The following is a 55,611-nucleotide window of genomic DNA, read 5'->3' on the forward strand; positions in this document are numbered from 1 at the left end:
GCTCTTGCGTGAGTTCTTCTCGATCCATCCACAGGCACTGCACCGCAGCGAGGTGTAGGGGGCGGGAACGTCCTCGACCCGGCCGGGCGCCTTGTCCGCGGTGCGCCGGCGCAGCAGGCCCCACCCCTGAGCGAGGATGCCCCGGTTGAGCCCGGCTTTCTGCGCCACGTGCCTGCCCGGCTGCTCGGCGCTTCCCCTCGCCGAGCGGGTCATGTTCTTGATGTTCAACTTCTCGAACCGCACCAGGCCATAGGTGCGGGCGAGCATGGTACTGATCTTCTCGCACCAGTCCTTGCGCCGGTTCGCTTCCCGCGCCTTGAGCCTGGCGACCTTCGCGTACCCAGCCGCCTTCTGCGGGCTGTTCTTCCTAGCCCGTGCCGCGCGCCGCTCGTGCTTGCGGATCTGCGCCCGCTCCCTGACGGTGAGCTGCGGGCAGTTCAGGGTGCGGCCGTCCGACAGGGCCGCCGTGATCGTCACACCCCGGTCGATACCGATGACCTCGCCCGTACCGGGCGCGGGAATCGGCGCGGGGATGACGGCGAAGGCGATGTGCCACTGGCCGTGGCGGTAGGTGACCCGGAACGTCTTGGCGTCGGGCAGCTTCGCGCCCTTGCCCTGAGCGCTGAGGCGGAAGCGGACCCAGCCGCAGCCGGGCACCTTGACCTGCGCCCACCGCCGGTTCAGCTTCTGCACGACCACCGACCGGCCCATGACCTGCTTGTCCGTCTTCGCGTTCAGCTTCGGCGAGCCGTCGGCGTTGTACTCGGGTACGCGGTCGGTTCCGATGACCCGGAAGCCCTCGTGACGGAACTTCCTGCGCCAGGTCGGCTCACCGAACCCGGATGTGAACTTGGCATTCTTGGCCTTGGCAAAGTCCTTGAGCGCCTGCTGCTGCACGTCCGCATTGCCAGCACCCAGCCACTCGTTCTCCCGCCGGGCCTCGGTGAGCTGGCGGCACTGCTCCGCGAAACCGGGCGCGCCTCTCCGGCCGGGCTTCCAGTGCGCGTGCTGCTCGACGGCGAGATTCCACACGTACCTCGCGTGCGCGCAGTGCGTGAGCATCTGCTCCGCCTGCGCGGACGTCGGGTACATCCGGAAACGTGCCATGCCGCGAACGTAGCCCGCGCGTTCCCCGACCGCGCACACCATCGATCAACATCACCCGTCCGAGTGACCGCTCCCGGCCGCCGCCCTCGCCCGGCCACCTCTCCCTCAACTCCGAGTCGCCGCACCTCTCTGGGGCCCGCCTCAGCGCCGTCCACCCGACACGCCGGATCGCCCTTGCGGTGATCCGACTACCCCTACCAGGAAAGAAAGGTGGAGCACGAGGGTGGGCCGGCCGGTGCGGGCCAGGAGCCACTTCCCGTGGCGCTCCGCCCCGGTGAAGCGGCGGCCCTCCAGGGCCTCCCGCAGCCGCCGCGCGCCCACCCCGTGCAGGACGCCCGCGTCACGGACGTCGACGTGCCGGATCAGCCTCCCCTTCGCGCAGTCCACGAAGACCTTCCGGAATCCCTCGACGTCCGGCAGCTCCGGCATGACGGCTCACCTCGCTCGGGGAGGCTCCGGCGGCTTCGCTACCGGGTACCCACCCGCGGCTCCCGCACCACCACGGCCTCCCCCGCCGCCACCGTCACCCTGCCGCCGGCCACCGGCTTCCCGGACAGCAGCTCGGTCGCCCCCGCGGAGGCGGCGACCACGGCGTCCTGGTCCGTGTGGTTGATCAGGAAGAGGTAGTCGGCTTCGGTGCCGCGCCGCAGAGCCGCCTCCACGCCCTCCGGAGCGGAGCGCACCGGCTCGACCCCGGCCTCCACCCGGATGCGCTCCAGAAGGCCGGCCAGCGCCTCCGGGTCGGGGTGGGTGGCCACGTACCAGGCCGCGCCCGTTCCGTACGCGTTGCGGGTCACCGCCGGCACCCCGGCGAGCGGCCCGTCCGTGTACGACGTCACCGCCTGGGCGCCCTCCAGCCGTACCCGCTCCGACCAGAGCGTGCCCGTGCCGCCGTCGCTCAGGGCCACCGTCTGCCCGGGCAGCAGCGGGAAGAGCTCGTCCGTGCGGATGCCGAGGGCCTCGCGGAAGGCGCCCGGGTAACCGCCCAGCCGCACATGGCAGTTGGCGTCCACCATGCCGCTGTGGAAGCCGACCGCCAGGGTGCCGCCGCGCTCCGCGAAGCCGGTGAGGTTGGCCGCGCCCGCGTCGTCGATCAGGTACAGCGAGGGGGCGAGGACCAGGCGGTACGGCGACAGGTCCGCGTCGGGGCGTACGAAGTCCACCGCCACGCCCGAGCGCCACAGGGGCTCGTACCAGGCCCGGACCAGGTCCTGGAAGTGCAGTTCACCGCTGGGCTGCGAGGGGAGTTCCATGGCCCAGCGGGCGTTCCAGTCCCAGACGACGGCGACCTCGGCGGTGCCGGTCGCGCCCCGCACCTCCGCCAACGCCCGTAGGTCCGCGCCCAGTTGGACCACGTCCCGCCAGATCTGGCTGTCGGTGCCGGCGTGCGGCAGCATCGCCGAGTGCCACTGCTCGGCGCCCGCCTTCGCCGCCCGCCACTGGAAGTAGGCGATGCCGTCGGCGCCGCGCGCCACATGGGCGAGCGCGTTGCGGCGCAACTCCCCCGCCGTCTTGGCGCGGTTGACGGGCTGCCAGTTCACCGCGCCCGTGGAGTGCTCCATGAGCAGCCACGGGCCGCCCGCGAGCGAGCGGACCAGGTCGCCGCTGAGGGCGATGTCGATCTGCGACTCGGGGTCGGCGGACTGGAGGTAGTGGTCGTTGGAGACGATGTCCAGCTCGGGCGCCCAGCGCCAGTAGTCCAGGGCGTCGAAGTTGAACATCACCATGAAGTTGGTGGTGGCGGGGGTCTGAGGCGCGGCCTCCCGCAGGACGTCCCGCTCGGCCTCGTACAGCGAGAGCAGGGCGTCGCTGCAGAAGCGGCGCCAGTCCAGCCGGTGGGTCGGGTTCGGGACCGCGCCCGTCGCGCGCGGCGGCAGGATCTGGTCCCAGTCGTAGTACCACTGGCTCCAGAAGGTGGTGCCCCAGGCATGGTTGAGGGCGTCCAGGCTCGCGTAGCGGTCCTGGAGCCAGGCGCGGAACGCCTCCGCGCTCACGTCGCAGTAGCACTCCGCGTTGTGGCAGCCGTACTCGTTGTGGACGTGCCACATCACGACCGCCGGGTGGTCCGCGTACCGCCGGGCCAGCTCGCCGGCCATGCGCAGGGCCGCCTCGCGGTAGGCGGGGCTCGACGGGCAGAACGTCTGACGGCTGCCGTACGAGAGCCTGCGGCCGTCCTGGTCCACCGGCAGCGCTTCCGGGTGCTTCACGAAGAACCAGGCCGGCGGGGCCGCCGTCGGGGTCGCCAGGTCGGCGGCGATCCCGTGGGCGTGCAGCAGGTCGAGGATGCGGTCGAGGCGCGAGAAGTCGTACGTGCCCTCGGAGGGTTCCAGCAGCGCCCAGGAGAAGATGTTGACGCTGACCATGGTGACCCCGGCCTCGGCCATCAGACGCATGTCCTCGGCCCAGACCTCCTCGGGCCACTGCTCGGGGTTGTAGTCGCCGCCGTAGGCGATGCCGGGCACATTCAGGGCGCGGGTCATCGCTCACCTCCCGAGAGCAGTCGGCGGGTGGTGGCCACGCCCCACTCGTCCAGGGACAGGAGGCGGTCGCTGGAGGCCATCAGGCCGCCGGTCGCCTCCACGTGCGCCGCCCAGCGCTCCCGTGTCTCCACGGCCGGGCGGGCCATCAGGCAGTCGGGGTCGTTGACCCAGAGGCGGCCGTGCTGCCACTGGCGTCCGGCGCCGGTGAACTCGGCCGGGTCCTGGCCCGGCTGGCTGAAGTCGTCGGCCTCGGGGCGGCGGTGCGGGGCCGTGTCCGGGCTCACCCGCATCGCGTCGAACAGGCCGATCGAGGGCAGGATCGGGGCGCCGCAGCCCAGCAGATACGCGTCCGGGCCGATCGCCTGGCGGATCAGCTCGATGCCCTCGCGGTACGCGGTGAGGGCGTCGACGTCCTTGTGCCGTACGCCGTCCAGCGCGCCCGCGTACAGGAAGTCGACCTTGAAGTAGTCGTAGCCCTCGGTGCGGAGGGTGCGGAAGACCTCGGTCAGATACGCCGCGGCCTCGGGGTGCGTGGTGTCCAGGACGCGCAGGTCGTGGCCCCAGTTGCGGCCGGCGTGGGTGAAGCCGCCGGTGGTGTCGCGGACCAGCCAGTCGGGGTGCTCGGTGGCCAGCTCGCTTGCCGGGTCGACCAGGAAGGGGGCCGTCCAGATGCCGGCCCGGCGGCCGCGGGCCCGGATGGCGTCCGCGATGCCCTCGCGGGAGCGGAAGCGGCCGGAGAGGGTGAGCCAGTCGCCGAGGGCCTTCTGGTAGCCGTCGTCGATCTGGACCACGTCGATCGGCAGGTCGAGGGTGTCCATCGCACGGAGGTTCTCGTGGATGTCGTCCTCGGTGACGTTCGTGAAGTACTCGTACCAGGAGCACCAGACGGTCGGCGCCGGGCGCGGCGGCTCGACACCGAGACTCTCGGCCCAACTGCCCAGCACCGCCTGGATGTTCACCCCCGTCCACTCCTTCACCACGCCGTCGGCGGTGACCTCCGCGAGGCCGTCCGTCACCGTCAGGCGGATGGACGGCACCTCGCCGGTGGGGTCGACGGCCGCCCACAGACGGACCGGGGAGCCGTCGCCGGGGTCGAGCGCCAGCAGGCCCTCGCCCTGGAAGGTGCCCTCGGGGGCGGTCACACCGGGGCGATAGCAGACGGTCGCCCAGTTGTCGTTGGTCGGACGGTACGGCGTGTCGTCGAGGGCGTAGGCGCCGCTGGGGCTCCAGGACTGCCAGCCCTCCTCGTGGACCCGGGCGTTGACCGGGTCCACGGGGACGGAGGCGACGGCGGTGAAGGGGTGGTGCTGCACGGAGGTCTCTTTCAAGAGGGAGGGCCTCAGCCCTTGTTGGCGCCCAGGGTCAGTCCGCTGACGAACTGGCGCTGCAGTACGAAGTACACGATCAGGGTGGGGATCGCGGTGAGCAGGGCGCCCGCGGCCACCAGGTTGGGGTCGGTGAAGTACTGCCCGGAGAGGTTGTTCAACGCCGAGGTGATCGGCATGTTCTCGCCGGTGGAGATCAGCACGATCGCCCAGAAGAAGTCGTTGTAGATCCAGATCGAGAGCAGGGTGGCCAGGGCGGCCATCGCGGGCTTGCACAGCGGCAGCACGATCTGCCAGTACATGCGCCACACCGACGCCCCGTCGACCAGGGCGGCCTCGGTCAGCTCGTGCGGCAGCATCCGCATGTAGTTGCTGAGGACGAAGGCGCAGAACCCGGACTGGAACGCCACATGGATGAGCACCAGGCCGAGCGCGGAGTCGTACAGCTTGCCGGACACGGTGATGCCGGGCAGGTCGATCAGCAGGTACATCCGGTACAGCGGGGTGATGATGACCTGCTGCGGCAGCAGGTTGCCCGCGGTGAACACCAGCAGCAGGAAGATGTTCAGCCGGAAGTCGAAGCGGCTGACGTAGAAGGCGACCATCGACGACAGCAGCAGCGTGATCAGCACGGCCGGGACCGCGATGATCAGCGTGTTGCCGAAGTAGTGCAGCATGTCCGACTGCTGGAAGGCGTTGGTGAAGTTCTCCAGGCTCAGCTTGTGCGGCCAGGAGACATAACCCCGGTTGCTGGTCTCCGAGTACGGCCGCAGGGCCGCGAAGACGGCCCACAGCAGCGGGGCCAGCCAGGCCAGCGCGGTGACCACCAGGAACGTGTGCAGCAGGATCCGGGCCGGGCGGACCGGCGTGCGCTTCTTCAAGGCGATGGTGCTCATGCGCGCCGCTCCTTCCGGAAGGTCGCGATCAGGTACGGGATGATGACCGCGAGGGAGATGACCAGCAGCACCACCGCGATCGCGGAGCCGTAGCCGATCCGGCTGGACTCGCCGATGATGTTGTTGGTGATCAGGATCGACAGGAGTTCGGTGCCCTGGGCGCCCTTGTTGAACACGAACACCAGGTCGAAGGCGCGCAGCGCCTCGATGATCGTGACCACCAGGACGACGGTGTTGGTGGGGCGCAGGGTGGGGAAGATGACGTTCTTGAACGTCTGCCACTCGTTGGCGCCGTCCAGTGAGGACGCCTCCCGCAGGGACGGGTCCACGCCCTTCAGACCGGCCAGGTAGAGGATCATCATGTAGCCGGTGTGCCGCCAGGACGCGGCGATGAGCACCGCCCACAGGTTCAGGTGCGGGTTGCCGATCCAGTCGATGTAGTGGCCCGGCTTGTTCGCCCCGATCAGGCTGTTGATGAGGCCGGTGTCGGGGTTGTAGACCAGCTGCCACACGAAGCCGGTCACCGCGAGCGACACGACGACCGGCAGGAAGAACGCGGTCTGGTACACCCGGGAGAAGCGGATCTTCTTGTCCAGCTGGACGGCCAGGAACAGGCCCATCGGGGTGGGGATCAGGATGAGCACCACGAACCAGATGATGTTGTGCTGGACGGCCGGCCAGAACTGCGGGTTGTCGGTGAACAACTGCTTGAAGTTGTCCAGCCCCACCCACTTGATCGAGTCGAAGCCGATGCCGTCCCAGGTGGTGAAGGCCAGCGCGATGGAGGCCAGCGCGGTGACCCAGACCAGGGCCACGTGCAGGACGGTGGGCACGCCGGCCATGAAGCCGAGCGTGATGCGGTCACGGCGGGTCAGCAGGCGCTTGTGGCCCTGCGGGACCCGCGTGTGGACAGGCGCGGGCCCCGGAGCCGGCACGGCCGCCTCCGGGGTCTTCGTGGTCGTCTCGGAGCTCATCAGGACGCGAAGATCGTCTTCTTCTGGCGCTCGATCGAGGACAGCAGGCTGTCGACGCCCTTGGGGTTCTGGAGGAACTTCTGCAGACCCGGCTGCATCACCGTGGAGGTGAAGTCCGGCCGCGAGTCGCGGTCCATGAACTGGGTGAGGCTCTTGGCGTTGCTGATCATGTCGTACGCCTTCTTCTGCAGCGGCGTGTACGACGAGGTGTCGGCCTTGCTGGAGGCGGCCACGACGCTGGAGTCGGCCTTGAGGTAGATCTGCTCGGCCTCCGGCGTGCCCAGGAACTCCATCAGCTTCGCGGCACCCGCCTTGTTCTTGGGCGCCTTGGAGACCATGAAGCCGTCGGTGGGTGCCTCCACGGTGTCCTGCCCGAACTGCGGGTTGATCTCCGGGAAGGCGAAGAAGTCGAGGTCGTCGAGGTCGGCCTTGTTGGTGAACTGCTGGGCCACGAAGGAACCGAGGACGTACATGCCCGCCTTCTTCGACACCAGGGTCTGGGCGGCGTCCTGCCAGGTGCGGCCCATGAAGCCGTCCTGGTGGTAGGGCAGCAGCTCGGACCAGTGGTCGAAGACCGCCTTGACCTTCGGGTCCGTCCACGCCTCCTTGCCCGCCATCAGCGACTTGTGGAAGTCGTAGCCGTTGAGCCGGAAGTTGATCTGGTCGAAGGTGCCCATCGCCGGCCACGCGTCCTTGTCACCGAACGCGATCGGGACCAGGCCGTCCTTCTTCATCTGCTTGCACAGGGCCACCAGCTGGTCCCACGTCGTGGGGACCTTGTAGCCGTGCTGCTGGAAGACGCTCTTGCGGTAGAAGAGCGCCCACGGGTACGTGTACAGCGGCACGAAGTAGTACTTGCCGTCCTCGCCCTTGGACAGCTGCTTCATCGCATCGGGGAAGTTCCCGCCGATCTTCTGCCACACGTCGTCGATCGGGGTCGCGAGCTTCTTCGCCGCGAAGAACTGCATGCGGTAGCCCGCGAACCAGGTGAACACGTCGTCCGGCGTGGCCTGGAGGTAGGAGTTGATCTGCTCCTGGAAGGTGTTGTGGTCCTTCGTGTTCACGTCGACCTTGATGCCGGACTTCTTGGTGAAGGCGGCGTAGATCTCCGCGAAGGCCTTCTTGGGCACCGCGTCGGAGGAGTTGGAGCCGAGACTGACGGTCTTCGGGTCCGAGGAGGACCCACTGCTGCCGCACGCGGACAGCAGGGGTATGCCCGCACCCGCGAGCAGGGCTGCGCCACCGGCACCACGCAGCAGACTGCGACGGCTGGTCGCGGGAAGGGAGAGACCCGACGGGGAGAGGTCCATGTGCGGCTCCTGGAGGCAGGGGTTCGGTCACAACTACGCCACGTCGAAAAAAAGTCGAAACCGACCATAAATCAACTCGACCGAACATCGTGGCGCTTATATCAGTCCTATGTCCGGTCATGCGTCAAGAGCCGCCGGGGACCTTTGTGGAAATGTGACCGACATGTTCGTGATCGTTTCGGTCCGAGTGATCGAACGATCCCGCCCGGAGTTGAGAGTAAATGCCGGATTCGCGTCGCGGCCAAGGCCTGCTAGGCGACGATCCGGACCGACTTCGTCACACTGACCTGGTCGATCTCGGACGTCCGGACCGTGGCCTTCATGGTCCAGGTTCCGGCGAAGGGCACGGTGAGCGAGCTGGTCCCCCAGTAGCCGCCCTGATCGGTCAACCCGGCGTCGAGCGGGCCGATCTTCTGCGCGGGCAGGCTGAGGGAGAGCCGCAGCTCGGGGACGGTGACGATGCCGCCGTCGGGTCCGAAGACGACCGCCTGCACGGTGTTGTCGCCGACGCGGCCCGGGTCGAGGGTGATCTGCACCTTGCCGCGTGCGCGGCCGACCTCGAAGGGGATCGTCGTGACCGACGCGGCGGGCAGCCCGCCGGCCGTCGCGGGCGCCTCGGCCGCCTCGGCGGCCGCGCGGCCCGGCAGCGTGCTGCTGAGCACCGTCGTGAGCACCAGCACCACCACGCCGACGGCGACCTCGGCGAGCACACTGCGGCGCAGATTGCGCCGGCTCGTGCCGTGGGCGGCCGGGGCGGCCGGTTCCTCCACGGCGGCCGCGGCAGGCCCGCCCACGGGCTGCGGGACCCGTTCCCGTACGGCCGTCGCGGCGTCCGCCGCCACCAGCCGCGCGGTCCAGCGCCGCGAGAGCCCCGCGGCCGCCAGCAGGAGCACCACGGCGGCCAGTTTGGCCACCAGCAGGCGCCCGTACGTCGTCCCGGTGAGCGCGCTCCAGGAACCCAGCCCGCGCCAGGACTGGTAGACGCCGGTGACGACCAGGACGGCCACGCAGGCGAAGGCGATCCGGGAGAAGCGGGCCACGACTGCCGGAGGGAGCTCGGTGCGGTGGAGCGCGACCAGCAGCGCCGTGAGGCCGCCCAGCCAGACCGCCATGGCCAGCAGGTGCAGTACGGCGGACGCCGTCGCCAGGGGCACCTGGATGCCCGCCGAGGCGTGCTCGGAGGCGGCCCAGGTGAGCGCGAGAGCCACGCCGAGGGCTCCGCCGGCGGCGAGCAGGGGGCGCGGCCATGCGTCGCGTTTGCGGATTCGTACGGCGAACACGGCGACGACCAGCAGCAGGGCGAGGCGGGCCAGCAGGGCCAGCCCCGGACGGCCCGTGAGGGTGCGGGTGAGGGCGGAGGCGTCGAGGGCGGTCGCGGGGCCCGTGCCGGTCTCGTACGGAGCACGCAGCGCCAGCAGCGCCAGGGTGGTCCCGAGCAGCGTCCACCAGCCCACGACCAGGGGTTTGTGCAGCGGGCCGCGGTCCGTGGGGCGGCACAGGGCCACGAAGGCGGCCGTGCCGATCAGCAGGGCCGCCGCCAGGTAGGCCAGATAGCGGGCGATGTTGTAGAGACTGGCGGTCGCCGGGTTCTCGACCGGCCCGGTGTCCACCGTGGCGGCCGTCGCGGAGGCTTTGCCGACGGAGAAGGTGAACGCGCCGCCCACCGGGTGGCTGTCCGCCGAGACGACCCGCCAGGCCACGACATAAGTGCCCTTGGCGAGGTGCTTCGGCAGGGTCACGCTCGCCGTGTCGGGACGTCCCCCGGCGTGCTGTGCCCCGCCCGTGCGCACCCGCTGGTTGTTTGGGTCCAGGACGCGGAAGGAGTCGTCCAGCAGACCGACGGACTCGGTGAACGTCAGGGTGAGGGAGCGGGGCGCCGACCTGAGGACGGTGCCGTCCTCGGGGTCGGTGGACTTGAGGGCCGCATGGGCCGACGCGGGCCCCGCACCCCCGAGGACGAGCAGCACCAGCACGGCACCGAGCAGCACCAGCCCCTGAACTCCCCGCCGCCGCTGCCGCTCCCTGCGCTCACCGTCACATCCCACGCCGCTCTCCGTCCCGGCCTTCCCGCCTTCGCATAGGTACGGACGCGACGCGCCGGGCATTCACTACGCCTCCGGACGGCACAGTTCCGCGATCCGGTCGGCCTCGGCCGGGTACCGGGCGGTGAGCTCGGCCGCGTCCCCGTGCTCGTAGCCCTCGAAGGTGAACCCGGGCGCCATCGTGCACCCGAAGAACGTCCATGCCCCGCCCGCGAGGACCCGTCCGCCCATCCAGGTGCCGGCCGGCACGGTCGTCTGCGGCTGCTGGCCGCCGAGCACGTCCGGTCCGAGCACCACCGTCCTGGACGTCCCGTCCGGGGCGAGGAGCAGCAGCTCCAGCGGATCGCCCAGGTAGAAGTGCCAGATCTCGTCGGTGGGCAGGCGGTGCAGGGCCGAGTGGTCGTCGGCCGTCAGCAGGGCGACGATGGCGGTGCCCTCCGGCCGTCCGTCGGCGCGCTCGGGGCCCGCCCAGGTCTGGCGGAACAGGCCGCCCTCACGCGGGATCGGTTCCATTCCGTAGTGCGCGACAAGGTCCTCGGGAGTCATTCCGGGAAGGCTACCTCCCGCCGCAGAAAGGCCAGTTGAGCCTGCTTCTCGGGCAGGTACACGTCCGGGAGGTCGATCTCGGGCAGCACGACCGCCCCACCCGCCTCGAACCCCTGCCGCAGGAAACGGGCGATCGCCCTCGTGTTGCGCACATCGGGATCGACCACGATCCGGCGCCGGTCCAGGCCCTTCAGGACATACGACGTGATGACTCCGAACAGCGCCGTCGACCAGCCGGACCGCGTCCCGTCAGGGCCGGCGGGCGCGAGCAGGACATGGACGCCGATGTCGCCTGCCTGCACCTCGTAGCACTCGCTGACCCGGTCGGCCTCCGGCTCGTACGTCTGCAGCAGTGCGGCCGGTGTGCCGTCCTTGAGCAGCAGGAAGGCGTGATGGGTGTCGAGGGTGTCCAGGTGCGCGTAGATCCCGGCCACTTGGCCGCGGGTGAGGCCGTTCATGCCCCAGAAGACGGCACGCTCCTCGGCGGCCCAGCGGTGGACGACCTCCGCGTCCCCCTGCGGGTCGAGGGGACGGACGCGGACGGTGCCGAACCCGTCGACGCTCTCCTCGTGGACGTACACGTCACTCATGGGTCTCCTTCTCCAGGAGGTCGAAGTCGGTGACGACCGGGACGAGATCGCCCTTGAGCCACAAGGGGAGCTGGTCGTCGTGGTGGGGCGAGCCCGGGACACCGGACGCGCCGAAGGGAACGACCCAGAGGCTGTCCTCGCGGCGGGCCAGATCCCACACGTAGCGGGCGGCGGGCCCGCGCGCGGCCAGATCGGTCAGCCCGGGCACGGCGGAGGTGCACAGCACACAGTCGTGGTCGCCCGAGAGCCCCGGCCCCTCGTACGGCACCCGGGTGAGCGCCCGCCAGGGAGCGAGCCGGTGGGTGTCCCCCCACGTTCCGGCGGGCGGCTCGGCGGCCACCTCCTCCAGGGCCGCCCGCACGGCGTCCGCCCGGTCGACGCCGTACAACTCCTCGGCGCTCAGCAGGTGTTCAAGGGCGAAGCCGATGCGCGGGAGCAGGGCGAGCCAGGGGAGGAAGACCTCGGGCCAGTCGGGCGGAGTGGACAGTGCGGCGAAGGAGGGGTGTGCCGCGAGATGCCGTACGACCGCGCCGCGCACCGCCGCGTAGACCGCCGCGTCGGTGCTGCCCGCGTCCATACGGCGGTCCCAGCGCAGCAGGCGCTCGCGCAGGGCGGCGGCCTCGGGGGAGAGGTCCTCGAGGGCGGCCAGGTGGTCCAACAGGGGTGCGGAGGAGGCGAGATGGGTGTCCGTGTGGATCGCCGGCATGTCGCCCGCCGACCACCGCTCCTTCCTGGCCAGCAGCGCGGCGATGCGGTCCGCGCGGTGGGGCGGGGCGAACTCGACGCCGAGCGGGGTCGCGAGGCCGCGCTGGTTGGCCATCACCGCGACGGAGTCGGTGAGTTCGGCGGCTCGCGGCATCTCGTGCCAGCCCCGCCACTCGTGCCCGGGCTCCCAGGCCGGGACCAGCCGACGCCGATTGGCCTCGGCCCGCACCGGCACCCGCCCCGCGACACGGTGCAGCAGACCGCCTTCGGTGTCGGCGGCCTGAACGACGTTGACGGGCTCGGCCCACAGGTCGACAGCACGGTCCACATCGGCGACCCGCCGGGCCCGCAGGAGGGGGAGGAGCGCACTGAAGCCGAGGTCGCTGGTGACGCGAGGCGGGTAGCGCAGGGCGATTCCAGCCCGTCCGGCGTTTGAGGACAAGGCCCCTTCAAGGCCGACCGGGGGCCTGGGGGCAGAGCCCCCAGGGACGGGAAGGGAAGGGGCGGCGGGGGCGAAGATCCCCCCGGCGATCACCGGCCCCCGCTCCGTCTCGATCACCTCGACCTCGACCGCCCCCTCCCCCGCCACCTCGACGCTCTCCGTGTGCCGGGAGGCCCGCCGCCACAAACCGTCCGGCCCGAGGGCCTCCACACCGGCCCCCGTACGCCGCAGCCGCTCCCGGTACAGGTCCTGGTAGTCGGCCATGGCGTTGGTGATCGCCCAGGCGACCGTGCCGGCATGGCCGAAGTGAGCGATACCGGGAACGCCCGGCACGGCAAGACCGACGACGTCGAACTCCGGGCAGGAGAGGTGAATCTGCTGATAGACCCCGGGGTCCTCGACGAGCCGGTGCGGGTCCCCCGCGATGACGGCGTGACCGGTCGTGGTCCGCGCCCCGCCGACCAGCCAGCCGTTGCTGCCGGAGCTGCCGGGCCCGTCGGCGGCGAACAGGCCGACGGCCTCCTCGCCCAGGTGCGCCGCGGCGTGCTCGCGCCACAGCTTGGCCGGGAACCCGGCGAACAGGATGTGCGTGGCGAGCCAGATGCCGAGCGGGGTCCAGGGCTCCCAGCGTCCGGGGGCGAGAGCGACGACGTCGAACTCGGGGGCCGCAGGACCGCTTTCCAGTCCGTCGTTGACCCCGTCGACGTACGCCCGCACCCAGTCCGCCGTCTCCGGGTCCCGTTCCTCCAGGGCCGCCCAGCAGCGCCGGGCGGTGTCGTCGAGGCGGGCCTGCCGGGCGAACAGGTCCCAGGGCAGGGCCTGAGGGCCGAGGAAGGACGCCGAGGTGCCCCGCGCACGGTGCCGCCCGTCCTCCAGCTGCCAGGCGCGGTCGCGGGCGGTCACCAGGCCCTGTGCGCGGGCGAGTTCGCGGGCGCTGCCGGCGCGCAGGTGCGGGATGCCCCACACGTCGCGGTGGATCTCGATCGTCACGCTGCAACCCCCAGCCAATTAAGGCAAGCCTTGCCTTAGTAATTCGTGCTGGAATCGTACGCGAGGCGCGAAAGCGGCATGATCGGAGGCATGGACGTCACCCTGCACCTCGCCCAGGACCCCCAGGCCGACGAGCTCCTCGGACGCTCCCCGCTCGCCGCCCTCGTCGGGATGCTGCTCGATCAGCAGGTCCCGATGGAGTGGGCGTTCAAGGGGCCGCGCACGATCGCGGACCGCCTGGGCACCGACGACCTGGACGCGCACGAGATCGCCGTCATGGATCCGGACGCCTTCGCCGCACTGCTCTCCGAGAAGCCGGCCGTGCACCGCTACCCGGGCTCCATGGCCAAACGCGTCCAGCAGCTGTGCCAGTACCTCGTCGAGCACTACGACGGCAACGCCGAGCTCGTCTGGAAGGACGTGGCCGACGGGCGCGAGCTTCTGAAGCGCCTCCAGGAGCTGCCCGGCTTCGGCAGGCAGAAGGCGCAGATCTTCCTGGCGCTGCTGGGCAAACAGCTCGGCGTACGGCCCGAGGGCTGGCGGGAGGCCGCGGGCGGATACGGCGAGGCCAACTGCCACCGCTCCGTCGCCGACATCGAGGGACCGGAGTCGCTGGCCAAGGTCCGGGCGCACAAGCAGGAGATGAAGGCGGCCGCGAAGGCCGCGAAGGCCGCCGGGAAATAGCGCAGGCGGCGGGAGACAGCCGTCAGCCGACCGGCTCCCAGGGGTGGCGCGCCGACCGCGGCAGGTCCAACCATGGAACATGACCGAGCCATCGAGCGGCTCCTCCGCGGGCCCACAGGACGACGACCGCAAGGTCCACGCCGCCGGACGCGAGCCGGGCCCGCATGGGCCGGAGCTCCCCTTCGAAGGCCCCCTGCACGCCCTCTCCCGCGCCGCCTGGCAGGTCGTCCTGCTCACCGGCGTCGCCTCCCTGGTCCTCGGCCTCCTGGTCCTGATCTGGCCGGACGCCTCGCTGCTCGTGGTCGGCGTCCTCTTCGGCGTCTACCTCCTGGTCAGCGGCATCTTCCAGCTGGTCGCCGCCTTCGGCACACACACGACCACGGCCCTGCGCATCCTGGCCTTCATCAGCGGTTCCCTGTCGATCCTGCTGGGCCTGTTCTGTCTGCGCGGCCCGATGCGGTCGATCCTGCTGCTGGCCCTGTGGATCGGCATCGGCTGGCTCATCCGCGGAATCACCCAGACCCTGGCCGCCGCCTCGGACAGCACCATGCCGGCCCGCGGCTGGCAGATCTTCCTCGGGATCGTGACCTTCCTCGGCGGCATCGTGCTGATCGACTCTCCGTTCGCATCGGTCGCCGTCCTCACCCTGGTCGGCGGCATCTGGCTGGTCGCGGTCGGCGTGGTCGAGATCGTCACCGCGATCCGCATCCGGAGCCGGGCCCGGGAGGTGCCACGCACCCTTTGAGCCGTATCGGGTCCCCCGAACGGGCGGTTCTCGGCCCCGACATGCTCAAGGCGGGACAAACCATGGGCAAATGACCTCTCGTGAGCACCGTACGACGCCTCTCCCGCGGCCACGCCTGGCTGCGGACGCTCGTCCTGCTGCTCGCCCTGCTGGTCCCGGGCGCCCACGCCGAGGTGCATGCGGCACCGCCCTCGGCCACGGAGATCGTCGAGTACGACGCCCTGGACGCGGCCGTGCGGCCACCGGCCGACGCTCTGCACCGCACCGTCGTGGCCCTGCGCCCCGCCCCGCTCCAGGCCCCGCCCCTCGACACGCCCGCGGCCCGCCACCTCTCCACTCCGCCCCGGCCGCCGTACGCCCTGCACGCCCTGCGCTCCGTGGTCCTGCGCTGCTGACAGATCCCGACCCCCCGGAAAAGTCAGTCACCACGCAAGGAACCAAGGAACACAGCCATGCCCACCGACCCGTACGCGGTCCTGCGCGCCCTGCTGCGCGCCGAAGCCGCGCGCAACGCACCGAAACAGAATCTGAAGCAGCCGGAGCCGAAGCAGCCCCCGAAGGAGCGGGACCGCTGACTGTGCCGGCGGAGGCGGATGTTCCCCGTGAACCACCGCCTCCGCCGGGCCGACGGGCACCGTCCACAGCCTGTGCGTAACACCCGTACGGATTGTTTGTCCCGATTTGCAACTTCTTTTCGGTACCCGCACTGCGTCGCCATGGCTGCGCCCGGAAGGTCTTGACCGGTAGGCTTTCCGTGTGATCTTCAAGCGCATCGGAAACGGCCGGCCGTACCCCGACCACGGCCGGGAAAGCACCCGGCAGTGGGCGGACGTCGCGCCGCGCCCGGTCCGCCTCGATCAGCTCGTCACCACCAAGGGACAGCTCGACCTGGAGACTCTCCTGGCCGAGGACTCGACCTTCTACGGCGACCTGTTCGCACACGTCGTCAAGTGGCAGGGCGACCTGTATCTCGAGGACGGCCTCCACCGCGCGGTGCGGGCCGCGCTGCAGCAGCGCCAGGTGCTGCACGCGCGCGTGCTCGAACTCGACTGACGCATGCTCCCGAAGGCCTGCCGGTGACGGCTTGGCCCTTTCGGGTTCACCTGTGCGGCCTCGAATGATCATCTAGTAGGCATCGCCGCCCGGGCGCACTACGCTGCGCTCATGAGCATGCTGACCCCCCCGGGTATGGGCGGCAAGTACCGGATCACGGGGGACAAATACCCACGGATGCGCAGGCGCCGGCGCGGCAGGCTCGGGGTCGCCCTGGTGGCCTCCGTCGCCGCACTCGGCCTGGTCGGCTGGGGCACGCTGCAGCTCATCGACCTCTTCACCGGCGGCGGCGAGAAGGCCTCGGCGGCCGGCCCCAAGGCGGACTGCACGGCCAAGGCGAGCCCGTCGGCCGACACCAGGAAAGCCGCCGCGCCCAAGCCCGGCACGATCACGGTCAACGTCTACAACGCCACCGAGCGCAGCGGTCTGGCCAAGAACACGGCGGACGAGCTGAAGAAGCGCGGCTTCAAGATCGGCGACGTGGGCAACGCGTCCAAGGAGTTCGACAAGAAGGTCAAGGGCACCGCCATACTGCTCGGCGCCCCGTCGACCCTGAACAGCTCGCTGCCCGTGCTCGCCACGCAGCTCGCCGGCGCCGAGAAGCGGGCCGACACCCGCAAGGGCACCGCCGTCGACCTGATCCTCGGCACGGCCTTCAAGGACCTCACCCCGAAGGCAGCCGCGGACAAGGCGCTGGCGGCACTGACGAACCCGCAGCCGACGCCCACGTCTTCGAAGAAGAGCTGCTGAGCGCGATCGCGCCATAGGGGTGCGGTTGTGCGGGGACTGCGGGTCCGTGGTGGCTGGTCGCGCAGTTCCCCGCGCCCCTGAGGGCGCTACAGCGCACGCCTACTCGGCCGCCCCGTAGAGGCGGTCCCCCGCGTCCCCCAGCCCCGGCACGATGTACCCGTGCTCATTGAGCCGCTCGTCGACGGCCGCCGTCACCACCGTCACCGGCGTGCCGGCCAGCTCACGCTCCATGAGCTCGACCCCCTCGGGGGCCGCGAGAAGCACCACCGCGGTCACATCGTCCGCCCCACGCTTGATCAGCTCCTGGATCGCCGCGACCAGGGTGCCCCCGGTGGCCAGCATCGGGTCCAGGACGTACACCTGACGCCCGGAGAGGTCCTCGGGCATGCGGGAGGCGTACGTCGACGCCTGCAGCGTCTCCTCGTTGCGGATCATGCCGAGGAAGCCCACCTCGGCCGTCGGCAGCAGCCGGACCATGCCGTCGAGCATGCCGAGGCCGGCCCGCAGGATCGGCACCACCAGGGGCCGCGGGCGGGCCAGCTTGACGCCGGTGGTCGCGGAGACCGGCGTCGTGATGTCGACCTGTTCGGTGCGCACGTCGCGCGTGGCCTCGTAGGCGAGCAGGGTGACCAGCTCGTCGGCGAGACGGCGGAAGGTCGCGGAGTCGGTGCGCTGGTCGCGCAGCGTGGTGAGCTTGTGGGCGACCAGGGGGTGGTCGACGACGTGGAGACGCATGCCCTAACAGTAACCGCGCCCCGTTGCGCCCACCCGCCTCCCACCGCCGCCCTGCTTCGAGAGGGCTTCGCCCTCGCTCCTTGGACCCGAGCTGGCATCAAACCGCCCATCAGAGGGAAAGTGGGAGGACGTACCGGGGGGTGGTGTGCCCATGCCTGACCTGCCTGAGCGTGAAACCCGACAGGACTCGCCGTCGGCCGAGACCGACGCCGAGCGCCGGCGCCGCAGGGCCCAGTTCCTGCGTGACCTCGCCGAAGCCCGTGAGCTGCGGGACCGTGTCCAGCCCAGGCGCGCGAAGACCGCACGGCTGCGCCACGCCATGCGCATGCGCACTTTCCGCTGGTAGCCCGGGGCCGACTCGGGACGCGCCTGAGGGCAACCCGTTGCGTGCACACGCCGATCGCCGCGTACGATCCCGCTCGTGGCCGATCAAAGACGGCGGACACAGGGTGCCGAAGACGTCCCCTGAACGCCTTGTTTCTGCCACGATTCCGAGTGGGTGGGGCTCGGAGCACAGCTCTCCCCGCCCTGAGCCCCGCCGGGGGGACCTCCAACCGGCACGCCTAAGACCAGTGGGAGAGTCACGGTGTACTTCGCCGCACTGCTCGCGCGCACCGAAGACGGGTGGGAAGCGAGCGACACAGAGCTCGACGATGTGGAAACCCTGTCGGATCTCGCCGACCTCGCCCGGGAAGCCTCGACCGAGGACGACACGGTGCTCATCCTGATCGAGCAGGAAGAAACCTGGTTCGGCATCGTCCGCGTCGACGGCGAGGACGACCCTCGTATCTACGTCTCGGACGCCGCCGCCGCTGCCCGCAGCAGCTACGGCGAGATCCTGCTCACCGACGAACTGCTCGGAAGGGAGCCCGGCGACGACGACCCCGACCTGGACTCCCTCGACCTCGACGGCACCGAGGACGGTGAGGACGAGGAAGACGGCGACGAGGACGCGCCGTCCGCCGAGTCCGTGCCGCACAGCCCCGTCGGCGACGCCGAGATCCTCGACGACCTCGGTGTCGGCGCCAAGGAGCTGCGCACCCTCGACGAGGACGCCCTGAACACGATCGCCGAGGCCCTGGGCGCCTCGGAGGTCCTGGAGACCGTCCGCTGACCGCTGCAGCGACCCAAGGAGGCACCCCCGACCCGGTACGCGACCGCTGGCGGGCCGCGATGCGGCTCGCCCTGGACGAGGCCGGACGGGCCGGCGCCGACGTGCCCGTGGGCGCCGTCGTGCTGGCCCCGGACGGCACGACCGTGCTCGGCGCCGGACACAACGAACGCGAGGCCACCGGTGACCCGACGGCGCACGCCGAGGTCCTCGCGATCCGCCGGGCCGCGGCCGACCTCGGGGAGTGGCGGCTGTCCGGCTGCACCCTCGTCGTCACGCTGGAGCCCTGCACGATGTGCGCGGGCGCGCTCGTGCAGTCCCGCGTGGACCGTGTCGTCTACGGCGCCCGCGACGAGAAGGCCGGCGCGGCCGGCTCCCTCTGGGACGTCGTACGCGACCGGAGGCTCAACCACCGCCCCGAGGTGATCGAGGGCGTGCTCGCCGAGGAATGCGCCCGGATCCTCACCGAATTCTTCCGCTCCCGCTGAAGACCGACCGACCCCTGGACACCGACCCCGAATACCGATTTCAAAGCACTGCCCGGCGTGCTGTAAGGTCTCCCTCGGTAGCGTGTCCGAGCGGCCGAAGGAGCTCGCCTCGAAAGCGAGTGTGGCGCAAGTCACCGAGGGTTCAAATCCCTCCGCTACCGCTCTGGGAAGGGCCCCGTCGAGAGACGGGGCCCTTCGTGCGATCATGTGCGGTCGTGGGGCAACAGTGACTGGGGAGGCCGCAATGGCGGTGAATGCCAAGAAGATCGCCGTCTATGCGCTCGTGGTCTTCGCGCTGTACGTCATCATCACGGACCCGGCCAAGGCGGCCGACTACGTCCAGATAGGGTTCGAGGGCATATCGGACGCCGCCAAGGCCATAGGCGACTTCTTCACCTGGCTCGCCAACGGCGCCCACTAGGCCCGCAGCTAGGAGCGCACATGATCCGCCATCTCGTCCTGTTCAAGCTCGACGAGGGCGTCGAGCGCGACGACCCGCGCGTCCTGGAGGGCGTCGACGCCTTCCGGTCGCTGGACGGGAAGATCCCCGAGATCCGCTTCTGGGAGCTGGGCTGGAACATCAGCGACCGCCCCATCGCGTACGACTTCGCCATCAACTCCGGCTTCGACGACGTGGCCGCGCTGCGCCGCTACGTCGAGCATCCGGAGCACCAGGCGGGCGTGACGCTGTGGAAGGAGTTCTCCACCTGGGTGATCGCCGACTACGAGTACTGAGCCGGACCCCGCTGGGCCCTGCGCCATGAAGGCGCAGGGCCTTTATGCGTATTGAGCCCCAACTTGCCCTCAACACGGCGTTATGCGGTGCTTGCGCACAGTGCACATCTCTTGTGATGCTATGACCGCTTTTGCCGAATACATTGATCGATTGCGAGGTGGAGTTGACCGTGCCGGCCAGTACTGCGCCTCAAGCACCGCCCCTGGAGGCCGCCGAGGCCCCGCCGGACGCCGCACCGCCGCGCAGCCGCGGTGCCGACACCCGGGCCCTCACCCAGGTCCTCTTCGGCGAACTGAAGGGGCTGGGGCCGGGCACGCCGGAACACGACCGGGTGCGCGGGGCGCTCATCGAGGCCAACCTCCCGCTCGTGCGCTACGCGGCCGCCCGCTTCCGCTCCCGCAACGAGCCGATGGAGGACGTGATCCAGGTCGGCACCATCGGGCTCATCAACGCGATCGACCGCTTCGACCCGGACCGGGGCGTGCAGTTCCCGACCTTCGCGATGCCGACCGTCGTCGGCGAGATCAAGCGCTACTTCCGGGACAACGTCCGCACGGTCCACGTCCCGCGCCGGCTGCACGAGCTGTGGGTGCAGGTCAACAGCGCGACCGAGGACCTGACGACCGCCTTCGGGCGCACCCCGACGACCGCCGAGATCGCCGAACGGCTGCGCATCACCGAGGAGGAGGTGCTCTCCTGCATCGAGGCCGGCCGGTCGTACCACGCGACCTCCCTGGAGGCGGCCCAGGAGGGCGACGGGCTGCCCGGGCTGCTGGACCGGCTCGGCTACGAGGATCCGGCCCTGGACGGCGTCGAGCACCGCGACCTCGTCCGCCATCTCCTCGTGCAACTCCCGGAACGGGAACAGAGAATCCTTCTTCTGCGCTACTACAGCAACCTCACCCAGTCGCAGATCAGTGCGGAACTCGGCGTCTCCCAGATGCATGTCTCGCGGCTACTCGCGCGTAGCTTCCAGCGGCTGCGATCCGCAAACAGGATCGAGGCGTAACCGGCACGAGCGAATCGCTCACCAGGGCCGTTCCCGACAGTTCTGCGCTGAAAAAGCCTCAGACCCCCTTTTTCCAGGGCTGATTCGCATCTCGCATGTCGACATGTCACTACAGCGTGTTGCCGACATGTGACATTCTTCCCCAAGCGCGTTTGCCGCGGCTTCGGCTCCGGTATTCAGGTGAAGGCTGAACTCCTCGCCAGAGGAGCTCCGGCCACGACCGTCCCGCGACCCAGAGGGGGTGGCATGTCCGCAGACCAGGGCAGCTCGAAGGTGCTCACGCTCACGAAGAGCGAGTCAGCGCCCGCCGACGCCGTGCCCGGCTCCATCGACGCGATGGCAGCCGTCGACACCGCACCGGCCCCGGCCCTTACGGCCGCTGACATCCCGGCCCCGCCGGCCTCGGATGCCATCGACACCCGCACCCTGTCCCGCTCCCTTTTCCTGCGGCTCGCCGCACTCGACGACAACAGCCCCGAGCGCGCCTACGTCCGGGACACCCTCATCGAGCTCAACCTCCCGCTGGTGCGCTACGCGGCGGCCCGCTTCCGCTCGCGCAACGAGCCGATGGAGGACATCGTCCAGGTCGGCACCATCGGCCTGATCAAGGCGATCGACCGCTTCGACTGCGAACGGGGCGTGGAGTTCCCGACCTTCGCGATGCCGACGGTCGTCGGCGAGATCAAGCGGTTCTTCCGCGACACCTCGTGGTCGGTGCGGGTCCCGCGCCGCCTCCAGGAGCTGCGCCTGGCCCTCACCAAGGCCAGCGACGAGCTCTCCCAGAAGCTGGACCGCTCCCCGACCGTCCCCGAACTCGCCGCCGTGCTCGGCGTCTCCGAGGAGGACGTGGTCGACGGCCTCGCGGTCGGCAACGCGTACACGGCCTCCTCGCTGGACTCCCCGGCGCCCGAGGACGACGGCGGCGAGGGATCCCTCGCGGACCGGCTCGGCTACGAGGACACCGCCCTGGAGGGCGTCGAGTACCGCGAGTCCCTCAAGCCCCTGCTGGCCAAACTCCCGCCCCGCGAGCGGCAGATCATCATGCTCCGCTTCTTCGCCAACATGACCCAGTCGCAGATCGGCGAGGAGGTCGGCATCTCGCAGATGCACGTCTCCCGGCTGCTGACCCGGACCCTGGCACAGCTGCGGGAGGGGCTCATCTCCGACTGAGCCCTTCCTTCCTGACGGAGTGTCAGCCACACTGGCGCGATGCTTCGGACGACATGGACACCTGGCCGTCGAGGCGCCGTGATCGGCGCGTCGGCGGCCGTCGTCTGCCTGGGCGCCGCGCTGGCCGCGTGCGGGGGCGGCGGGGCGGAGGGGTACGTCGCCACGGGACCGGTGGGCGGTGCGCCTCAGGCGTCCGGTACGGCCGTGGCGCCGACGGGCGGGGTGACGTTCGTACCGCTGGACGGACCGCGGAAGGACCGCCGGGACGCCCCTGCGGCCGAGGGCGGCACCGGCTCCGGGAGCAGGACTTCGCCCGGCGTCCCGGCAGCGGCGCCCGACCAGTTCGCCGGCTCCCCGGGTGACGGCGCCAAGGCCGGCCGTACGGCGACGGATTCGGCGTCGCCGACGACAACTCCCGGCCGCACGGCCACCGCTGGGCCCGCGGTTGTCACCTGGAGCGACCCGGCCCGGAAAGCAACCGACAAGCGCTGGTGCGAGGACGTCACGCTGGACTTCGCCAACTCCGGCGGCAGCGCGGTGCGTTCCGGCACGGTGACCTTCGGGACGCACATCATCGGCGCCCTCGGGATCGACTGGGGGACCGTCGAGCAGACCGCCGGGCTTCCGGTGCCGATCGGGGCCGGGGTGCGCAAGGAGAAGACCTGGACGGTGTGCGTCGACGCCTGGCGCGTGCCGCTCGGCATGCACATCGAGACGCGGGACGTCACCGTCCAGTGGAATTGACTTGCTCTCCGGGCTGAAGCCCGGAGATTCTGGCCTTCTCGATCGTTGCCGTGCCGCTACGCGGCACGGTTTCCGGTCGGGAGCCCGTGGCTTCCTGTTTCTTCGCGCTGTGCCGGAATTGCTCCCGGTCTTACCGGCGCTCCGCAGGCCGTCACCGCCAGTCCGGCGGCCGTCTTCACGTTGATCGCGGCGTTGGTGTCGCGGTCGTGGACGGTGCCGCAGGCGGCACAGGTCCACTCTCGGATGTTCAGGGGTTTGGGTCCGTCCACGGCGCCGCAGGTGGAGCAGGTCTGGGAGGTCGGCTCGAACCGGCCGATCTTGACCAGGCTGCGGCCGTACCGCTGTGCTTTGTAGGCCAGCATGCTGAGGAACTGTGCCCATCCGGCGTCGTGCACGGACTTGGCCAGCTTCGTGCGCGCGAGTCCTATCACCGCCAGGTCCTCCACGGCGATCCCTTGGTTCTCGGAGATCAGCTTCGTGGAGAGCTGATGGTGGAACTCACGGCGTGCGTCCGCCACTTCGACGTGAGCGCGGGCGACCTTGAGGCGGGCCTTGGCCCGGTTCTTTGATCCCTTCTGCTTGCGGGCCAGCTCCCGCTGGGCCTTCTTCAGCTTCTTCTCCGCGCGCCGGAGGAAGCGAGGGGAGTCGATCTTCGTGCCGTCGGAGAGGACGGCGAAGTGGGTGAGGCCGAGATCGATGCCGATGGTGCGGTCGGTGTTGGGCATCCGGGTCGCGTCGGCGGCCGGGTCGGTGTCGATGACGAAGGAGGCGAAATACCTGCCGGCCGCGTCCTTGATGACGGTGACGCTGGAGGGCACGGCGGGCAGAGCGCGGGACCATTTCACCTGCACCGCGCCGATCTTGGGCAGGTTCAGCTTCCCGCACGCGGTAATCGACCAGCGAGCGTTGGCGGTGAAGCGGATGGACTGCCGTGCGTCCTTGCGGGACTTCATGCGCGGCTCACCCGCCCGCGCCCCATTGCGCTCGCCCTTGAGGGAGGCGAAGAAGTTGGCGTAGGCGCGCTCGCAGTCGCGCAGCGCCTGTTGCAACACCACCGCGGAGACCTCGCCCAGCCAGGCCCGCTCGGGCCGCCGCTTCGCCTCGGTGATCAGCAGGCGGGACAGCAGACCGAGCTTCGGATACGGACGGTCCTGGGCGTGGGCCTCGCGCCGGGCGCGGACAGCGTCGTTGTAGACAACACGGGCACAGCCGAACGCCCGACCCAGCACGGCCTGTTGACCGCTGGTGGGGTAGAGACGGAAGGCATACCTGAGCTGCACGGCAAGGACGCTACCCGCGTGGACCAGACCCCAACAGCGCGAAGATCCCTATTGATCGGTATCGACTCCCAAGCGCACATGTTCACGGTCTTCGTGACCACGTTCGGGGAGAAAGTGCTCACCGGTCCGTTTCTCCCAGCTCTCCGTGATGAAGCCTGAGCAGTCGCACCCCGGATGCTCCGCCCGCTTCGCGGGCATGCCGCCGTGACGCTCCGCGTCACGACGCCCGACTTGCTTCACCATCAGCGTGAACGCCAGTGCGCTGCGAATGAATCCCGGTAGCGATTCACCTGGGAGCGGCGGATCGTCTGGAAGTAGCGGTCCGCTCTTACTTCAGCGCGAGCCAGGCCACCGCCGCCACGACCGCCACGGCCACGACGATGCCGACGATCAGGCCGATGCGCGGACCGGCCGGCGCGGGCGCCTGCTGCTGACGGCGGCCCTGCGGGCCCTCGTCGACGAACGCGCGGAACATCTGGGTGCTGCCTGCGGGGTCGTGGTTGCCCTGGGGGCCCTGGGGGTTAGCCATAGCCCGAGACCCTAGCGAATCACCAGTTGTGGCCCAAGTGGGGGGCGGTTCGTGGACGTAACCGCCCTCACCTGCATGTTTGCTTTCCCCATACGCGCCTTTGCCAAGTTTTTGTCCTCCGTCCGGGGCGTTTTATTTGCCTGTAGCAACCAATAACTTCTATGGTTGCCCCAAGCAACGAATGTGGGAGGTGTGATGGCCGAGCGGGCGCAGTACGAGGAGCTGCTGAGGCAGTTCAGCGGCTTCGGCGCCGTGAAGCGGGAGCTGGGGCGGATCATGCCGTCCGACTGCCCGAGCGGCAGCGCCGCGGTGCTGACCCTTCTCGGACGCTACGGCGACATGCGCATGAGCAAGCTCGCCGAACTGCTCTCCGTGGACATGTCGGTCACCAGCCGCCATGTCACGCACCTCGCCGAGCGCGGCTGGATCGACCGGTCCCCCGACCCGGCGGACAAGCGGTCCCGGATCCTGCACCTGACGCCCGCGGGCCTGGCCCGGCTGGAGGCGCTGTCCGAGCGGACCACCCAGCTGCTGGCCGAGCGGCTCGCCGACTGGAGCGACGAGGAGGTCGCCCAGCTCAGCAGGCTCATGGAACGCCTGAGGGCCAGCTTCGACGACTGCCGCGCCCTGCCGCCCCGGCTCCCGCCCCCCGCACGCGAACTCGAACCGACAACCCGTACACCCGCAAGCACTTAAGAGAAGGAAGCCCATGGCAACGACCACACCAACCGGTGTGCGGGCTCATGCCAAGCACGGGGGAGGCTCCCACGAGTACGCCCCCATGACGCACCGGCAGATCATGGAGGCCATCTCCGGTCTGCTGCTCGGCATGTTCGTGGCGATCCTGTCGTCCACGATCGTCACCAACGCCCTGCCGCACATCATCAGCGACCTCGGCGGCGGCCAGTCCGCCTACACCTGGGTCGTCACCGCCGCCCTGCTGTCGATGACCGCGGCCACTCCCCTGTGGGGCAAGCTGGCCGACCTGTACAGCAAGAAGGCGCTCGTCCAGATAGCCCTGGTCATCTACGTCCTGGGATCCGCGGCCGCGGGTCTGTCGCAGAACGCCGGCATGCTGATCGCCTGCCGTGTCGTCCAGGGCATCGGCGTCGGCGGTCTCTCCGCCCTCGCCCAGATCGTCATGGCCGCGATGATCTCCCCGCGCGAGCGCGGCCGTTACTCCGGCTACCTCGGCGCCACCTTCGCCGTCGCCACCGTCGGCGGCCCGCTGCTCGGCGGCGTCATCACCGACACCAGCTGGCTCGGCTGGCGCTGGTGCTTCTACGTCGGCGTCCCCTTCGCCGTGCTCGCGCTGATCGTGCTGCAGAAGACGCTGCACCTGCCGGTCGTGAAGCGGGACGTGAAGGTCGACTGGGCCGGCGCGTTCTTCATCGCCGCCGCCGTCTCCCTGCTGCTGGTCTGGGTCACCTTCGCCGGTGACAAGTACGACTGGCTGTCCTGGCAGACGTACACGATGGTCGCCGGTTCGATCGTCCTCGGTCTGGTCTTCGTGCTCGTCGAGTCGAAGGCGAGCGAGCCGATCATCCCGCTGCGCCTGTTCCGCAACCGCACCATCACCCTCGCGTCGCTGGCCTCGCTGTTCGTCGGTGTCGCGATGTTCACCGGCACGGTCTTCTTCAGCCAGTACTTCCAGCTGGCCCGCGGCAAGTCCCCGACGATGTCCGGTGTCATGACCATCCCGATGATCGGCGGGCTGTTCATCTCCTCCACCGTCTCGGGGCAGTTCATCACCCGCACCGGGCGCTGGAAGGCGTGGCTGGTCAGCGGTGGCGTGCTGGTGACGGCGGGCCTCGGCCTGCTGGGCACCATCCGCTACGACACGGCGTACTGGAAGATGTCGATCTTCATGGCGCTGCTGGGTCTCGGCATCGGCATGATGATGCAGAACCTGGTGCTGTGCACGCAGAACCAGGTCGACCCGAGCGACCTCGGCTCCGCCAGTTCCACGGTCACCTTCTTCCGTTCGCTCGGCGGTGCGGTCGGCGTCTCCGCGCTCGGCGCGGTCATGGCCCACCGGATCACCCACTACGTCAAGGACGGCATCGCCGCCCTCGACCCGCAGTACCGTGCGGCGCTGGCCGGCTCCAGCTCCTCCACCGACAGCATCCCGGACCTGGGCAAGCTGCCGGCCCCCATCCGCACTCTCATGGAGAGCGCCTACGGCCACGGCATCGCCGATGTCTTCCTGATCGCGGGCGCCCTGGCGGCCGTCGCGTTCCTGATCACCCTGTTCATCAAGGAAGTCCCGCTGAAGACCAAGGGCGCGCTGGCGCAGGCCACTGCCGCGGAGGAGACGCCGGCCGGGTCGGGGGCCGCTCCGGCCGCCGCCGAGGCCCCTTCTGCTCCGGCTGCCGAGCACGTCCCGAGCTGGGCCGTGTCCTCCGACACGGAGACCGCCGCCGACGGCACACAGCGGCTGTCCGCCGTGGCGACCATCGCCCGCCCCGAGGAGCCGGCCGGCTCCGGCGGGATCCCGGTGCGCGGCTTCGTCCGCGGCAACGAGGGCGCGCCCGTGCCGCAGGCCGCGGTCACGCTGATCTCGCTGGCGGGACGGCAGCTGGGCCGGTCGGTCGCGCAGGCCGACGGTTCCTACGCCGTCGAGGCGCCGAGCGTGGGCAGTTACGTCCTGATCGCCGCCGCCGACGGGTTCCAGCCGCAGGCGTCCACGGTCGTGGTCAACGGTGAGCCGGTCTCGTACGACATCCTGCTCAGCGGCACCAGCGGGCTGAGCGGTGTGGTGCGGGCCGCCGAGACCACGCTGCCCGTCAAGGACGCGATGGTCATCGTGACCGATGTCCGCGGGGAGCTGCTGGCCACCGCCGCCACCGGTGAGCAGGGCGAGTTCTCCCTGGCCGAGCTGGTGCCCGGGACCGTGACCGTCGCGGTGAACGCCGCCGGGTACCGGCCGCGCGCCCTGCCCGTCGAGGTGGGCGGCGCCGGAGTCACCCGTATCGAGATCGACCTCGACTCGGGCGCCCAGCTCCAGGGCGTCGTCCGCGCCCCGCACGGCCCGCTGGCCGACGCCCGGGTCACCCTGGTCGACGCGGCGGGCAACGTGGTCGGGACGGCCACCACCGGCACGGACGGGGCCTACGCCTTCACCGATCTGAACGGCGGCGACTACACGGTCATCGCGTCGGGCTACCCGCCGGTCGCGACCGCCCTCACGGTGAACGGCCGCGGAGTCGACGACCACGACATCGAACTGGCCCATCCGGGCGAGTAGTCCGGTACTCCGGCCCGTGGCGGACGGCGTGCGCGCTCTGAGCGGAGGTGCGCGCCCGGCGCCACGGGCCGGTCGCTTCACGACCAGCTTTACGAGCAGTTGCACCGCAGGCAGAAACGGGAGTCAAGATGGGCCTGACCGCGAAGATCCGTACGCGGGACGGATGGGCCGTGTCGCACGCGGTCGTCACGGTGACCGACATGACCGGCACACAGGTGCTGCGCGCGGAGGCGGACGCGGAGGGGGCCGTACGGGATGCCACCGCGCTCGCCCCGGGCGCGTACACCGTCATCGTCACGGCCGTCGGGTACGCACCCGTGGCCTCCAGCGCGCTGGTCACGGCGAGCGGACGAGCCGAGCTGGGCGCGGTGACCCTGGCCCGGCAGGGCGGCACCGAGCTGCCGCCGCCCGGGCCGTGGACCATCGACCCGGCGCACTCCTCGGTGGGCGCGGTCGCCCAGCACCTGGGGATCTCCAGTGTGCACGGGCGGTTCACGGAGTTCGCCGGGCGCGTCGAGATCGCCCCGGACGAGGTGGAGAAGTCGCGGGTGGAGGCGGTGATCCGCGCCGCCTCGATCGACACGGGCAACGGTATGCGCGACGACCATCTGCGCTCGCCGGACTTCCTGGACGTCGAGAGGCACCCGGAGATCACGTACCGGTCCACCGGCCTTACGGCGGCGGGCGCGGACCGCTGGACCGTGCACGGGGAGCTGACCCTGCACGGGGTCGTACGGCCGGTGGACCTGGACCTGGCGTACCTCGGCACGGGCGCGGACCCGTGGGGCGGGACGCGGGCCGCCTTCCGGGCGACGACGGAACTCCGCCGCGAGGACTTCGCCATGAACTACAACCAGGTGCTCCAGGCGGGTATCGCCGCGATCGGCACGACGCTGAAGGTCGAGCTGGACATCCAGGCGGTGCAGGGGGAGTCGCTGCCGCAGGCGTAAAGACCATGGAATCGTTCTGTGGGCAGCCGTACGCCCAGCAGGGACAGGCCGAGCAGCGCTCCGGCGCCTAGGCTGGCGCCATGGCACCGAACATCGCGACCAACACCCGCGTCTCCCTCGACGAACTGCTGGACTTCGTACGCCCCCGCCACCGCGCGATCCTGCTGACGCGCAGGGCCGACGGCGGCCCGCAGGCCTCACCGCTGACCTGCGGCGTCGACGACTCGGGGCGGATCGTGGTCTCCACCTACCCCGAGCGGGCCAAGACCCGCAACGCCAAGCGGGACGAGCGGGTCAGCCTCGTCGTGCTGAGCGACGACTGGAACGGCCCGTGGGTCCAGGTGGACGGCACGGCCGAGGTCATCGACTCGCCGGAATCCGTGGAGCCGCTGGTGGAGTACTACCGGAACATCGCGGGTGAGCACCCGGACTGGGACGAGTACCGGGAGGCCATGGTCAAGCAGGGCAAGTCGATCATCCGGGTCACACCGGAGACGTGGGGACCGGTGGCCACCGGCGGCTTCCCGGCACGGCTGGCGTCCGGGGAGTAGCGCGTCAGCCGCGGGCCACCATCGCCTCGATGCCCGCGACCAGCAGGTCAAGGGCGAAGTCGAAGTCCCGCTCCCACATCTCGTGCACGGTGTCGCCGCCGCGGGCCGCCATGATGTCCTCGGACTCCTTGACGACCTCGGCGGCCTGCGGGTCCTGCGTCACCGCGCTCAAGGCGTGCTTGAAGTACTCGTCCGCGGTCATGCCGAAGTCGGCGCTGCGGGCGTTGAAGTGGCCCTCGATCGTCCCGAAGCCGTACACGAACTGGAAGACGGAGGAGATGGCCGCCGCCAGGCCGTGCGTGGGCAGTCCGGTACGGCGGATGACGCGTTGCACGACGCGGGCGAAGGCCAGGTTGTTCGGGCCGATGTTGAGGAAGGTGCCGGCCAGCGGCGACAGCCAGGGGTGGCGGACCAGCAGCGAGCGGTACTCCCTGGCGAGCGCGCGCAGCTGGTCGCGCCAGTCCTCGCCGGTGTCCGGCTCCGGCAGGCGGATCTCGCCGAAGGCCGCGTCCAGGGCGAGTTCGAGGAGGTCGTCCTTGGTGTCGACGTACCAGTAGACGGACATCGCGGTGACGTTCAGCTCGGCAGCCAGCCGGCGCATGGAGAACCTCGCCAGCCCCTCCGCGTCGAGCAGGCGGACGGTGACCTCGGTGATCCGCTCCCGGTCGAGCCCCGACGGCTGCCCGCCGCGACCGCCCCGTCGGACCTTGCCCTCCAGCCACACACTGGTCCGCGCCGCCCGCTCGGCTGCCCTCACCATTGGCGCACCTTCCCCTTGCGTTCACTGATCACGATGCCATGTGGCAGTCGCCCTCACGGGGCGTGGGGCTCCGGGCCACCCGAGCTCCTGGGCGACCACCACCTCCGAGTCTGCCCGCTCAGCCCTGCGCAGCAACGCCGCCGCGACACCCCACCGAGCAGCACAGCCACAGCTCCCACCGACTGCCCCGCCTTCAACCCGCCCCGGGGCCGGCCATGAGTGGCCGTAGACATGCCATACACCGCACAGCTGGTCGCTGTGCGGTGTAGGGCACTTTCGCCGCCGACTGCCAACTGGCAACCGCCGACTGCTAGCTGCTCGCCTTCTGCGTCAGGTCGTAGAAGGTCGACGAACCGACCGTCACCTTCTTGAAGTTCTTCTCCACCCATGAGGTGATCTGCGAGGACGTACCGCTGCTGCTGCCGCCCATGCCGCCGCCGCCCGTGCCGGACGAGATGAAGTAGTGGATCCTGCCGTCCGCCACGTACTGCTTGAACTGCGCGAGGGTCGGTGACGGGTCGGTGCCGTTGAAGCCGCCGATGGCCATCACCGGGTCGCCGGTGGAGAGCTGGTAACTCGCCGCGTTCTGCGCGCCGATGGCCGCTGCGACCCAGGTGTACCTGGACGAGTCCGTCTCCAGCAGCTTCTTGGCCTCGGAGCTGACGTTCGCGCCGTTCAGCAGGCCGCCGACGCCACCGCCGCCCGTCCGGCCGCCGGGCACACCGCCCTGCTGGTTCCGGGTGCTGCCGTTGCCGTTCTGCTGGTTCTGGCCCGGCATGCCGCCGCCCGGGAAGCCGTTGCCGTTCCGGGTGCTGCCGTTGCCGTTCTGCTGGTTCTGCTGTCCTGGCATGCCACCGCCGCCGAAGCCGCCCCGCATGCCACCGCCGCCGGGGCCGCCCCGGCCGCCGCCCATCATGCTCGCGCCGGCCGGACCGGCCGTGACGATGGAACCGGTGTGCGCGCTGTTCACGGTGGACAGCGTGTACGCGGTCGGGCCGGCCAGGGAGGCCAGGAGGCCGACGGCGGCCGCCCCGAGGGCGAGCTGCCGGCTGATCCGGCCCGCGAAGATCAGACCGAGCGCGGCGGCCAGACCGCCGACCAGGACCAGGTACTTCAGCCAGGGCAGATAGTCCGAGGTCCGGTTGAGGAGGATGTAGCCCCAGGCGGCGCTCGCCACGACCGCGCCCGCGAGGCTGAGGGACCCCCAGGTCTCGCGCCGCTTCTCCCACAGGAGCGCGGAGCCCATGCCGACCACGGCGGCGAGGTAGGGGGCGAGGGCCACCGTGTAGTACTGGTGGAAGATGCCCGCCATGTAGCTGAAGACGACCATGGTGAGGAGCAGCGAGCCGCCCCAGACCAGGAACGAACCGCGGGTCACGGACGTCCGCCGGGACGTGCGTGTCGCCACCAGGCCCGCGACGAGGAGGATCAGCGCGGCCGGCAGCAGCCAGGAGATCTGGCTGCCGACCTCGGAGCTGAACATCCGGTTCCAGCCGGTCGCGCCCCACATGCCGGTGCCGCCGCCGCCACCGCCGCCGCCGACGCTGCCGGTCTCGTTGCCGCTCAGACGCCCGAAGCCGTTGTAGCCGAAGGTCAGCGAAAGGAAGCTGTTGTCCTGCGAACCGCCTATGTACGGGCGGGAGGAGGCGGGCCACAGCTCGACGATCGCGACCCACCAGCCGCCGGCCACGACCAGCGCGGCGGTCGCCGCGGCCAGCTGCCCGAGACGCTTCCTCAGCGACACCGGCGCGCAGACCGCGTAGACGATCGCGAGGGCCGGCAGGATCAGGAAGGCCTGCAGGGTCTTGCCGAGGAACGCGAATCCGATCGCGGCACCCGCCCACACCAGCCACTTCGTACGGCCGTCCTCCAGGGCGCGGACCACGAGGTAGCAGGCGGCCGACATCAGCAACGCCAGCATGGCGTCCGGGTTGTTGAACCGGAACATCAGCGCCGCGACGGGAGTGAGCGCGAGGACCGCGCCCGCGATCAGTCCGGCCGCTGGACTGAACCGGCGGCGCACGGACGCGTACACGACGGCGACCGTCGCCATGCCCATGAGGACCTCGGGGACGAGGATCGCCCACGAGTTGAGGCCGAAGATCCGCACCGACAGCTCCATCGGCCACAGGGAGGCCGGGGGCTTGTCGACGGTGATGGCGTTGCCCGCGTCCAGTGAGCCGAAGAAGAACGCCTTCCAGGACTTGCTGCCTGCCTGGACGGCCGCCGAGTAGAAGGAGTTGGCGTAGCCGGAGGCGCTCAGGTTGTAGAGGTAGAGCAGGCCGGTGGCGAGCAACAGGCCGAGGAAGGCCGGGCGTACCCAGCGGGGGTCCTCGGGGCGGCCGCGCCGGAGTCCGCGGACGAACGGCTGCTCGGGTTCGCCGGATCCGGGGGCCGGGGTGGCCGGCGGGGCAACGGGCTCCCGTACGTCCGTGGTCGCCGTCGGTGGCGGGCCCCACGCGGAGGGACCCGGCTGAGCCGTCTGGTCGTAGTGGGTGGTCATCGTCAGTCCCTCGGATCGGTGTCGGCCGGGCGCATCGGCTGCAGATGCATGGTGGCGTCCTCCCAGCGCTGGTCCGCGACCTCACCGGCGCGGAACTGGGTGGTCCGGTACGGGTTCGGATGCGCGACCGGACGCTGCGGGAGCGGTTGGTACGGCTGCTGGTGACGGGCGTACTGGGGGGCCGTGGTGTGCGTCGGCGAGGTCGGGCCGGGTTCCGGTGCGTGCGAGGCCACCACGGTGGACGGCTCGCTGTCCCGCCGGTCGGAGAACACCCACGCGCGGAAGAGCAGGAAGCGCAGCACGGTCGCCGCGAGGTTGGCGGCGACGAGGACGGCCAGTTCGGTGGAGTGCGCCGGGTCGGACGTCGCCGCGTTCAGGGCGGCGAGCGAACCGCTGGTCAGCGCGAGGCCTATGCCGAAGACGACCAGGCCCTGCGCCTGGTGCCGGACGGCGCCGCCGCTGCCGCGCACCCCGAAGGTGAGGCGCCGGTTGGCCGCCGTATTGGCGACCGCGGAGACCAGCAGGGCCAGCGCGTTGGCGACCTGCGAGCCGCCGAACTGCCGGAAGACGCTGTAGAGGACCAGGTAGAAGAGGGTCGACAGACCGCCGACGACACAGAAGCCGACGAGCTGGCGGGCGAGCCCCTTCGGCACGTCCTGGATCTCGCGGTCGCGCGGATCGTCGCCGAACGGCCGGGTGATCCGGTCCAGCGGCAGCGAGCCGGTGGCCAGGGCCTTGCCCACCCGCCACACGCCCTTGAGGTCCTCGGTCGCCGTCTTCACGATGTGGACGGTGGAGTTCGGGTCGTCGACCCAGTCGACGGGAACTTCGTGGATACGCAGCCCCGCGCGCTCGGCGATGACCAGCAACTCGGTGTCGAAGAACCAGCCGGTGTCCTCGACCAGCGGCAGCAGCACCTGCGCGACATCACGCCGGATCGCCTTGAAGCCGCACTGCGCGTCGGAGAAGCGTGCCTGCAGCGAGCCGCGCAGGATCAGGTTGTACATCCGTGAGATGAACTCCCGCTTGGGACCGCGCACCACCCGGGAGCTGCGGGAGAGCCGCGAGCCGATGGCGAGGTCCGAGTGGCCCGAGATCAGCGGGGCCACCAGCGGGAGCAGGGCGTTGAGGTCGGTGGACAGGTCCACGTCCATGTAGGCGAGGATCGGGGCGTCCGAGGCGGACCACACGGTGCGCAGGGCGCGTCCGCGGCCCTTCTGCTCCAGCCGGAAGTGGGAGACCTCGGGGATCTCCGCCTCCAGCCGCGCCGCCACCAGCGGAGTGGCGTCGGTGGACGCGTTGTCCGCGACCGTGATCCGGAACGCGTACGGGAAGGTGCGCCTGAGGTGGTCGTGCAGTCTCAGCACACACGGCTGGAGGTCCTTCTCCTCGTTGTAGACTGGGATCACTACGTCCAGGACAGGCGTACCGGCGTCGCCGGCCGGGAGGTGCTCCCGCGCCGGCAGAGTGCCGGGAGAAGAGTCGGTTCGCATGGAAACGACTCTGGTCAAGTGCCCTGTTGCACCCATGTGCCGGCACTGTGCTGCACCTGTGAGTGCGATTGCCGGTTCGTTTCGGGGGCCGGGTGGGGGAACACCGGGGCGAGCGCCGGCAGATGCACGGTGAAGACCGTACGGCCCGGAACACTGTCCACGGTCACCGCGCCGCCGTGCGCGGTCGCGACGGCCTGCACGATGGCAAGCCCGAGGCCCGTGGAGCCGGAGGCACGGGAGCGCGAGGAGTCACCCCGCGCGAACCGCTCGAAGACGTGCGGCAGCAGCTCCGCCGGGATCCCCTGCCCGTTGTCCTCGACGTCCACGCACATCCACGGACCGCGCCGCTGGATGCGTGCGGTGATGGTCGTGCCGGGGGCGGTGTGCTTACGGGCGTTGCCCAGCAGGTTGACCAGCACCTGCTGGATGCGTGCCGCGTCCGCGGACACGAGGGCCGGTTCGTCGGGCAGATCGAGCCGCCAGATGTGGTCCATGCCGGCCGCGCGGGAGTCGCTGACCGTGTCGACGACCAGAGGGATGAGGTCGGTCTGCTCGAACTGGAGCGGACGGCCCGCGTCCAGACGGGCCAGGAGAAGAAGGTCTTCGACAAGCAGCGTCATCCGTCCCGCCTCGGACTCGATACGGCCGAGGGCGTGCCGGGTGTCGGGGCCGATCTGCTCTCTGCCGCGTCTGGTCAGCTCGGCGTACCCGCGAATGGAGGCCAGGGGAGTGCGCAGTTCATGGCTGGCGTCGGCGACGAACTGCCGTACCCGCATCTCGCTCTGCTGCCGCGAGTGCAGCGCACCGTGGACATGGTCCAGCATCCGGTTGAGCGCGGCCCCGACCTGCCCGACCTCGGTGTGCGGGTCGGTCTCGGACTCCGGGACACGCTCGGAGAGGTTCACCTCGCCGGTGTGGAGGGGGAGTTCGGAGACCCGGGTGGCGGTGGCGGCGACACGGCGCAGGGGGCGGGTGGCCACGCCTACGAGGACGTAGCCGGCGATGACGGCTGCGCCGAGGCCGGCGGCGGTGACGCTCACCTCGACGAGGATGAGGGTGTTGATGGTGTTGTCGGTGTCCTTGGTGGGGATGCCGACGTAGTAGCCGCTCCTGTACTCGACCTGGTATGTGCCCAGCCCCGGAAGGTCCACGGTGTGCGGATTGCCGTCCTGGGAGACCTGGCCGAGGGCGGTCATCTGGGCGTCGCTGAGGTCCTTGGCGCTCATCTCGAAGTTGGACGAGGACTTCTTGCCGATCTTGCCATCGGTGACGGAGCTGTTGATGACCTTGGCCGCGAGGGTGCCGGGGGGCTGCGGTCCGTGCTTGACGAACTCGCTGAGATCGATCGTCTTGCGGAGCTGGCTCTGCTGATTGTCCTGGCCAGGCGCGCCACCGGCCTTGCCCACACCGGGAGGCCCAAAGTCGCCCGACACACGCGTCACGGCCTCACCCAGCTGCCTGTTCAACTGGTCGTACAGATGCTGCCTGAGCGCCAACGTCGTCACCGTACCGATCACCGCACACACCACGGCGATCAGCACCACGGAAGCGACGACGAGCCGCGCCCGCAGGGTGCGCGGCTGTCCCGCTCGTCGCCTCTGCGTACGCGGTCGTCGTCGTCCGCTCATGAGGCGGCAGGCTTGATCAGATAACCGGCTCCCCGCCGGGTGTGGATCATCGGCTCACGACCGGCGTCGATCTTCCGCCGCAGATACGAGATGTAGAGCTCGACCACATTGGCCTGCCCACCGAAGTCGTACGACCACACCCGGTCGAGTATCTGCGCCTTGCTGAGCACGCGCCGCGGGTTGCGCATCAGAAAGCGCAGCAGCTCGAACTCGGTGGCCGTGAGGTGGATGCCCTCCCCGGCACGGCTGACCTCGTGACTGTCCTCGTCCAGGGTCAGATCACCGACGACCAGCACGGAGTCCGAACGCCGGTCGGCCGCACCGGAGCGCCGGATCAGCCCGCGCAGCCGTGCCACGACCTCTTCCAGGCTGAACGGCTTGGTGACGTAGTCGTCGCCACCGGCGGTGAGACCGGCGATCCGGTCCTCGACCGCGTCCTTCGCGGTCAGGAACAGGACGGGCACGTCGGGCAGCTCACGGCGCAGCCGCCCGAGCACCGTCAGCCCGTCCATGTCCGGCAGCATCATGTCGAGAACGACGGCGTCGGGCCGGAACTCCCGCGCGGTCTGGAGGGCACCCGTGCCGTCCCCCGCACTCCTGATCTGCCATCCCTCGTAACGAAGGGCCATGGACAGCAGCTCGGTGATCGACATCTCGTCGTCCACCACAAGCACTCGGACGGGGCTCCCGTCCGGCCTCAGCAGTTCGGTGCGCCCCTGGGGCGAGGTCGTGGTCATGGTGGCCACACTGTCGGGATCCTCTGAGAGCACCCTTTCGACACCCTGTGATTTCCCTGAGAAACACACAGGCGTCTCTCAGGCAGCCCCTGGGAGGTTCCTGCCCTGCGGCACCTGCCTGTGGGCTCAGAGCCCGAACAACCGCGCCCCGTTGTCATGGCAGACGGCCCGCAGCCACTCGTCACCCAGCCCCAGCTGCTCCAGCGCATGCAGCTGATGCACGTACGGATACGGGATGTTGGGAAAGTCGCTGCCCAGCAGCACCCGGTCGCCGAGGTCGCCGAGCCGGGGCAGCGCCCGCCGCGGGAACGGCGCGAGCCGCTCGCTGAAGTCCGTGAACGCCATCGTCGTGTCCAGCCGCACCTCCCGGTAGCGCTCGGCAAGGTCGAGGAAGTCCTCGTACTCCGGCATCCCCATGTGCGCGACGACCAGCCGCAGCCGGGGATGCCGGGCCAGCACCCGCCCGACCGGCTCCGGCCCGGTGTGCTTGCCGGGCGCGGGACCCGATCCGCAGTGCATCACCACCGGTACCCCCGCCTCGGCCAGCAACCCCCAAGCGGGGTCGAGGAGTTCACTCGCCGGGTCGTACGCCCCCACCTGCACATGCGCCTTGAAGACCCGCGCCCCGGCATCGAGGGCTTCCTGGACGTAGGCCGCAACGCCCGGCTCCGGAAAGAGGGTTGAGGTGTGCAGACAGTCCGGAGTGCGGCCGGCGAAGTCCGCGGCCCAGCTGTTGAGCCACTGCGCCATGCCCGGCTTGTGCGGGTAGAGCATGGCGGTGAAGCGGCGCACGCCGAACTCCCTGATCAGCGCGACCCGTTCCGCTTCCTCCTGGCGGTAGGTGATGGGCCATTCGACGCCGCCGGTCAGCGGACCCAGTGAGTCGAAGTAGCCCCAGACCTTGCGCAGCACCCGCTCGGGCATGAAGTGGGTGTGCACGTCGACCAGCCCGGGCAGCCCGAGCCGCTGCCAGAACCGCCGCACATCCTCGGCCTCCACGGGCTGATCGCTCATGTCGTCCACGATCGACCGGAGAGGGACGGGGTGTCCATAGCGCCCGGGGTGAACCGACGAGCCGAATCCGTGTCCCGGCGGTTGGGGAATCGGGAGCAGGAACGCGGGTATTCACGCTCGCCCGAGACATGGCGGGGCGATTTCGCGGGGGCTCACACGATTGGCCGCGCCCGAGATGAAACCTGCCGCAGGAGTAGGCAGAGTGATGGACGAGGGGGCAAAAAACACACCAAACACGCCTGGAGATATCCATGTCACGAATACTCGCGATCGGCGCCGCCCTTGGCTTCGCTCTCGCAGCCACGGCCGGATCCGCGATGGCCGCTCCGTCCGCCCTTCACACCGCCACGAAGACCACAACGGTCCAGTCCAGTCAGATCGCCTACCACGGCGGGGACGATGGCGACTGCGACGGCGTCGGCAACCAGTGTGCATGACACCTATCCCCGCGTGAGATAGGGACAGGCAGAGGAGGAGGGCTTTATGCCCGTCATTTCCTCCTCTGCCTCCTAACGCGCAACACTCACACCCTGCTACAGCCGGAGTAGCCCAGACGTTTGGTCGGGTTTGCTAATTCACTGCTCATCTTGATTGTTGAAACGTTGGTTGCCGCTCGTGGCACGCCTGCCCGTCCGGGTTCGACCGACAACTCAGAACAAACCGTCCTGCGCGTCGGCCCGACGCTTGAACTCCTGTATCGGAAAGGTGAGTTCGCCCTCTCCTACAGGTCCCTCGACGGGAAGCAACTCCCACCCCCGCATCAACCGCGTATCCAGCACGACGACGCCACGCCCGGCCACCAGATGCAGATCCGGCCCGGCCGCCGCAACCAACCGCCCGCTCACCACCCCGCCCGCGACCAGCTCGGTCACCTCGCCCACGGCGGCCGGCAGATCGGCGAGCCCGAACACCTCGGCGTGATCGACCGGTCGGCAGGGCTCACGGGCGAGTGACTCCGGCCAGCCGTCGAGTGCGAGCGCCCGCCCGTGCAACTCCTCGACCTCTGCCGCCCGCTCCGCCTCCGCCTCCGGCAACCCGGACCGCACCGCCCGCTTCTCGGCGTACCGAATCCGGTCCGGCACCTGGAGCGCGGCCCGCAGCAACTCCTCGGCGCGCCGCGCCGCCATCAGCGGCCCCACCCCCAGCCAGCTGAAGCACACCGCACCCTGCTCGAGCAGCCGTGCGGAGCCCCGCTCCTCGGCCGTGATCCCGACCTTGACCATGCCGGGCCCGAACCACGCCAGATATACGTGGTACGGCCGCGGGTCGTCCGCGATCGTGTCGGCGGCCACCGAGTGCGCCCGGTCCAGCCGCGCACACTCCTCGCAGCGCGCCCCCGTACTCCGCCCCGGCACGACCGCCCGCACCGGACACGCATGTCCCCGCGCTCCCACACATGTCCGCACACCACCGTCCGCGACCCCGAAGGCCACCCGTTTCCCCCAGGTCAGCGCCGAGCGCCGCCCGCCCTCCCATGCCAGCACGGGACCGCCTGCCGCCCATCGCAGCCCCGAGCACTTCCATGCCTGTGCCATTGCCTTCGAGAGTAGGGGGCGCCACTGACAATGGGTCGCGGCGAGGGACTGCGAGCAGTTCGGCGCCCTGTTGCAGCCGGTTCAGCGCCCTGCTTCAGCGACGGCGGCAGGCTCCGGCTCCCCGCCGCCGGCCGCGACCACCGCGCCGTACGACTCCGCCGTACGACCTGCTCCCCGCCCGCGCCCGGCCAGCCGGCAGCCGACGCACCCGGGATGGCCCTCACGCGCCGCCAGATCCCGCACCCGCCATCCCCACTGCTCCCTGGGCCGCCGCCCCGGCGGCTTGCCCCACCCGGCAAGGTGCAGCGCCCAGGTCACCAGGACGCTCACGACCACGATGCCGAGCCCTCCGGCCAGCGCGATCACCGATGCCGTACACACCCCGAGCCCCAGCGCCACGGCGCCCGCGCTCGCGACCGCGAAACCGGTCCAGCCGGCGACCGTGTGCCCCTCGTCATACTGGTGTGCGCTCATGTACCCGCCTCCCCGAGGACGAACGGGATCCGGACGGCGACCGGACAGCACGCCCGCCAGATCCCTCAGCTCCTAAGAAATTTATCTCATAAACCTCTCACGATCTAAGGGAATCAGGAATCCGGAATGCAAGCCAAACCGCGCCCGACCGCCACCCCGGCCCAGGCGCTGTCGGCAATGGACCACCTCATCGCGACCAGCCTGATCGGCCAGCAGGAGACGGCCCAGCGGATCGGCCTGAACGTCACCGACCTGACGTGCTTCGCCTATGTCATCGAGGCCGGCGAGAACCTCCTCACGGCCGGTGATCTGGCAGCCCGCGCCCACGTCACCACGGGCGCGGTCACCGGGATCCTCAACCGTCTGGAACGCGCCGGTTACGTCACCCGCCGCCCCGACCCGACGGACCGCCGCCGGGTCCGTGTGGCCGCCCTGCCGGACGCGGAGGCCCGCGTCCGCGAGGTCTACGAGCCGTACTACGCCCGCCTGATCGAGCTCTTCGCCGACTACTCCCCCGACGAAATCGCCGTCCTGACGGACTGGTTCACCCGCGCGAGCGCCCTGGCGGCCGGATACCTGGAAGAGCACCGCCGAACGGACTGAGCCGGACCTGCGGCGGGCCGCCCTCCCGCTCCACGCCGAGCTCGCCCGCCCGCACACCACCGAGGCCTTCCGCCGCCCGGCGGCCGCAGCTCGAACTCGTCCATCTGTGTTGGTGTCAGATCGCGACGACCACGAGGGCCCCGGAATCCTTCGGGGCCTCAAATACGTGTGACACCAACGGTATTCGGGCCCGTCGGCGGCCGGGGAAGCGCCGCTCGATTCGCCCGGTTGCGCGTCATTGACCCCGTATGCCAGCTCCGGAGAGCGCGGCGGGACATATCGGATTAGCCTCCCAAATGAGCGCTTAGTGGATCTTAGAGGTGCGCTCATCCGACCCAAGGAGGAGTAATGCGCAAGCTTCAGAAGGCCGCTGTCGCGGCCGCCATCCTCGGCAGCTTCACCCTCATAGCCACCGGCACCGCCACCGCCCAGCCCGCGAACCTCATGCATGAAGGCGGCGGGTGCAGGTCCCACGACCTGAATGTCGACATCCTCGGCCAGGTCGGGCTGCTCAACGGCCTTCTGGGCAATGCGCTCAACGGCGAGGGCAACGCGGGCGGTCAGAACAACCACGTCGGCTCCAGTACCTGCGATTAGGTGGGCCACTGATCGCGTCACACAGCTGACCGACTTGGGTCTCGGCGCCCGGAGCACAGCTCCGGGCGCCGAGCGCTGTCTCCCCCCACGACCGCCGCACTCCCCGGACACAAGAGGCCCCGGATCCCTCCGGGGCTTCTCATCTGTGGGTCAAGTCCCGTACCGCCCTTGGGTGGAAGTCCGCCCTTGGGTGGAAGTTCGCCGACCAGCAGTCGTCTCCCGATCGTGCGCGGCAGTCAGGCGGAGTTCGTGCGGCGGGACCTGGCCCTCAGGAACAGCGCCGCCACGCCGGCGAGGAGCGCGCCGCCCACGGTCCAGGCCGCCGCGCCGAGGCGCGATGTCGCGAAGGAATGCGCGGCCGTCTGTTCATTGGCGCAGGCGCTGCCTCGGGCGGCGCCCGTGACGCGCAGCCGGGCCCACGGCTTGTCGGCCTCGGACAGCCGGGCGTCGTGCCGGTAGACCACGTAGAGGCCGGGCGCCGCGTCGCACTTGAGGGTGGTGGTGGCGGACAGGACCGCCTTGGCGCCACGCAGAACGGGGTGGTCGGCGAAGGCGCGGGAGGTGAGGCTGATGTCCCCGTCCGCTCCCTCGTCGTCGTTGTCGGTGATCGTGATGCGGTGGCCGGCCCGGAAGGTCCGCACGTCCCACTCCGACTGGGGCCAGGTGGTGTCCGGGGCCCAGCGCTCCTCCGGGTCGGGCCGGGGCAACTTCTTCACCTTGTCGCGACAGGCCCGGCGCGCGGCCTCGCCGGCCGGCTCGACGCGCACCCGCGCCCAGCGGAACGGGTGCTCCTCGGGGCCCACGTCTCCGGCGCCGCGCCGCAGCACCGGGTAGGTGCCGGGCTTGGCCTCGCAGGCGATGGTCACGGTGGCGGTCAGCAGCGGATCCATCATGCGCAGCTTGCCTGTTGCGAGGAACACGGACGAGCGCAGGGTGTCGCCGTACACGGCCTCGCCCTGCTTGGCGTCGACCGTCAGCCTGTCACCGGGCCGCACCGATGTGACGCTTCCGTACGTGAGCGACGCCGTGGGCTGCGCGCCCGAGGCCGGCCCGGCCGCCAGGAGGGGCAGCAGGAGCGGGAGCGCCACCCACCCGGCAGCACGGAGTCTGTCCATCGCCTTTGTCTCTCCTTGGGCATCACACGCCGTTCGGCTGACTTCAAGACGGAGAGACACCTCGTTGCGTTCCCGACACAGATGGGTCCCGGCTTCCACGGCGGCGGCAACGACGCCAACGACGACTGGGGGACGTACGCACCGGTCAGCTCACGCTCGTGGCCCCGACCTCCAAACGCCAAGAGCCCCGGATCTCTCCGGGGCTCTTGGTCTGTGTGCACTCGGCAGGATTCGAACCTGCAACCTTCTGATCCGTAGGATCGGGCAGCCTCTTGGGAGGAGGCTCCACCTTCTCCTGAATTGATCGTTGGCGGTGGTGATCGACAGTCTCTGTGTGCCGTCGTTGCCGTCAAGGTTGCCGTCGGGGTCGCGTCTGAACCTATCCGCGTGATCGCGCGGGATGCGCTACTCGCCCCTTGGGGCACCTTGGGCCCCGAGCCGGGACGGTCGCGGACTTCGGATGTGGCCGACGAACGTTGTTGCTACAACGTCCCGCGCGACGCGCCACATCGATGTCAGGTCCCGTTGCTAAGTCTCTTGATCGTGTGTGAGTGCAGGTTAGATGAACCGGATGAGGTCCAGCGGGCGGTGGAAGCTGGCGTAGGACATCTCGCGGAGGTCGGCTGCGATGTTCGTGTGGCCGCCGGCGCGCCTCACCCGGACTTTGAAATCGCCCTGGCTTAACCGCCGGGCGAAACATCCCATTTCAGCGGGACTGCGTTGCACTGTAACGGTCCGATGTAATTCTCCGTGCAGATTCCACCACCAATCATCGCTCTGCGTGAGGAGTGCGAGGAGGCGCCAACGCTAAGCTCAGTTCTTCCTCAAGATCGAGCCTCAAGGTCGCCACGTCCCCTAGTCGCGTGTAAGTTCCCTTGCCAAGGAGAGACCAAGTCGGGGGATCACCAAGACCCTCGTATCTGCTGTTGGCCACGCGCCACGCAATGCAGAGCTCCTTGGCCATAAATTTAAATCGGGGAACTTCTTTGCCTTCCAAGAAGCGTTATTCAAAGACGCTGGCGGCCATTGGCGCCATTGTTGCGGCGACTGCATTGACTGTCAGCCTGGCGCCTGCCGCGAACGCCGCTACGCCCACGGACGCCGAGATCACCGCAGCGCTGAAGCGCTACGGTAACGGAACGTGGACGCAGACCGATGTGAATCTCATCCGCTCCATTCCGGAACTCGCCGCGGCGGTGCCGGACGTTACGCGGCCGGAAGAGGTCACTGTCACCTCAGTGGTGGTTGGTGATGCCGGTCAGGTCATACCCAAGGACGCCGAGCGCAGCGACCCTTCGCAGGTTCAGGAGACACCGGCGGAGACCGAGGTCGACTCAGCCGCACTGCGCGCCTCTGCTGTTCCCTCGGCCGCCACTGCCGGCAGCAAGAAGTGGAGGATGACGCACATCACGCATACCCATCGCAGCCTCACAGGCGCGATCATCTTCAAGTACCACACGTACGCCGAGTTCCAGTACGATGGCTCGAAGGTCTTGAAGTGGGGCGAGCGCTCTGATGACTTCACGGACGAAGACCTAGTGGCCGGGCTCAACATCCAGCCCAAGCTTATCGTGGACACCAAGTCGCGTACGCCCGCAAGCTCCGGTTCATCGAAGATGAAGCGTGAAGTGGAACTCTGCGTCGCCCATTACGGCTGCTACGCCACGTTGCACCCGTGGGCTCAAGTCAAGGTCTACGGAACCGGCAAGACCGCAATCGGCGGAAGCGGCGTTTAAGGGAGAAAGTATATGAAGTCGCTCATCGGGTCATTGATCGCCATCTTCGCCTTCTTCATCTTGATCCTGGCGGTGCTCGGTTCCAGCTTCGGCGGTATCGAGATCATCGCGTGGCTTGCAGCGCTCGTTGCATCCGTGATTTTCACAATTCGACGCCACCGCAAAGGCAAGAGGGATGTCAGCGCCGGAACGTAGCGGCTTCATGCTTCGCGCATGATCTCTCCTGACGCGCCCGGTCAACGCAGGAGTGCCCCCAGACTGCATCATGTCTGGGGGCACTCCTGCGTTGGGAGACCAGTGCCAGGCGACCGTGTCCCTGTTCCGTCCAGCGGCCCCCAAGAAGAGCCCGCCGCAATCTGGTCCACGCCTGGTCGGACCCTCCGGACGGTACAGGCGGCCTGAGCCCCGAATCTGCGATTCCAGGGTGGCGAATGCTGGCGAACGTGGACCTCGGCCTGCACGCCCTCATCCTGCACACGCGGGAGTACGCGAGGCTGTGCGACCGGTACGCGGGCCGCTTCCTGCACCACAACCCGAAGCCGGGCGGCGGGCCCCGCGACCCGGAGAAGGTCATCACCTCGGCGCGTGCAATGAAGGCGGCCGGGTTCATGGTTTTCGATGACCTGTGGATCGTGGACGGCAAAAACCTCGCGCAGTGCGACTCGGACTGCGGCCGTCCCTACGGTCAGGCGTAGCACACGACAGTAGCGATGCGGCCGGCCTCGAATCGTGGTCGGCCGCGTTCGCCTGGAAGGAGAGCAGACGTTGTCCGGGTCATCCCCTGAACTGCCGATCGTGGTGCTGGACGCGTTGATGCCGACGGCTCAGCGCCTGGTGCTCAACCGCCGGGGCTCCATGGTCTGGGAGGTGGAGAGCCATCGGGGCCACTACGCCGTGAAAGTCGGCTATCCGATCGAGGCCACGGCCGACTGGGCTGCCCAGCCCTGGACCGCCCTCGCACCTGCCCGCGAAGGGGCCGTGCTCCATCGCCTCGGCTTCGTCGACTTCGCGTACGGCGAGTGGGAGCAAGGAACCTGGAACTTCCAGCCGTGGCGTGAAGGGCCGGACCTGTACCAGCTGTGGGAGCCGTGCCGTCGGCCTGGCTCGCCCATCGCACCGCACACCAGCGTGGCACTGGGCTGCGTCGAGGCACTGGCCGAACTCCACGCCAAGGGCTGGGCCCACGGTGACCTACAGCCCGCCCACTTCATCATCGGGCCGGAGCAAACCCACCTCATCGACCTCGCCCTTGCCCACGGCGCGCCTGTACCCGAGGGATACGACTTCCCGTTCCGCGGCTGCCTCGTCCACTACGAAGCACCGGAGATCGCCCGGAGCGTGCTCGACACGGGCGAAGCCCAGCCGACGCCGGAAGCCGACGTCTACGCGCTCGGCGCCTCGCTTCTCATCTCCGCCACTGGCTGGCGTGCGATGGAGTATCCGGACGGCGCTCCCCGCTCGGTGCAACGAGAGGCCGTAGCGAACGGGCGGCGACGGCCGGTCAAGGCGCCGGGGGAGTTGGGAGAGCTGATCGACGCGATGCTCAGCCACGCGCCGGAGGACCGACCCACCATCTACGAGGTGGGCAAAGCCCTGAGCTGAATACAAAGCGCCGGTACACCGACGCCGCCCGTACGACTGCACCGACAAACGAAGACCGGACCACCCCTCAGCCTGGACAGCATTCCGGGTGGTCCGGTCGCGGAAGCCCTGATCAGGACCCCGTTGCCGATGGTACCGGGGTAGTTGGCGTGCCCAAATGTGGGTGCGGCTGTAACCCCGGCTCCGTGTTGTCGAGTTAGAGAGGGTTCTGACCTGAACCTCCGAAAGTCAGCCACGGCGGCGGGTGCGCCGACTGAGTACCCGCCACGTGTGCTTCCAGTAACCCCCGCCGGCCTCAGCCACGCCTCTTCCAACGTCACGGTCCGCGCCTCGCCCCGGCCTGGGCGTCGTCCGCGCAGCATGGCAACTGGGCTCAGGCTGCGTCGCCGGGGTCTTGCGGCTTTGAAGCGGCGGGCAGTTGGTTGGCGCGGTCGTGCTTGGTGAGCGTCGGCCTGGTCCTGGTGCTCGGAGTGGTCGGGTTGCTTCCTGGTCTGGTTGTCCGCCTCGGCATGGCTGCGCGCTGAGCGGGTGGGGGCCGCCGGAGCGGTGGCGGAGACAAGGAGCGGCGGCGGCCCTTGGCCGCCAGCGCGCGCGGCCCGCCGTAGGCGGGCCGCCTTGATCCGAGTGACGATGGACATCTACACCTTCGTCCGGCTCGACTCCCAGCGCTCCGCCTTCGATCGCGTCGGCGACGCGTTGAGGGGTGACGGCAACGGTCCGGACGATGACGACGGCGCGGCCGGTGTCCTCGTAGCCGTCTAATCCGCCCCGGAATGCGGTTGCCGTCAAACACTGCCGTCAAGACATAAGCCAGAGGCCCTGTGGATCACTCCACAGGGCCTCTGACGTGCTGTGCACTCGGCAGGATTCGAACCTGCAACCTTCTGATCCGTAGTCAGATGCTCTATCCGTTAAGCTACGAGTGCTTGTTTTGTTTTCCCGCCGGTCCTGGTCCTTTCGGGCCGCTCGCGGCGACAGGAAGAACATTACATGACTGCCGCCGCCATGTGAAATCCGTTTGCCGTACCCCTTGTGACCTGCGGAAACACCTCTACGGGCGGTTCTGGGAACGACGAAGCCCCGGTCGCTCGGACCGGGGCTTCGGTGATCATGCGCGGAGGCGGAGGGATTTGAACCCTCGATGGGCTTGAAGGCCCAAACCGCATTAGCAGTGCGGCGCCATAGACCGGACTAGGCGACGCCTCCAGCACAGCCGCCCGCGCGAGCGCGAGTGGTGCGTGCAGATGATGACACAGTCGAGCGTGCTGTCACCAATCGACTCCCACGGTACTAGGCAGGCAGGCCGCAGAGCAAAGCCCTTCCGGTCCGTGCCGACGTGTCCGTGCCGACCGGGACGGTGGGGCGTTAGTCAGGTCATGTTCGCTCGGATTCTCGTCGTCGCCGCCACCGCGGCCGCCTCCGTCGTGCCCTCGGCCGCCCATGCCGCTGCCGGCCGCCCCGCCCTCGCACCGCCGCCCGTGCAGGACGAGGACCGGGCCGGTGACCACCTCACCGTCACCGTCCGGCACGCGGGCGACGGTACGGACGGGACGTTCGACCTGTACTGCCATCCCGGCGGCGGCGACCATCCCGATGTCGGCGGCGCGTGCGAAGCACTCGATCGGGTCGCCCGCTGGGGCAGGGACACCTTCGCGCCCGTGCCCGAGGGCAGCGTCTGCACCATGCAGTACGGCGGGCCCGCCACCGCGCATGTCACCGGGAGGTGGGCCGGGCGGCCCGTCGACGCTTCGTACGACCGCAGCGACGGATGTCAGATCGGCCGCTGGGACCGGCTCGTGCCGTTGCTGCCCGATCTGCGGCCCCAAGGGCAACCGTAGGGACCCGCACAGGGTTCCTCCCGGGGGGGAAACCCAGGACCGCGTAACGGTCCGGCGAAGGTCTCGCGAAGGCCTGCGCAGGCCAGAGGATGCGGGCACACGTTCTACTTCAACTCGTCGTGCGACCTCCCTCTCATCCGGCGTCGCGAGCGCAACCACTGCCCTTAGACTCCCTCGCGTGACACGTCGCGGGCCGGTTGGCAAGATGGCCCGAGCGGTCGGCAAGGTGCGGTAACAGGGAGGAAGCGTCTCGTGAGCAGCAGGCCATCCCGAGGCGCTGCTCGCCTCGCAGCCATACTCGACGCGCTTCCCGATGCGTTGGTGCTGGTCAACGCCAATGGGACCGTCGTCAACGCGAACACGATCGCGCTTGAGGCCTTTGAAGCGCCGGGTACGGCTCTCGTGGGGCGGGGGCTGCTCGATCTGCTGCCGCAGTTCGACTCCAAGCTCATTCCCGGGTCCATGCGGCGGCCCGATCACATGGACCCCGCCGGGCGGACCAAGCCGACGCGGATGATCGCGCGGCGCACCGACGGGGCCGAGTTCCCCGTCGAGGTCACCAGCGCCAACCTCGAGAACGGACAGCAGGCCTACGACGGTTACGGCTACAGCGGCGACGAGCTGCTGATGCTCGTCGTTCGCGACCTGACCGGGACCGTGGACACCGAGGCCGAGCTGGCGCGTTCGCAGCGGCAGACCGAGATGATCCTGCGGGCCGCGTCCGAGGGTGTGGTGGGGACCGACACGGCCGGGCGGATCGTGCTGGTCAATCCGGCCGCCGCTCAGATACTGGGTTACCGGGCCAGTGATCTCGGCGGCAAGGAGCTGCACTCCCTCGTGCTGCACTCGCGGGCCGACGGTTCCCCCTTCCCGTACGAGGAGTCCGCGCTCGCCGACACCCTGCGCTCCGGGCGGAAGCACCGGGTGCGGGGGCAGGTGCTGTTCTCCAAGGGCGGGGACAAGGTCTCCGTGGACCTGACCACCGCTCCGGTGCGCGACGGTGACCAGCTCGTCGGTGCCGTGATGACCTTCGCCGACCGGCGGCCGTACGACGCGCTCGCCGAGGAGAAGGCCGCCGCCGAGAAGCGGCATGCGGAGGAACTGGAACGGATCGAGGAGGAGCACGCCTCCGAACTCACCGCTCTGCGCCAGAAGCACGTCAGCGAGCTCGAGGAGCTGCAGGAGCAGCACGACGAGGAGCTCGCGGCCGGCGAGGAGCGGTATGCCGCACTCGGTGAGCGCGCGAAGGACCGGTACGAGGCCCTCGCCGCGCGGCACGAGCAGCTGCTGACCCTGCTGGGGCGGTCGCTGCGCGGACCGCTGGACGAGCTGCGGCGCGAGCTGGCCGCCCTCGCCGCCGACGACGCCGGGCAGCTGTGGCCCGAGGCCAACCAGGTGCTCCACCACCTGTCGGCCGGCTATTCGCGGATCACCACCCTCATCGACAACGTCCTCGGCTATCAGCTGCTCGACGCCGGGAGCGAGCAGATCACCCGTACGAAGGTCATGCTCGACGCCGTGGTCGCCGCCGGTGTCGACGGGGCCGTGGAGCTGATCGGGCCCGGGCGGGTGCAGTTCGCCGTGCACGCGCCGCCCATCGAGGCCGAGGTCGACCCGCAGCGCCTGGCGAGCGCCCTCGCCCATCTGGTCGCGGATGTCGCCGGTGTCGACGCGACCGGCAACGCGCCCGTGTCGGCCGGCGGTTACATGGACAACACGGTCGTCGTGGCCGCCGCGCAGCGCGGTGAGGTCGTACGGATCGAGGTGCGCGGGCCGTATGCCGGGGGAGACCCGGTGCACGAGCCGATCGTGCGCGGGATCGTGCGGGCTCATGGCGGTGTGCTGCAGACGCATGAAGTGCCCGGGATGAGCGGCAGCGCGTATGTGCTGGAGGTGCCCATCGGGGGCGGGGCCGGGGCCGTTGCGGCCGAGGCTTCGGGTGCCGGAGCGGACGAGCCCGTCGCCTCCGACCAGACCTCCGCCGGCGGGCGCCGGCGGGCGCGGCGGTCCTCCGTCGACGCGTTCCTGGAGAGCGAGGGGCCCGCGGAGCCCGGTGACCCGGCGGAGGCCGACACGGAGGGCGGTGTGCCCACCGGGCGGCGTCGCAGGCGTGCGGTCGAGGAGTCGGCGGCCGCCGCGGCCTCGGCCGCCGGAGCGCTGGAGGTCTCCGGCGGTACCGGGCGACGGCGCGGGCGGTCGGCCGAGGGTGCCGGTGGCGGTGTCGCCGAGGGTGCCGTCGTCATGGCCGGTGAGCACGGAGCCGGGACCGCGGCCGTGGGTACGGGCCTGGGCGGGACCGTTCCCCCGCAGGGTGTGCCCGCGTCCGGCGGCCGGCGTGCGCGACGGGACGGCGGCGAGCAGCCTGCCCTGCCCGCGGCGCTGCCCGCCGGCCCCGCGTCGGCCGAGCAGCCGGGCCGGGCCGAGCAGGCCGTGGCCGTGCAGAACGCCGAGCCGACCGGGCGCCGTCGCCGTGCCCTGGCCGCCGCGAACGACCGCGCCGCCGCGCAGGAGGCGGCCCCGCGTTCGGTGTTCGCGCTGCCGCCGGCGGAGGCGGACCGGGTCCCCGCACAGGGTGCGCAGGAGCAGGCGGCGGTGCCCGGGCAGGCATCCGTACCTGTGCAGGGGCAGCCGCAGATCGCGGTTCCCGATCAGCCGCAGGTTCCCGGACAGCCGCAGGTCCCCGCACAGGGCGGCCCGGATGCTCCCGGTGACGGCCCGGTCGACGACGGCCGTCACGATGCCGTGCCGCACGACCAGTCCGGCGACCACACTCCGCCGCAGCCGCACCCCACGAGCGCGCCGACGGGCCGCCGTCGCCGTGCCGGGGCGCAGCCCGGGGCGCAGGAAGCCGGACAGACCCCGGGGCAGGGGGTGCCGGTGCAGCAGGCCGCGCCCGTTCCCGCTCAGGCGGCCGCCGTGCCGAACGGCACCGGCCAGGCCGCACCGGCCGCCGCCGCTCAGCCGCTTCCCGCGGCGCCCGTGGAGGCGGCGCCCGGTCCGTCCACCCCGGCTCCCGGCACCCCGCTCCCTGCGGAGGCCCCCGCGGTACCGGCACACCCCGCCCGGCCGCTCCCCGCCGAAGCGGCCGCCGCGCCCGCCGCCCCCGTCGACCCGAACTCCACGCAGGGCCAGGCGATCAGCGTGCGGACCCTGGGCCAGGGGGTGCCGTTCACACGGCAGGCCGCGCAGGTGCAGCAGCCGTCGGCCACGCCCGCGCCGCACAACCCGAGCGGTTCCGGGCGGCGTCGCAAGCTGGGTACGCGGACCGAGCCCGCCGCCGCGGCCCCGGAGCAGGCGGCCCGTCCGCATCCGGCGGCCGAGCAGACGCCCGTGGCGGCGCAGCCCCAGCCGTCCCTGGCCGGGCAGTCGCGGCTGGCGCAGGTGACCGAGGGCACCGGGCGGTCGTACGCCATAGGGGCGCCGGACGAGAACGCCGCCGAGGGGCCGGAGCCGCTGGACGGTCCCGGTGGCGCGGTGGAGATCGCGGACACCCCGCGTCCGGTGCCGATGGACGACGAGCTGCCGCCGGAGCCGCTCGACAATCCGCGGCGGCTGCTGGTGTGGCCCGCGCCGGACGTGACGACCCAGCAGGCGCTGAGCGACCGGGGCTACCGGCCCGTGATCGTGCAGTCGCGCGAGGAGGTCGACGCGCAGATCGCCGCCTTCCCGGCCGCGCTGTTCGTGGACCCGCTGACCGGGCCGATCACCCGGACCGCGCTGCAGTCGCTGCGGCAGGCGGCGGTGGCGTCCGAGGTGCCGATCATGGTGACCGCCGGGCTCGGGCAGGCGACGCGCGAGGCGGCGTACGGCGCCGACCCCGCCGTACTCCTGAAGGCGCTCGCGCCGCGGGACAGCGAGCAGCATCCGCCGCGGGTGCTGCTGATCGAGGAGCATGCGGAGATCGCGCTGGCGCTGACCGCGACGCTGGAGCGGCGCGGGATGCAGGTGGCGCGGGCCGCGAGCGATGCGGACGCGGTGACACTGGCGGGGCAGCTCAGGCCCAACCTGGTGGTGATGGACCTGATGCAGGTGCACCGCCGGCAGGCCGGGATCATCGACTGGCTGCGGGCGAACGGCCAGCTCAACCGCACCCCGCTGGTCGTCTACACCGCCGCCGTCGACCAGGCCGACCTGCCGCGGCTGGCCTCCGGCGAGACCGTCCTGTTCCTGGCCGAGCGGTCCACGAGCAGCGAGGTGCAGAGCCGGATCGTCGATCTGCTGTCGCGGATCGGGACCAACTGACGGCCGGCCCCCGGCGAACGCCGGGGGCCGGCCGCCCGGTCGTGGCGGAACGTCAGTCGAGCCTGGTGATGTCCAGGTCGCCCTCGGCGTAGTGCTTCCTCAGCACCTTCTTGTCGAATTTCCCGACGCTCGTCTTCGGCACCGCCTCGACGACCGCCCAGCGCTCCGGGAGCTGCCACTTGGCGACGTGCCCCTCGTCGGCGAGAAACGTGCGCAGGGTCTCGAAGTCGGCGGTGGCGCCCTCCTTCAGGACGACGGTGGCCAGGGGGCGTTCGCCCCACTTCTCGTCGGGGACGGCGACCACGGCTGCCTCGGCGACGTCCGGGTGGGACATCAGGGCGTTCTCGAGCTCGACGGAGGAGATCCACTCGCCACCGGACTTGATGACGTCCTTGGCGCGGTCGGTGAGGGTGAGGAAGCCCTCGGGGGAGATCGTCCCGACGTCCCCCGTCTTCAGCCAGCCGTCCTCGCTGAACTTGTCGGCCGGGCGCAGTGGTTCGGCGTCGGGGCCGTTGTAGTAGGCGCCCGCGATCCAGTTGCCGCGGACCTCCAGCTCGCCCGCGGACTCGCCGTCCCAGGGCAGGCGCTCGCCGCCGGGGCCGGTGAGGCGGGCCTCGACGCCGGCCGGGAAACGGCCCTGGGTCAGGCGGTACGCGAACTCCTCCTCGGTGCCGACCGCATGGGCCGGGGGCCGGGCGATCGTGCCGAGCGGGGAGGTCTCGGTCATGCCCCAGGCGTGACAGACCCGCATGCCCAGCTTGTCGAAGGCCTCCATGAGGGAGGGCGGACAGGCCGAACCGCCGATGGTCACCTGGGTCAGGGAGGAGACGTCGCGCGGCTTGGCGGTCAGCTCGGCGAGCAGGCCCTGCCAGATGGTGGGGACGGCCGCCGCATGGGTCGGGCGCTCGGACTCGATCATCTCGGCGAGCGGCGCCGGTTGCAGGAAGCGGTCCGGCATCAGCATGTTGACGCCGGTCATGAAGGTGGCGTGCGGCAGGCCCCAGGCGTTGACGTGGAACTGGGGGACCACGACGAGCGAGGTGTCCTGGTCGGTCAGGCCCATGGACTGGGCCATGTTGACCTGCATGGAGTGCAGATAGATCGAACGGTGGCTGTAGACCACGCCCTTGGGGTCGCCCGTGGTGCCGGAGGTGTAGCACATGGCGGCGGCCTGGCGTTCGTCCAGCTCCGGCCAGTCGTAGGTGGCCGGCTTGTCCGCGATCAGGTCCTCGTACTCGTGGACCTGGGGACGGGCGCCCTCCAGGAGGGAGCGATCGCCGGGGCCGGTGACGACGACGTGCTCGATCGTGGGCAGCTTCGGCAGCAGGGGCGCGAGCAGCGGGAGCAGTGAGCCGTTGACGACGACGACCTTGTCGGCGGCGTGGTTGACGATCCACACCAGTTGCTCGGCCGGCAGCCGCAGGTTGAGGGTGTGCAGCACCGCGCCCATGGCGGGAATCGCGAAGTAGGCCTCGACATGCTCGGCGTTGTTCCACATCAGCGTTCCCACCACGCTGCCCTCGGTCACTCCGAGGTCGTCGCGCAGGGCGTGGGCCAGCCGGGCTGCGCGGTCGCCGATCTCGGCGAAGCTGCGGCGTCGGGGTTCTGCCTCGCCGCTCCACGTGGTCACTGTCGACCGTCCGTGGATGGTGCGGCCGTGTTCCAGAAGCCGTGAGATCAGAAGCGGTACGTCTTGCATGGTGCCGTACACCGGAGCCTCCCGGAGCGTTGGGGTGTCCGGCGATTCTGGACACATACCGCGCGGTATGGCTACCCCCTGGTAGGCCGTTCTGGTCGGGGCCGGGGGGCCGGCCCCGGGACGTTTGACATGGAGCGCGCTCCAACACCTAGCGTTCTGGGCGGATGAGTCCGACCAGCTCAGGAGGCAGCAGCATGAACGACGTCCCCACGCGGTATCTGGGCGAACTGGAGGTTTCTGCGCAGGGCCTGGGCTGCATGGGCATGAGTCATGCCTACGGCGCCACGGACGACGCACAGTCGATCGCGACGCTGCACCGCGCCCTCGACCTCGGGGTGACCCTCCTGGACACCGCCGACTTCTACGGCTCCGGGCACAACGAGGAGCTGATCGGGCGGGCCATCGCCGGGCGCCGTGACGAGGTGGTGCTGGCCACGAAGTTCGGTTTCGCCAACCGTCTCGGCGAACCCACCCGGGTGCGCGGCGACGCCGCCTATGTGCGGCAGGCGTGCGAGGCCTCGCTGCGCCGGCTCGGCGTCGACCACATCGACCTGTACTACCTGCACCGGGTCGATCCGCAGGTCCCGATCGAGGAGACCGTCGGCGCCCTGGCCGAGCTGGTGCAGGCCGGCAAGGTCCGCTACCTCGGTCTGTCCGAGGCCGGGGCGCAGACCATCCGGCGCGCGCACGCGGTGCACCCGATCACGGCGCTGGAGAGCGAGTGGTCGCTGTGGACCCGTGACCTGGAGGCGGAGATCGCTCCGGTCTGCCGCGAACTCGGCATCGGCCTGGTCCCCTTCTCCCCGCTCGGGCGCGGCCTGCTGACCGGCCAGTACCGCTCGACCGAGGAGATGGCGGACAACGACATGCGGCGCAGCCAGCCGCGTTTCGCCGACGGCAACCTCGAACGGAACCTGGCGACCGTGGCCAAGCTGGACGAGCTGGCTGCCGCGAAGGGGATCACCGCCGGCCAGCTCGCCCTGGCCTGGGTGCAGCACCAGGGCGACGACGTGGTGCCGATCCCGGGCACCCGGCGGCAGCGGTACCTGGAGGAGAACCTCGCGGCCCTCGACGTCGAGCTGTCCCCCGAGGACCTCGCCGCCATCGAGGCCACCGCCTCGCCGGAGCAGATCGCGGGCGCCCGCTACGACGAGACCAGCCTCACCTTCGTCAACCGCTGAGCCTTCCCCGCCGCCACCTCGTGTACGACCGGTGCGGGCCGCCACCACGATGGCCGTGGCCGGCCGTCCCGGAATCCGGTCGTACACGGGGAGTCTCCGCGCCCCGCGGTCACTTCGTCCTGGTGTCGCGGGCGGTCGCCAGCAGCATCGCGGCGAGGGCGAAGAGGCCCGCCGCGAGCATCGTGGGCCGAGGCCCGGACGCGTCGACGATCAGGCCGCCGACCAGCGAGCCCACGCCGATGGCCCCGTTGAAGGCGGCCACGTACAACGACGAGGCGGCCTCGCTCTCCTCGGGGACGGCACGCAGCACCCAGGTCTGCAGCGCGACCGGCAGCGCCGCGTAGAGCACGCCCCAGCACACCAGCATCGTCACGGCCAGCGGAACCCCCGCTCCGCCCGCGTACATCACCGCCATGACGACGGCCAGCAGCCCGATGCTGCCGATCAGGCTCGCGCGCAGCGCCCGGCCGACCACCGCGCCCGCCGCGAAGTTCCCGACCAGCCCGGCCGCCCCGAAGACCAGCAGCAACACGCCGACCAGGGACGGCCGTACGCCGGTGACCTGCTCCAGATACGGGGTCACATAGGTGAAGGCGAGGAAGTGGCCGCTCATGATCAGCGCGGTCACGCCGATCGCGACGCGCAGCGCGCGGTGCCGCAGCACCTGGAGCAGCACGGTGAGATCGCCGCTGCCCCGGGCGGGCACCGCGGGCATGAACAGCAGGGCCGCCGCCAGGACCAGGACGCCCAGCAGCCCGACGCACAGAAAGGCGACATGCCATCCGGCGGACTGGCCGACGGCCGTGCCGAGCGGGGTGCCCGCGACGGAGGCCAGGGAGATGCCGCCGAGCACGACCGAGGTCGCGCGGACGGCGTGCCGCTCGGGCACCAGCCGTACCGCGATCGACACGGCGATGGACCAGAACACCCCGTGGGCCAGGGCCACGATGATGCGTGCGGCCAGCAGCAGCGGATAACCGGAGGCGACGGCGGCCAGCAGGTTGCCGCCGACGTAGAAGACCATCAGGACGACCAGCAGCCATTTGCGGTCCATTCGCCCGGTCAACGCGGTCAGCGGTGCGGAGGTCGCCGCCGCCACCGCCGCGAACCCCGTCACCAGGAAGCCCGCCGTGCCCACCGACACCGACGTGCCGTCGGCGATGGACGGCAGCAACCCGATGGGCAGGGTCTCCGTGGTGACGAAGGAGAAGACGCCCAGGGCCAGTCCGGCGACGGCCAGCCAGCCGCGCAGCGACGAGCGCTCCCGCGCGGCCGGGGGCGCGCCGGCCGGTGCGCTCACGGGGATTTCGGTTTCCGAGTCCATCCTTGCTCCCGCGTGGATTTTCCGGCACTGAATTGTCCGGCATCGAACAGCTGATTTCCTGCCGGTGCTTCTTCCGGCGACGGATCACTATGCAGCAATGACATGCAGGTGAATCATCGTGTGCGCGCGACGTGCGGGGGAAGGGTCTTCCGGTCGTGGTGTCGGGACCACCACCCACCGGATTCTGCCTGGTAGTCGGGGTGGTGGTGCTGGGAGTAACCGGATGGATCCGCCCCGGTAATTCAATTTATCGTCGGGTAGCTTCCAGGTATTCGGCCACGAAAACTCGCCGCACCGCACAGCGCAAAGCACACACCGCAGATTCCCTTTTCCCTAGGAGC

At 70.2% G+C, this 55,611-nt stretch carries 53 protein-coding genes, 3 tRNA genes and 1 pseudogene (1 of these 57 running past the window's edge); 30 read left to right on the forward strand and 27 right to left on the reverse strand.

Features of this window, described 5'->3' with window-relative positions:
* The 11 genes from ACWC1K_RS36305 to ACWC1K_RS36355 form a co-directional block, all read right to left on the reverse strand.
* Window positions 1-1,107, reverse strand: the 5' portion of a protein-coding gene (locus tag ACWC1K_RS36305; RefSeq protein WP_450837174.1) for an RNA-guided endonuclease InsQ/TnpB family protein. The gene continues 195 nt to the left of window position 1, outside the view; the window shows 1,107 of its 1,302 coding nt (coding positions 1-1,107); its start codon is at window positions 1,105-1,107; its stop codon lies off the left edge, out of view.
* A gap of 141 nt (window positions 1,108-1,248) precedes the next feature.
* A complete protein-coding gene (locus ACWC1K_RS36310) occupies window positions 1,249-1,536 on the reverse strand; it encodes a DNA-formamidopyrimidine glycosylase family protein (RefSeq protein WP_450837175.1) in 288 nt (95 codons plus the stop codon).
* A 38-nt stretch (window positions 1,537-1,574) separates the two neighbouring features.
* Complete coding sequence (locus ACWC1K_RS36315) at window positions 1,575-3,587, reverse strand: beta-galactosidase (RefSeq protein ID WP_450837176.1); 2,013 nt, start codon at window positions 3,585-3,587, stop codon at window positions 1,575-1,577.
* A complete protein-coding gene (locus ACWC1K_RS36320) occupies window positions 3,584-4,900 on the reverse strand; it encodes a glycoside hydrolase family 36 protein (RefSeq protein ID WP_450837177.1) in 1,317 nt (438 codons plus the stop codon). The genes ACWC1K_RS36315 and ACWC1K_RS36320 overlap by 4 nt, the downstream gene beginning before the upstream one ends.
* 26 nt (window positions 4,901-4,926) lie before the next feature.
* The gene (locus ACWC1K_RS36325) at window positions 4,927-5,808 is read right to left on the reverse strand and encodes a carbohydrate ABC transporter permease (protein ID WP_351477497.1); all 882 of its coding nucleotides are present in this window, start codon (window positions 5,806-5,808) and stop codon (window positions 4,927-4,929) included.
* Window positions 5,805-6,782, reverse strand: a complete 978-nt coding sequence (locus tag ACWC1K_RS36330; RefSeq protein ID WP_450837178.1) for a carbohydrate ABC transporter permease — start codon at window positions 6,780-6,782, stop codon at window positions 5,805-5,807. Before ACWC1K_RS36330 ends, ACWC1K_RS36325 begins: the two co-directional genes overlap by 4 nt.
* Window positions 6,782-8,092, reverse strand: a complete 1,311-nt coding sequence (locus ACWC1K_RS36335; protein ID WP_450837179.1) for an ABC transporter substrate-binding protein — start codon at window positions 8,090-8,092, stop codon at window positions 6,782-6,784. The genes ACWC1K_RS36330 and ACWC1K_RS36335 overlap by 1 nt, the downstream gene beginning before the upstream one ends.
* A gap of 251 nt (window positions 8,093-8,343) precedes the next feature.
* Window positions 8,344-10,080 (reverse strand): copper resistance CopC/CopD family protein, encoded by a 1,737-nt coding sequence (locus ACWC1K_RS36340; RefSeq protein WP_450837219.1) that lies wholly within the window; start codon window positions 10,078-10,080, stop codon window positions 8,344-8,346.
* A 120-nt stretch (window positions 10,081-10,200) separates the two neighbouring features.
* Window positions 10,201-10,680, reverse strand: a complete 480-nt coding sequence (locus ACWC1K_RS36345; protein ID WP_450837180.1) for a cupin domain-containing protein — start codon at window positions 10,678-10,680, stop codon at window positions 10,201-10,203.
* Window positions 10,677-11,270, reverse strand: coding sequence for a GNAT family N-acetyltransferase (locus ACWC1K_RS36350; protein WP_450837181.1), 594 nt, complete (start codon window positions 11,268-11,270; stop codon window positions 10,677-10,679). The genes ACWC1K_RS36345 and ACWC1K_RS36350 overlap by 4 nt, the downstream gene beginning before the upstream one ends.
* A complete protein-coding gene (locus ACWC1K_RS36355; RefSeq protein ID WP_450837182.1) occupies window positions 11,263-13,407 on the reverse strand; it encodes a penicillin acylase family protein in 2,145 nt (714 codons plus the stop codon). The genes ACWC1K_RS36350 and ACWC1K_RS36355 overlap by 8 nt, the downstream gene beginning before the upstream one ends.
* Window positions 13,408-13,497: 90 nt before the next feature.
* On the opposite strand from ACWC1K_RS36355, the gene ACWC1K_RS36360 reads away from it, so the two are divergent.
* The 6 genes from ACWC1K_RS36360 to ACWC1K_RS36385 all read left to right on the forward strand — a co-directional run bounded on the left by ACWC1K_RS36360 (window position 13,498) and on the right by ACWC1K_RS36385 (window position 16,639).
* Entirely contained in the window at window positions 13,498-14,091 is a 594-nt protein-coding gene (locus ACWC1K_RS36360) for an HhH-GPD-type base excision DNA repair protein (protein ID WP_450837183.1), read from the forward strand.
* 79 nt (window positions 14,092-14,170) lie between these two features.
* Window positions 14,171-14,836, forward strand: coding sequence for an HdeD family acid-resistance protein (locus ACWC1K_RS36365; protein ID WP_450837184.1), 666 nt, complete (start codon window positions 14,171-14,173; stop codon window positions 14,834-14,836).
* A gap of 80 nt (window positions 14,837-14,916) precedes the next feature.
* Window positions 14,917-15,231, forward strand: a complete 315-nt coding sequence (locus ACWC1K_RS36370) for a hypothetical protein (RefSeq protein WP_450837185.1) — start codon at window positions 14,917-14,919, stop codon at window positions 15,229-15,231.
* A 57-nt stretch (window positions 15,232-15,288) separates the two neighbouring features.
* Window positions 15,289-15,411: a hypothetical protein gene (locus tag ACWC1K_RS36375; RefSeq protein WP_351477522.1), complete on the forward strand. Its 123-nt coding sequence runs from the start codon at window positions 15,289-15,291 to the stop codon at window positions 15,409-15,411.
* A gap of 181 nt (window positions 15,412-15,592) precedes the next feature.
* Window positions 15,593-15,889 (forward strand): type II toxin-antitoxin system VapB family antitoxin, encoded by a 297-nt coding sequence (locus tag ACWC1K_RS36380; RefSeq protein ID WP_003999914.1) that lies wholly within the window; start codon window positions 15,593-15,595, stop codon window positions 15,887-15,889.
* Between the two features lie 111 nt (window positions 15,890-16,000).
* The gene (locus ACWC1K_RS36385) at window positions 16,001-16,639 is read left to right on the forward strand and encodes a LytR C-terminal domain-containing protein (protein WP_450837186.1); all 639 of its coding nucleotides are present in this window, start codon (window positions 16,001-16,003) and stop codon (window positions 16,637-16,639) included.
* Between the two features lie 99 nt (window positions 16,640-16,738).
* Here ACWC1K_RS36385 and upp read toward each other — a convergent pair whose 3' ends face one another.
* Window positions 16,739-17,374, reverse strand: coding sequence for a uracil phosphoribosyltransferase (upp, locus tag ACWC1K_RS36390; protein WP_450837187.1), 636 nt, complete (start codon window positions 17,372-17,374; stop codon window positions 16,739-16,741).
* Between the two features lie 151 nt (window positions 17,375-17,525).
* Here upp and ACWC1K_RS36395 point away from each other — a divergent pair, with 151 nt between their 5' ends.
* From ACWC1K_RS36395 to ACWC1K_RS36435, 9 genes are all read left to right on the forward strand, one after another.
* Window positions 17,526-17,720 (forward strand): hypothetical protein, encoded by a 195-nt coding sequence (locus ACWC1K_RS36395; RefSeq protein WP_030938598.1) that lies wholly within the window; start codon window positions 17,526-17,528, stop codon window positions 17,718-17,720.
* Window positions 17,721-17,960: 240 nt separating this feature from the next.
* Complete coding sequence (locus tag ACWC1K_RS36400) at window positions 17,961-18,488, forward strand: tRNA adenosine deaminase-associated protein (RefSeq protein WP_450837188.1); 528 nt, start codon at window positions 17,961-17,963, stop codon at window positions 18,486-18,488.
* Window positions 18,489-18,547: 59 nt separating this feature from the next.
* Window positions 18,548-18,973, forward strand: a complete 426-nt coding sequence (gene tadA, locus ACWC1K_RS36405; protein WP_351477534.1) for a tRNA adenosine(34) deaminase TadA — start codon at window positions 18,548-18,550, stop codon at window positions 18,971-18,973.
* Between the two features lie 76 nt (window positions 18,974-19,049).
* Window positions 19,050-19,134 (forward strand) — tRNA-Ser (locus ACWC1K_RS36410).
* Window positions 19,135-19,217: 83 nt separating this feature from the next.
* A complete protein-coding gene (locus ACWC1K_RS36415) occupies window positions 19,218-19,394 on the forward strand; it encodes a hypothetical protein (RefSeq protein WP_384259040.1) in 177 nt (58 codons plus the stop codon).
* Between the two features lie 20 nt (window positions 19,395-19,414).
* Window positions 19,415-19,708, forward strand: coding sequence for a Dabb family protein (locus ACWC1K_RS36420; protein ID WP_351477540.1), 294 nt, complete (start codon window positions 19,415-19,417; stop codon window positions 19,706-19,708).
* 170 nt (window positions 19,709-19,878) lie between these two features.
* Complete coding sequence (locus ACWC1K_RS36425) at window positions 19,879-20,718, forward strand: RNA polymerase sigma factor SigF (RefSeq protein WP_450837189.1); 840 nt, start codon at window positions 19,879-19,881, stop codon at window positions 20,716-20,718.
* 246 nt (window positions 20,719-20,964) lie between these two features.
* The gene (locus ACWC1K_RS36430) at window positions 20,965-21,888 is read left to right on the forward strand and encodes an RNA polymerase sigma factor SigF (RefSeq protein ID WP_450837190.1); all 924 of its coding nucleotides are present in this window, start codon (window positions 20,965-20,967) and stop codon (window positions 21,886-21,888) included.
* 39 nt (window positions 21,889-21,927) lie between these two features.
* Window positions 21,928-22,632, forward strand: a complete 705-nt coding sequence (locus tag ACWC1K_RS36435) for a hypothetical protein (RefSeq protein ID WP_450837191.1) — start codon at window positions 21,928-21,930, stop codon at window positions 22,630-22,632.
* Window positions 22,633-22,688: 56 nt separating this feature from the next.
* Here the strand turns inward: ACWC1K_RS36435 and ACWC1K_RS36440 are convergent, their stop codons facing one another.
* Together ACWC1K_RS36440 and ACWC1K_RS36445 are read right to left on the reverse strand one after the other, a co-directional pair.
* Window positions 22,689-23,912, reverse strand: coding sequence for an RNA-guided endonuclease InsQ/TnpB family protein (locus ACWC1K_RS36440; protein WP_450837192.1), 1,224 nt, complete (start codon window positions 23,910-23,912; stop codon window positions 22,689-22,691).
* 328 nt (window positions 23,913-24,240) lie between these two features.
* Window positions 24,241-24,441 carry a hypothetical protein gene (locus ACWC1K_RS36445; protein ID WP_099929976.1) on the reverse strand — a complete coding sequence of 67 codons (201 nt, stop codon included), beginning with the start codon at window positions 24,439-24,441 and terminating at the stop codon, window positions 24,241-24,243.
* 195 nt (window positions 24,442-24,636) lie between these two features.
* Between ACWC1K_RS36445 and ACWC1K_RS36450 the strand changes: the two genes are divergently transcribed.
* The 4 genes from ACWC1K_RS36450 to ACWC1K_RS36465 all read left to right on the forward strand — a co-directional run bounded on the left by ACWC1K_RS36450 (window position 24,637) and on the right by ACWC1K_RS36465 (window position 29,189).
* Window positions 24,637-25,137: a MarR family winged helix-turn-helix transcriptional regulator gene (locus ACWC1K_RS36450; protein WP_450837193.1), complete on the forward strand. Its 501-nt coding sequence runs from the start codon at window positions 24,637-24,639 to the stop codon at window positions 25,135-25,137.
* Window positions 25,138-25,150: 13 nt separating this feature from the next.
* Window positions 25,151-27,688: an MFS transporter gene (locus tag ACWC1K_RS36455; protein WP_450837194.1), complete on the forward strand. Its 2,538-nt coding sequence runs from the start codon at window positions 25,151-25,153 to the stop codon at window positions 27,686-27,688.
* A 128-nt stretch (window positions 27,689-27,816) separates the two neighbouring features.
* The gene (locus ACWC1K_RS36460) at window positions 27,817-28,638 is read left to right on the forward strand and encodes a YceI family protein (protein WP_450837195.1); all 822 of its coding nucleotides are present in this window, start codon (window positions 27,817-27,819) and stop codon (window positions 28,636-28,638) included.
* 80 nt (window positions 28,639-28,718) lie between these two features.
* A complete protein-coding gene (locus ACWC1K_RS36465) occupies window positions 28,719-29,189 on the forward strand; it encodes a PPOX class F420-dependent oxidoreductase (protein WP_450837196.1) in 471 nt (156 codons plus the stop codon).
* A 4-nt stretch (window positions 29,190-29,193) separates the two neighbouring features.
* On the opposite strand, the gene ACWC1K_RS36470 is transcribed toward ACWC1K_RS36465, so the two are convergent.
* From ACWC1K_RS36470 to ACWC1K_RS36495, 6 genes are all read right to left on the reverse strand, one after another.
* Window positions 29,194-29,949 (reverse strand): TetR/AcrR family transcriptional regulator, encoded by a 756-nt coding sequence (locus tag ACWC1K_RS36470; protein WP_450837197.1) that lies wholly within the window; start codon window positions 29,947-29,949, stop codon window positions 29,194-29,196.
* A 310-nt stretch (window positions 29,950-30,259) separates the two neighbouring features.
* Window positions 30,260-32,452: a glycosyltransferase family 39 protein gene (locus ACWC1K_RS36475; RefSeq protein ID WP_450837198.1), complete on the reverse strand. Its 2,193-nt coding sequence runs from the start codon at window positions 32,450-32,452 to the stop codon at window positions 30,260-30,262.
* A 2-nt stretch (window positions 32,453-32,454) separates the two neighbouring features.
* A complete protein-coding gene (locus tag ACWC1K_RS36480) occupies window positions 32,455-33,945 on the reverse strand; it encodes a glycosyltransferase (protein WP_450837199.1) in 1,491 nt (496 codons plus the stop codon).
* Window positions 33,946-33,959: 14 nt separating this feature from the next.
* Window positions 33,960-35,573 carry a HAMP domain-containing sensor histidine kinase gene (locus ACWC1K_RS36485; RefSeq protein WP_450837200.1) on the reverse strand — a complete coding sequence of 538 codons (1,614 nt, stop codon included), beginning with the start codon at window positions 35,571-35,573 and terminating at the stop codon, window positions 33,960-33,962.
* Entirely contained in the window at window positions 35,570-36,310 is a 741-nt protein-coding gene (locus ACWC1K_RS36490) for a response regulator transcription factor (protein WP_450837201.1), read from the reverse strand. The genes ACWC1K_RS36485 and ACWC1K_RS36490 overlap by 4 nt, the downstream gene beginning before the upstream one ends.
* Before the next feature lie 126 nt (window positions 36,311-36,436).
* Window positions 36,437-37,324, reverse strand: coding sequence for an amidohydrolase family protein (locus ACWC1K_RS36495; protein WP_450837202.1), 888 nt, complete (start codon window positions 37,322-37,324; stop codon window positions 36,437-36,439).
* Window positions 37,325-37,575: 251 nt separating this feature from the next.
* Between ACWC1K_RS36495 and ACWC1K_RS36500 the strand changes: the two genes are divergently transcribed.
* Window positions 37,576-37,761, forward strand: coding sequence for a hypothetical protein (locus ACWC1K_RS36500; RefSeq protein ID WP_351477580.1), 186 nt, complete (start codon window positions 37,576-37,578; stop codon window positions 37,759-37,761).
* Window positions 37,762-37,974: 213 nt separating this feature from the next.
* Here ACWC1K_RS36500 and ACWC1K_RS36505 read toward each other — a convergent pair whose 3' ends face one another.
* Together ACWC1K_RS36505 and ACWC1K_RS36510 are read right to left on the reverse strand one after the other, a co-directional pair.
* Window positions 37,975-38,859 carry a DUF2797 domain-containing protein gene (locus ACWC1K_RS36505; RefSeq protein ID WP_450837203.1) on the reverse strand — a complete coding sequence of 295 codons (885 nt, stop codon included), beginning with the start codon at window positions 38,857-38,859 and terminating at the stop codon, window positions 37,975-37,977.
* Between the two features lie 81 nt (window positions 38,860-38,940).
* The gene (locus ACWC1K_RS36510) at window positions 38,941-39,333 is read right to left on the reverse strand and encodes an HGxxPAAW family protein (protein WP_450837204.1); all 393 of its coding nucleotides are present in this window, start codon (window positions 39,331-39,333) and stop codon (window positions 38,941-38,943) included.
* Between the two features lie 126 nt (window positions 39,334-39,459).
* On the opposite strand from ACWC1K_RS36510, the gene ACWC1K_RS36515 reads away from it, so the two are divergent.
* Both ACWC1K_RS36515 and ACWC1K_RS36520 read left to right on the forward strand, forming a co-directional pair.
* On the forward strand, window positions 39,460-39,936 hold the full coding sequence (locus ACWC1K_RS36515; RefSeq protein WP_450837205.1) for a MarR family winged helix-turn-helix transcriptional regulator: 477 nt from the start codon (window positions 39,460-39,462) through the stop codon (window positions 39,934-39,936).
* Between the two features lie 348 nt (window positions 39,937-40,284).
* Window positions 40,285-40,533, forward strand: a complete 249-nt coding sequence (locus ACWC1K_RS36520) for a hypothetical protein (RefSeq protein WP_030938646.1) — start codon at window positions 40,285-40,287, stop codon at window positions 40,531-40,533.
* A 236-nt stretch (window positions 40,534-40,769) separates the two neighbouring features.
* Here ACWC1K_RS36520 and ACWC1K_RS36525 read toward each other — a convergent pair whose 3' ends face one another.
* The gene (locus ACWC1K_RS36525) at window positions 40,770-41,648 is read right to left on the reverse strand and encodes a hypothetical protein (protein WP_450837206.1); all 879 of its coding nucleotides are present in this window, start codon (window positions 41,646-41,648) and stop codon (window positions 40,770-40,772) included.
* Between the two features lie 986 nt (window positions 41,649-42,634).
* On the opposite strand from ACWC1K_RS36525, the gene ACWC1K_RS36530 reads away from it, so the two are divergent.
* From ACWC1K_RS36530 to ACWC1K_RS36550, 5 genes and pseudogenes are all read left to right on the forward strand, one after another.
* Entirely contained in the window at window positions 42,635-43,384 is a 750-nt protein-coding gene (locus ACWC1K_RS36530) for a hypothetical protein (RefSeq protein WP_450837207.1), read from the forward strand.
* A 12-nt stretch (window positions 43,385-43,396) separates the two neighbouring features.
* A complete protein-coding gene (locus ACWC1K_RS36535) occupies window positions 43,397-43,579 on the forward strand; it encodes a hypothetical protein (protein WP_450837208.1) in 183 nt (60 codons plus the stop codon).
* A 245-nt stretch (window positions 43,580-43,824) separates the two neighbouring features.
* A pseudogene (locus ACWC1K_RS36540) lies at window positions 43,825-44,079 on the forward strand (hypothetical protein); the annotation flags it as partial.
* A 70-nt stretch (window positions 44,080-44,149) separates the two neighbouring features.
* Window positions 44,150-44,986 (forward strand): protein kinase domain-containing protein, encoded by an 837-nt coding sequence (locus tag ACWC1K_RS36545; RefSeq protein ID WP_450837209.1) that lies wholly within the window; start codon window positions 44,150-44,152, stop codon window positions 44,984-44,986.
* A gap of 615 nt (window positions 44,987-45,601) precedes the next feature.
* On the forward strand, window positions 45,602-45,748 hold the full coding sequence (locus ACWC1K_RS36550; RefSeq protein ID WP_450837210.1) for a hypothetical protein: 147 nt from the start codon (window positions 45,602-45,604) through the stop codon (window positions 45,746-45,748).
* 91 nt (window positions 45,749-45,839) lie between these two features.
* On the opposite strand, the gene ACWC1K_RS36555 is transcribed toward ACWC1K_RS36550, so the two are convergent.
* Together ACWC1K_RS36555 and ACWC1K_RS36560 are read right to left on the reverse strand one after the other, a co-directional pair.
* A tRNA-Arg gene (locus ACWC1K_RS36555) sits at window positions 45,840-45,912 on the reverse strand.
* 189 nt (window positions 45,913-46,101) lie between these two features.
* Window positions 46,102-46,192 (reverse strand) — tRNA-Ser (locus ACWC1K_RS36560).
* Window positions 46,193-46,362: 170 nt separating this feature from the next.
* On the opposite strand from ACWC1K_RS36560, the gene ACWC1K_RS36565 reads away from it, so the two are divergent.
* Window positions 46,363-46,824 carry an SSI family serine proteinase inhibitor gene (locus tag ACWC1K_RS36565; RefSeq protein ID WP_450837211.1) on the forward strand — a complete coding sequence of 154 codons (462 nt, stop codon included), beginning with the start codon at window positions 46,363-46,365 and terminating at the stop codon, window positions 46,822-46,824.
* A gap of 252 nt (window positions 46,825-47,076) precedes the next feature.
* Window positions 47,077-51,066 carry a PAS domain-containing protein gene (locus tag ACWC1K_RS36570; RefSeq protein ID WP_450837212.1) on the forward strand — a complete coding sequence of 1,330 codons (3,990 nt, stop codon included), beginning with the start codon at window positions 47,077-47,079 and terminating at the stop codon, window positions 51,064-51,066.
* A gap of 52 nt (window positions 51,067-51,118) precedes the next feature.
* Here the strand turns inward: ACWC1K_RS36570 and ACWC1K_RS36575 are convergent, their stop codons facing one another.
* Window positions 51,119-52,777: a long-chain fatty acid--CoA ligase gene (locus tag ACWC1K_RS36575; RefSeq protein ID WP_450837213.1), complete on the reverse strand. Its 1,659-nt coding sequence runs from the start codon at window positions 52,775-52,777 to the stop codon at window positions 51,119-51,121.
* A 182-nt stretch (window positions 52,778-52,959) separates the two neighbouring features.
* On the opposite strand from ACWC1K_RS36575, the gene ACWC1K_RS36580 reads away from it, so the two are divergent.
* A complete protein-coding gene (locus ACWC1K_RS36580; protein ID WP_450837214.1) occupies window positions 52,960-53,946 on the forward strand; it encodes an aldo/keto reductase in 987 nt (328 codons plus the stop codon).
* A gap of 109 nt (window positions 53,947-54,055) precedes the next feature.
* Here ACWC1K_RS36580 and ACWC1K_RS36585 read toward each other — a convergent pair whose 3' ends face one another.
* On the reverse strand, window positions 54,056-55,270 hold the full coding sequence (locus tag ACWC1K_RS36585; protein ID WP_450837215.1) for an MFS transporter: 1,215 nt from the start codon (window positions 55,268-55,270) through the stop codon (window positions 54,056-54,058).
* Window positions 55,271-55,611 lie beyond the last annotated feature (341 nt).

The organism is Streptomyces sp. NPDC001492, assembly GCF_053597275.1.

Excerpts from the sequence above, each read along its gene's own strand:
- ACWC1K_RS36310 (WP_450837175.1), bottom strand. The coding sequence starts at position 1,536 with ATGCCGGAGCTGCCGGACGTCGAGGGATTCCGGAAGGTCTTCGTGGAC.
- ACWC1K_RS36315 (WP_450837176.1), bottom strand. The coding sequence starts at position 3,587 with ATGACCCGCGCCCTGAATGTGCCCGGCATCGCCTACGGCGGCGACTAC.
- ACWC1K_RS36325 (WP_351477497.1), bottom strand. The coding sequence starts at position 5,808 with ATGAGCACCATCGCCTTGAAGAAGCGCACGCCGGTCCGCCCGGCCCGG.
- ACWC1K_RS36330 (WP_450837178.1), bottom strand. The coding sequence starts at position 6,782 with ATGAGCTCCGAGACGACCACGAAGACCCCGGAGGCGGCCGTGCCGGCT.
- ACWC1K_RS36335 (WP_450837179.1), bottom strand. The coding sequence starts at position 8,092 with ATGGACCTCTCCCCGTCGGGTCTCTCCCTTCCCGCGACCAGCCGTCGC.
- ACWC1K_RS36345 (WP_450837180.1), bottom strand. The coding sequence starts at position 10,680 with ATGACTCCCGAGGACCTTGTCGCGCACTACGGAATGGAACCGATCCCG.
- ACWC1K_RS36350 (WP_450837181.1), bottom strand. The coding sequence starts at position 11,270 with ATGAGTGACGTGTACGTCCACGAGGAGAGCGTCGACGGGTTCGGCACC.
- ACWC1K_RS36360 (WP_450837183.1), top strand. The coding sequence starts at position 13,498 with ATGGACGTCACCCTGCACCTCGCCCAGGACCCCCAGGCCGACGAGCTC.
- ACWC1K_RS36365 (WP_450837184.1), top strand. The coding sequence starts at position 14,171 with ATGACCGAGCCATCGAGCGGCTCCTCCGCGGGCCCACAGGACGACGAC.
- ACWC1K_RS36375 (WP_351477522.1), top strand. The coding sequence starts at position 15,289 with ATGCCCACCGACCCGTACGCGGTCCTGCGCGCCCTGCTGCGCGCCGAA.
- ACWC1K_RS36385 (WP_450837186.1), top strand. The coding sequence starts at position 16,001 with ATGAGCATGCTGACCCCCCCGGGTATGGGCGGCAAGTACCGGATCACG.
- upp (WP_450837187.1), bottom strand. The coding sequence starts at position 17,374 with ATGCGTCTCCACGTCGTCGACCACCCCCTGGTCGCCCACAAGCTCACC.
- ACWC1K_RS36395 (WP_030938598.1), top strand. The coding sequence starts at position 17,526 with ATGCCTGACCTGCCTGAGCGTGAAACCCGACAGGACTCGCCGTCGGCC.
- tadA (WP_351477534.1), top strand. The coding sequence starts at position 18,548 with ATGCGGCTCGCCCTGGACGAGGCCGGACGGGCCGGCGCCGACGTGCCC.
- ACWC1K_RS36415 (WP_384259040.1), top strand. The coding sequence starts at position 19,218 with ATGGCGGTGAATGCCAAGAAGATCGCCGTCTATGCGCTCGTGGTCTTC.
- ACWC1K_RS36420 (WP_351477540.1), top strand. The coding sequence starts at position 19,415 with ATGATCCGCCATCTCGTCCTGTTCAAGCTCGACGAGGGCGTCGAGCGC.
- ACWC1K_RS36430 (WP_450837190.1), top strand. The coding sequence starts at position 20,965 with ATGTCCGCAGACCAGGGCAGCTCGAAGGTGCTCACGCTCACGAAGAGC.
- ACWC1K_RS36435 (WP_450837191.1), top strand. The coding sequence starts at position 21,928 with ATGCTTCGGACGACATGGACACCTGGCCGTCGAGGCGCCGTGATCGGC.
- ACWC1K_RS36445 (WP_099929976.1), bottom strand. The coding sequence starts at position 24,441 with ATGGCTAACCCCCAGGGCCCCCAGGGCAACCACGACCCCGCAGGCAGC.
- ACWC1K_RS36450 (WP_450837193.1), top strand. The coding sequence starts at position 24,637 with ATGGCCGAGCGGGCGCAGTACGAGGAGCTGCTGAGGCAGTTCAGCGGC.
- ACWC1K_RS36455 (WP_450837194.1), top strand. The coding sequence starts at position 25,151 with ATGGCAACGACCACACCAACCGGTGTGCGGGCTCATGCCAAGCACGGG.
- ACWC1K_RS36460 (WP_450837195.1), top strand. The coding sequence starts at position 27,817 with ATGGGCCTGACCGCGAAGATCCGTACGCGGGACGGATGGGCCGTGTCG.
- ACWC1K_RS36465 (WP_450837196.1), top strand. The coding sequence starts at position 28,719 with ATGGCACCGAACATCGCGACCAACACCCGCGTCTCCCTCGACGAACTG.
- ACWC1K_RS36470 (WP_450837197.1), bottom strand. The coding sequence starts at position 29,949 with ATGGTGAGGGCAGCCGAGCGGGCGGCGCGGACCAGTGTGTGGCTGGAG.
- ACWC1K_RS36475 (WP_450837198.1), bottom strand. The coding sequence starts at position 32,452 with ATGACCACCCACTACGACCAGACGGCTCAGCCGGGTCCCTCCGCGTGG.
- ACWC1K_RS36480 (WP_450837199.1), bottom strand. The coding sequence starts at position 33,945 with ATGCGAACCGACTCTTCTCCCGGCACTCTGCCGGCGCGGGAGCACCTC.
- ACWC1K_RS36485 (WP_450837200.1), bottom strand. The coding sequence starts at position 35,573 with ATGAGCGGACGACGACGACCGCGTACGCAGAGGCGACGAGCGGGACAG.
- ACWC1K_RS36490 (WP_450837201.1), bottom strand. The coding sequence starts at position 36,310 with ATGACCACGACCTCGCCCCAGGGGCGCACCGAACTGCTGAGGCCGGAC.
- ACWC1K_RS36495 (WP_450837202.1), bottom strand. The coding sequence starts at position 37,324 with ATGAGCGATCAGCCCGTGGAGGCCGAGGATGTGCGGCGGTTCTGGCAG.
- ACWC1K_RS36500 (WP_351477580.1), top strand. The coding sequence starts at position 37,576 with ATGTCACGAATACTCGCGATCGGCGCCGCCCTTGGCTTCGCTCTCGCA.
- ACWC1K_RS36505 (WP_450837203.1), bottom strand. The coding sequence starts at position 38,859 with ATGGCACAGGCATGGAAGTGCTCGGGGCTGCGATGGGCGGCAGGCGGT.
- ACWC1K_RS36510 (WP_450837204.1), bottom strand. The coding sequence starts at position 39,333 with ATGAGCGCACACCAGTATGACGAGGGGCACACGGTCGCCGGCTGGACC.
- ACWC1K_RS36515 (WP_450837205.1), top strand. The coding sequence starts at position 39,460 with ATGCAAGCCAAACCGCGCCCGACCGCCACCCCGGCCCAGGCGCTGTCG.
- ACWC1K_RS36520 (WP_030938646.1), top strand. The coding sequence starts at position 40,285 with ATGCGCAAGCTTCAGAAGGCCGCTGTCGCGGCCGCCATCCTCGGCAGC.
- ACWC1K_RS36525 (WP_450837206.1), bottom strand. The coding sequence starts at position 41,648 with ATGGACAGACTCCGTGCTGCCGGGTGGGTGGCGCTCCCGCTCCTGCTG.
- ACWC1K_RS36535 (WP_450837208.1), top strand. The coding sequence starts at position 43,397 with ATGAAGTCGCTCATCGGGTCATTGATCGCCATCTTCGCCTTCTTCATC.
- ACWC1K_RS36565 (WP_450837211.1), top strand. The coding sequence starts at position 46,363 with ATGTTCGCTCGGATTCTCGTCGTCGCCGCCACCGCGGCCGCCTCCGTC.
- ACWC1K_RS36580 (WP_450837214.1), top strand. The coding sequence starts at position 52,960 with ATGAACGACGTCCCCACGCGGTATCTGGGCGAACTGGAGGTTTCTGCG.
- ACWC1K_RS36585 (WP_450837215.1), bottom strand. The coding sequence starts at position 55,270 with ATGGACTCGGAAACCGAAATCCCCGTGAGCGCACCGGCCGGCGCGCCC.